This window comes from Pseudomonas sp. GLN_2 (assembly GCF_043106005.1).
GTDB lineage: Bacteria > Pseudomonadota > Gammaproteobacteria > Pseudomonadales > Pseudomonadaceae > Aquipseudomonas > Aquipseudomonas alloputida.
This window is the reverse complement of the sequence record NZ_JBICMC010000014.1, coordinates 1-56,909: the sequence shown is the minus strand read 5'-3', so window position 1 is coordinate 56,909 and position 56,909 is coordinate 1. Positions and strand designations below refer to the sequence as shown.

Below are 56,909 nucleotides of genomic sequence, written 5' to 3'. Positions count from 1 at the left end.
TCTCATTCACCGCGAACAGCTGACGCTGGTCGGCCGACAGCACCAGCCACGAAGGGCTGACGCTTTTCACCACCTGCAGGGGTGTGAGGCCGATTTGGCCGGCCTTGTCGTCGAAATGGTAGCGGTAGATACCCTGGCTGGCGCCATCGGTGTAGCTGCCCACCAGCAAGGTGGCAGCGTGGGCAGAGATTGTCAGGCTCATCAGGCTAGCGGTCAGCAGGCTCGTCCAGGTCCGGTTCATCTTGGTCATCATCCGGGGCACGAAAGGCACTCATACAGATTAGCCGATGCTCGCCGTTGGCATCGTTGAGTTGCCATTCATCGCCGGTGGCGATAGCGGCGGCGACTTGTTCGGGGGTGAAGGACCAGCGGCGAAGCTGGCGGCCGTCCATGCATTCGACGGTGAGACCGGATGCGTCGGCGGTGAAATCGAAGGCGTGCAGGCCGTCAATCAGGAGCATGTCGCAGGACTGCAGGGCGGTGGCGAGGGGGGACATGGGGGTACCTGTGGAAGATGTGGCGGCATTATAACCCTGGTGCTGCTTTGCAGCCCCATCGCGACACAAGGCTGCTTCTACAAGGGCACGCGAACCTAGTGGAGGAGCGGCCTTGTGTCGCGATTGGGCCGCAATGCGGCCCCCTTGCGATTCAATGGGCGAAAATCGAGCCCCCCTCCTTGCCCACCATCTTCTCCGGCTTGATCAGGAACCGTGCCAGCGCCGGCAGCAGCCACAGCGCGCCAAACATGTTCCACAGCAGCATGAAGGTCAGCATCAGCCCCATATCAGCCTGGAACTTGATTGCCGAGAAGATCCAGGTACACACGCCGATGGCCAGGCACAAGCCAGTGAACAACACGGCTTTACCCGTCGAGCGCAGGGTCTGGTAATAGGCCTCCTGCAACGGCAGCCCCGCACGCAGGAAGCTCTCCAGCCGGCTGTAGATGTAGATGCCGTAATCCACGCCAATCCCCACCCCCAGCGCCACCACCGGCAAGGTCGCCACCTTCACCCCGATGCCCATATAGGCCATCAGCGCGTTGCCCAGCACCGAGGTCAGCACCAGGGGCAGCACGATGCACAGCGTGGCGGCGAACGAGCGGAAGGTGATCAGGCACATCACTGCCACGCAGATGTACACCAGGATCAGGATAGTCAGCTCGGCCGACTTGATCACTTCGTTGGTTGCTGCCTCGATACCGGCGTTGCCCGCCGCCAGCAGAAACTGCAGGCCTTCCTTGTCATGGCTGTCGGCAAACGCCTTGGCCACGGCGGTGACGCGCTCCAGCGTTTCAGCCTTGTGGTCATTGAGGAACACCAGCACGGGTGCCAATGAGCAGTCGCCGTTGTAAAGGCCGTCAGCCCGGGCGATGGAGTTGTTGAGGATGTCCGGGTTACGCGACAGGGTTTCCCATTTCAGGCTGCCCTCGTTCATGCCCTTGATCACCTGTTTGGAAACGGTGACCAGGGAAATCGCCGACTGTACGCCAGGGGTGTTTTCCATGGTCCACATCAGCTCGTCGATCGGCGCCATGGTGGAGTGGACCGAGCACTTCTCCGACGGCGTCTTGACCATGATCACCAGCACATCGGAACTGGTCGAGTAGTTGCTGATGATGAAGTTGTTGTCCTGGTTGTACCGCGAGTCGGGGCGCAGCTCCGGTGCACCCTGGTCGAGGTCGCCGATCTTCAGGTTCTGGCTGTACCACAGGCCACCGGCGAAGGCGAGCAGCGCCAGCACCACCGACACCGGCGCCACCTTGGCACTGGCGAAGTTCGACAACAGGCGCCAGAACGGGTGCTCTCGGGTCGCGTCTTTCTTGCTGCGCTCGATGGCCTTCTTGCTGATGCCCACGTAGGAGATGGCCACCGGCAGCAGGATCAGGTTGGTGAACACGATCACCGCCACGCCGATGGAGGCGCCGATGGCCAGTTCGCGAATCACCCCGATGTCGATGATCAGCAGGGTAATGAAGCCCACCGCGTCGGCAAGGATGGCGATCATTCCCGGCAGGAACAACTGACGGAATGTGCGCCGGGCAGCGGTAAGGGCGTTGTCGGCGTCACTCGACTGCAGGGCGATGCCGTTGATCTTCTGCACCCCGTGGGAAATGCCGATGGCGAAGATCAGGAACGGCACCAGCATCGAGTACGGGTCCAGGCCAAAGCCCACCGCATGCATCAGCCCCAGCTGCCAGACCACCGCCACCAGCGTGGTGATGAGCACGGCGACAGTGCTGCGGATGCACCAGGTAAACCAGTACAACAGCACCCAGGTGATCACCAGGGCGACGCCGAAGAACATCGCCACCATCACCAGGCCATCGATCAGGTCACCGACCTTCTTGGCAAAGCCGACGATGTGGATTTTTACATTGGGGTTCTGCGCCTGGAACTTGTCACGGATCTTCTCTTCCAGCAGGTGAGAGAACTGCTGGTAGTCCAGCTTCACCTGTTTGCCCGGGTCCTGCGGGTCGGGGTAGCTCTCCAGCAGCGGCACGTCGACGATGCTGGACTTGAAGTTGTTGCCTACCAGGCGCCCCACCTGGCCTGATTTGAGCACGTTGTCGCGCAGGGTATCGAGGCTGTCCTGCGACCCGTTGTAGGTGTTAGGGATGACCTCGCCACCGGAAAACCCCTCTTCGGTGACCTCGCTCCAGCGCACGCTGGGGCTCCACAGTGACTTCAGCCCGGCCCGATCGACACCCGGGATGTAGAACACTTCGTCATGGATCTGACGCAGGGTCTCCATGTAGTCCTTGTCGAAGATGTCACCGTTCACCGCCTCCACCGAGATGCGCACGGTGTTGCCGAGGTTGGCCAGGTCGTTGCGGTGCTCCATCATCTGCTCGATGAACGGATGCTGCAGCGGGATCATCTTCTCGAAGCTGGTGGAGGGGCGAATCTGCGTGGCCTGCCAGAACAGGAAAATGCTGACCAGCACGCACAGGGCGATGACCACTGGGCGGTTGTTGAAGATCAGGCGTTCGAGCAGCGTGGCTTTATCCTGGTGATGCGGGTGCATGGCAATGCTCTCCCTGCTGGTCATGGACGCACCTCCCGGGCCGCCTGATCAGCCCCTTCGGCGCTGGCCAGGTGCACACCCCCCTGCCCCACCAGCAGCAGGCCGCCGTTGGCCAGGCCACTGACGCCGGCCAGGGCCAGGCGGTCGGCACGGTTGTAAACGCTGAAGGTCTGGCCGTTGTCCGTGCTGCGCAGCACGCTGCCACCATTGCCGACCAGCACCAGGCTGCCATCATCGACAAGCGTAGCGCCTGCCAGGCCGAACTCCAGGGTACCGCGCGCGGCCTTGAGTTCGATCGGCTGCCAGCTGTCACCGAAGTCGCTGGAGCGGAACAGGTTGCCGCGAAGGCCGTAGGCCAGCAGGGTCTGCGGCCTGGCGGTGCCGATCACGCCGAACAACGAGCCCTCGTAGGGGCCCTGGACCTTGGCCCAGGTCTGGCCGTTGTCGGTGGAGCGGAACATGCCGCCCTGCTCACCCACGATGAACAGGCCGGCATCGCGCACTTGGGCGATACCGTTCAGGTGCAGCTGGTCCGGGTTGTCCAGCCGCTCGGCCACATCCTGCCAGTGCTGCCCACCATCGGTGGTTTCCAGCAAGGCACCATAGGCCCCCACGGCAAAGCCGTGCTGGGCGTCAAGGAAGGTGACATCGAGCAAGGGCGCTTCACGGGCGAGGTCTTCGAACTGCTTGCTCCAGGTGGCGCCGCCGTCGCTGCTGGCGAGGATCTGCGCGTCGTGGCCGACGGCCCAGCCACGCTTGTCGTCGAGGAAAAACACGGCAGTGAGCAATTGCCGGGTGGGTACCCGGGCCTGGGTCCAGGTACTGCCTTGGTCGTCGGAGAACAGAATGTGGCCGCGATCACCCACCACCACCAGGCGCTTGCCGGCATGGGTGGCGTCGATCAACAGGCTTTGGCTGGCCTTGGCCGATTCGGTGGAGTATTCGTCGGCGGCCGCGGCCTGGGCGCTGTCGGCCCACACCCCCAATGCCAATGCCAGCATCGCGCTGGCTGCCCAAGGCCAGGCACCACGCCTGGCTGGCGTACGTAGCTGTTCCCTCATGACTGCCCCCTTGTTGTGTTCTTGTTGGTGGGTCAATGCATTGCAGGCTTTGCAAAAAGCCTGATCTAGAGGCCTGCAATCGCTTGAGGGGATCGTAGCGGGGATGTTTGCGGGAAGACAACGGGCGGGGTGTTATGTTTTGTTGTCGGCCGGGGGAAGCCGGGGCCGCTGGGCGGCCCTTCGCGGGTAAACCCGCTCCTACAAGGTTACGCCCCCTGTAGGAGCGGGTTCACCCGCGAAAGGCTGCAAAGCAGCCCCAATTCACCAGAATTACGCCAGACTCTTGCTCACAACTTCATACACATCACTGGACAGCTCCCCAGAAGCCAGAATCCGCTCCAGCTCACCCTTCATCAGCGCCTGACGCGCATCGTCATACTTGCGCCAGCGGGTCAGCGGCGCCAGTTGCCGCGAGGCAATCTGCGGATTCAGCGCATTCAGCTCGATCACCAGGTCCGCCAGGAAGCGATACCCGGAGCCATCGGCAGCATGGAAGTTGACCAGGTTCTGCCCGGCAAAGGCACCGATCAGCGCACGCACCTTGTTCGGGTTCTTCAGGGTGAAGGCCGGGTGCTGCATCAACGCCTTGACCCGCGCCAGCCCGCCCGGCAGCGTGCTGGCCGCCTGCACGCTGAACCATTGGTCCATGACCAGCGGGTTGTCCTTGAAGTGCTCGGCAAAGGCCTCCAGCGCTTTGGCGCGCTCGGCCTCGAACGGCGAGTTGACCAGTACCGCCAGCGCGGTAAGGCGCTCGGTCATGTTGTCGCAGTGCTCGAACTGCTCCAGGGTCGCGTCCAGCACCTGTTGCTTGCCACTCTGCATCAGGTACGACAGGGCGATGTTCTGCAGGCTGCGGCGGGCAAAGTGCTCGGCCGAGGCCACATAGGCAGTGCTGCGCGACACTGCACGGTGGGCCTGGTAACGCGCCCACAGGGCGTCGAACAGGTGTTCGGCGATCTGCTGGCGTGCGAACTCGCGGGCGGCGTGGATGGCGTCGACGTCGGCCACCTGGCTGATCTCGGTAAGGTACGCCTCACCTGGCAGCGAGAGCATTTCGGCCACCATGGCCGGGTCCAGCGATTCGTTGCCCAGCACAGTGCCCAGGGCGGTGATCAGGCGCTGGTCGAGCTTCAGGGCTTCACCGCGTTGATGCTGGCCGATCAGTTCCTGCAGTACCTGCACCGACAACTGCTGGCCCGCTTCCCAGCGGTTGAAGCCGTCGCTGTCGTGCTGCATCAGGAACATCAGCTGGTCGCGGTCATACGGGAAGCTCAGCTTCACCGGGGCGCTGAAGCCACGCAGCAGCGACGGCAGCGGCCTGGCCTGAATGCCGTGGAAGGTGAAGGTTTGCTCGGCCTCGGTCACCGACAGCACGCGGCTGGTCCCTTGAGCGGCCTCTTCGCCCGCCAACTGCAGCGGCAGATCGTTGCCGGCGGCATCCAGCAGGCCCAGCTCCACCGGGATCACGAACGGCAGTTTCTCGGCCTTGTCAGGGGTCTGCGGGCAGCTCTGGCGGAACGTCAGGCTGTAGGTCTGCGCGGCGGCGTCATACGCCTCGCTGACCTCCAGACGCGGAGTACCCGCCTGGCTGTACCAGCGCTTGAACTGGGTAAAGTCGACGCCATTGGCGTCTTCCATGGCCTTGATGAAGTCGTCGGTGGTGACCGCCTGACCATCGTGACGTTCAAAGTACAGGTCGCTGCCTTTACGGAAGCCTTCGGTACCCAACAGGGTGCGGACCATGCGCACCACTTCGGCGCCCTTCTCGTAGACGGTCAGGGTGTAGAAGTTGGAGATTTCGATGAAGCTGTCCGGGCGCACCGGGTGGGCCATGGGGCCCGCGTCTTCGGCGAACTGGTGGGTGCGCAGGTAGGCGACGTCTTCGATGCGCTTGACCGTGCGCGAGTTCATGTCGGCACTGAACTCGGCATCGCGGAACACCGTGAAGCCTTCCTTCAGCGACAGCTGGAACCAGTCACGGCAGGTGACACGGTTGCCCGACCAGTTGTGGAAATACTCGTGAGCGACCACCCCTTCGACGCGCTGGTGCGCAGCATCGGTGGCGGTTTCGGCGCGGGCCAGCACACAGCTGGAGTTGAAGATGTTCAGGCCCTTGTTTTCCATGGCGCCCATGTTGAAGTCATTGACCGCAACAATCATGAAGATGTCCAGGTCGTACTCGCGGCCATAGACTTCTTCGTCCCAGCGCATGGACTTTTTCAGGCTGACCATGGCGTGGTCACACTTGTCGATATTCTCGGGCTCGACGTAGATGCGCAGGGTCACCTCACGGCCGGACTGGCGGGTGAAGCTGTCTTCAACGCACCACAGGTCACCGGCCACCAGGGCGAACAGGTAGGCCGGCTTCATGAACGGGTCTTCCCAGGTCGCCCAGTGACGGCCGTCTTCGGCCGGGCCGCTGCCGATCGGGTTGCCGTTCGACAGCAAGACCGGGTAGCGATGCTGCTCGGCGATGACCGTGGTGGTGAAGGTGCTCATCACGTCCGGGCGGTCGAGGTAGTAGGTGATCTTGCGGAAGCCCTCGGCCTCGCACTGGGTGCAGAACATCTTGCCCGACTTGTACAGGCCTTCCAGGGCGGTGTTGCTTTCCGGGTGGATCTTCACGCTGGTGTCGAGGGTGAAACGCTCGGCCTTGGGCTGTACGGTCAGGCTGTCGGCGTCGAGCCGGTAGTCGCCTGGCTGCAATTCCTGGTCATCCAGGGAGGCGCGCAGCAGTTCCAGCTGCTGGCCATCGAGTTCCAGTGGCGGCAGGCCGGCACCGCGTGCCGGGTTGCGGCGCATGACCAGTTGCGCGTGAACCAGCGTGTGGTCCTCGAACAGCTCGAAGGTCAGGTGCGTCTCGTCGATCAGGTACTCCGGCGCCTGGTAATCCTTGAGGTAGATCACTTGCGGTTGTTCGGTACGCATGTGCAGGTCCTTTTTACTGGAGCACGGCCAACTGGTAGGCCGTGTACTTGCGAATATTGATCACACCGGTGTCGAAGATCAGGTACTGGCCCTTGATGCCCAGCAGCGTGCCCTCGGCCACCGGGTCCTTGTCGAGGTTGAAGCTGACAATCTTCTTCGGGTACGCCTCGACCGGGTAGTTCATCTGCACCACTTCGGCGTCCGGCAGCGGCTGGATCGCCTGCAGGCCAAAGCGCCCCTGCAGTTCGCGCAGGCCGTCGGCGCAGGCTTCGAAGATCTGCTCCCGGATGGCCGGCAGGTCGAGCACCTCGGCATCGCCCTTGAGCAGCGCGCGCCAGTTGGTACGGTCCGGCACCTGGCTGCGCAGCACGTCTTCGACCAGGCCCGATTGCTGCCGGGTGGCCACGCGCATGATCGGCAACGCCTGGCTGGCGCCCTGGTCGAGCCAGCGGGTGGGCAGCTGGGTGGCACGGGTGATGCCGACCTTGATCCCCGACGAATTGGCCAGGTAGACGACGTGGTCGGTCATGCAGAACTGTTCGCCCCACGACGGCTCCCGGCAGGTGCCGGCGTCGTAGTGGCATTTTTCCGGGGCCATGATGCACACATCGCACTGGGCCAGCTTGGTCATGCACGGGTAGCAGTAACCCTGGCTGAAGCTGGTCTTGGTGCGCTTGCCGCAATGGCTGCAATGAATGGCGCCGAGGTATTCCAGGCGCAGGCGCTGACCGATCATGGGGTTGACCGGCACCTGCGTGTCATCCAGGCGGAAGCTGTACTGCACCACCGGTGCCTGCAGGCTTACGGCCATCTTGCTCAACGAGCCACGTGCTAGTTCGATCAATGTACCGAGTCCGACTTGAACAGAATGTTGGCGATGGGCGCGGACTTCGACGCGCACTCCTGCGGGCCCATGTAGCCGGTGCGCTGGTCTTCAGGCAGGTTCTTCATCTCCCAGGCGATGACCGCCTGCAGCGACAGCTCTTTCTGCTCGGCGGTGAGCTTGCGGCCATCGGACCATTTGCCGATTTCCACGGCCAGTTTCAGGCTCTGGTAGATTTCCGGGGTAATGTTTTCAATCATTTGCGCGAAAGTGGACATAGTGTCTCCTGATTCAAGCCGACAGTTTACGCCGGGCCAGCGCCCCACCCAAGAGCCCGGTCAGGCATCCGATGAGCAGCCCGCCGACGTGGGCGGCATTGGCGATCTGGCCAAGGCCGAGCGTGCCGACCACGCCGGTCAGGCATACCACCAGCCAGATCAGCATCATCACCAGCACGCCCTTGGGCAGGTTGAAGTAACGGTCAGGCGCCAGCCACTGGTACAGCCAGATATGCCCGAGCAGGCCGTACAGCACGCCGGACAGACCACCAAACAGGCTCGGCCCACTGGTGTAGTGCTGGGCCAGGTTGGACACCAGGCTGAACAGCAGGGTCAGGCCCAGCAACGCCCACGGGCCCTGGCGCAGTTCGATGCGTTTGCCCAGCTCCCAGTACCACAGGCTGTTCATGGCCAGGTGCAGCACGCCGAAATGCAGCAGCATGGGTGATACCAGGCGCCACCACTGGCCTTCATCCAGGGTTTGCGCCAGCGAGGTGAAGTACAGGTAGTCGCCCTGGACACGGAAGTCGAGGAAGGTGAACCAGCTGATGGTGGTGAAGTTGTCACCAAGCCCCGTAAGGCCGGCGACGATGAAGCACAGCAGCAGGGTCAGGGTGGTGATTTTGCAGGCCTTGGCCTGGGCTGCCAGAGAAGGCTGTGTGGGGGCATTCGCGGGTGACCCCGCCCCTACAGGGTCGGCAGTGGCCGGCAGGTCGGCGTTGCCGTCGGGGTAGCGCTGGTAAAGCTGCAGCACATCTTCGGCCAGGGTGTCGGGGGCCCAGAGGACCTGGGCATCGCCCTCCTCGCTGACCCGGTGCGGCACCTGCAGGCGTTGCAACAGGTGGACGAAGCCGCTGAGGTCGACCGACAGCGGCAGGCGCATCACTTCGATAATGTTCATTGGTTGGCCTGTGGGCGGTCGACGTCGACCCAGACGAACTTGTGTGGGTCGATACGGGTTTCATCATCCAGCCGGTAGGCGACCAGCTTGCCGTAGAGCACGGCGCTGTAGTCCAGGCAGGCCAGGTTGGCGCGGATCGGTGCCGGTCGGCCGCTGCGCCAGTAATGCCCGACGAACAGCATCGGCTGGTCTTCGTCATAACGCAGCAAGGCGTTCTTCTGGCTGTGGCTGAGCGGGGTGCTGGCCACTTCCTCGGGGAGCGCATCGGGCTGGAACACGATGTCACCGTAGGTTTTCGGGTCTTCTTCCCAGAACTTGGTGCGGAAGAACGCACGGGTCAGGCCGTCGCCGCCGGTCAGCGTCAGCCCGTCCGGCAGGCGCATGTCGGTACCGCGCAACAGGCGGTTGCACACCGTGTCGGCAAAACTGCCACTGACCGCCGAGGCCTGGATGAAGTGCTCATCGATGCGTCCGTCGGGGTATTGCCGGCGCAGCGGTTCGATCAGCCGCGGGTCCCAGCAGGCGTGCACCAGACGGAAGCGCCCTGCGTCGATGAACAGCGGCAGCTGGTAGAACCAGTTGACGAAATCGTGCCAATCGCCGGGGTGCTGGGCAAACTGGGTCAGGGTTTCGTCGATCAGCCGGGCATGCCGCGGCGTGTGTTCGCGGACATAGGCCTTGCCGCTGCCAGGCAGCGCCGGGGTGACCCAGCCCAGGGCATTGTATTCGTGGTTGCCCATGATGCAGAACGCCTGGCCGGCTTCGACCATGTCGTGGACGATGTGCAGCGCCTCACGAATGCGTGGCCCGCGGTCGACGATGTCGCCAAGGAACAGCGCCTGACGTCGCGGGTGGCGCCACACGCCAGCCACGCGCTTGTATCCGAGGGCGTCGAGCAGGCGTTCAAGGGTCAGTGCACAGCCGTGCACGTCGCCGATGATGTCAAAACTTCGCGCCGGATCGAGCATCAGTCGTCACTGCTCCCCAGGCGGCTGCCCCAACCCAGTTTGGTGCGGCAGACCTCGTAGTAATTGTGGTCCAGCGGGTGGATCAGGCGCAGCTTTTGCGGCTTTTTGCTGACCGTGATGGTGTCGCCGGGGGCGCACGTGAAGTGGTTCTGGCCGTCACAGGACACCTGCGGGTAGATCTGCAGGTCCTTGGACACCACGATCTTCAGCTCGCTGTTGCCGTCAACCACGATTGGCCGGCCCGACAAGGTGTGTGGGTACATCGGCACGATGACGATGGCATCGAGCTTGGGGTGCATGATCGGGCCACCGGCCGACAGCGCATAGGCGGTGGAGCCGGTGGGGGTGGCGACGATCAGGCCGTCGGCCTTCTGGCTGCAGACGAACTGGCCGTCGATGTAGATCTCGAACTCGATCATGCGCGTGGACTTGCCCGGGTGCAGCACCACGTCGTTCAGCGCATCGCCCTGGCCGATGGCCTCGTGGTGGCGACGCACCTCGGCCTGCAGCAGGAAACGGTTTTCTACCAGGTAGTGGCCGTCGAGCACTTCGGCGACCTTCTGTTCCAGCTCGTCGGGGCGGATGTCGGTGAGAAAACCCAGGTTGCCACGGTTGATACCCAGCACCGGAATGTTGTGCCGGGCCAGCGCGCGGGCAGCGCCCAGCAGGCTGCCGTCGCCGCCGACCACGATGACCAGGTCGCAGACCTCGCCCAGCAGCTTGCGGGTGGACGTCTGCAAGCCATGGCCGGGCAGCACTTCGGCAATGGTGTCCTCGAGGATCACGTGCAGGTGGCGATCGAGGAGGAATTTTTTCAGTCGGCGAATGGTGTCGAGCACCTGCGAGCTGCCAAGGCGACCGATGATACCGATATTGCGAAATTGCTCCATGGGGCTCCTGCGAGGCTCTGCGGCGGGTGACGATGCGCCGATTATGGGCGAAACCACCGGGCAGCGGCAAACCGGCTATGCTCGCAGGATGACGCCATTCGCCCAGCTTCACGACCTGCCCCGACAACTGCAGCACTCTACCGTGCGTGACCTGGCATGGGCCCTGTTGTCGCCGCCCCTGCTCAGCGCCCCGCCCTGCCCCCAGCGACACCCGCTGGCGGGCAGCCTGTGGGCGCAGCAGCCACAACGCCTTGAACAATGGTTGCGGGCCCTGGATGCCGATGACCGACCGTTGCGCGAGTGGCTGGCGCAATTGGGCAGCCGGCGCCTGGGGCATTACTACGAACGCCTGTGGCAATTTGCCCTGGGCCAGGCGCCAGGCATCGAGCTGCTGGCCGCCAACCTGGCGATTCGCGACGGCGGGCGCACCTTGGGCGAGCTCGACGTGGTGTTGCGCGACTGCGACGGCGTGCACCACCTGGAACTGGCGATCAAGCTGTACCTGGGCCCGGAAGGCGCCGGGCACGATCCCCATGCCTGGCTGGGGCCAGGTTGCCATGACCGGCTGGGGACCAAGCTTGCGCACCTGGCGGGGCACCAGTTGCCCATGTCCAAGGGGGCGCACAGCCGTCAGGCGCTGGCCCAGCTAGGGGTGGAGCAGGTGCAGGCGCAAATGTGGCTGGGTGGTTACCTGTTCTATCCACGGCCTGGGCATGCCGAGGCGCCGGAGGGCGCCAACCCGCAACATTTGCGCGGGCGCTGGCTTCGTCGGCGGGACTGGGTGATGGCCGAGGGCGAGCGCTGGCAGCCGCTGCAGCGGCATGCCTGGCTGGCGCCGGCGAGGGTGGAGTCAGGTGAGTGCTGGCAGGCGGAGCAGTTTGCAGCCTGGCTGCATGTGCTGGAACAGCAGGCACCGGCGCACTTGCTGGTACGACTGGTGCCTGATGCCGAGGGTGCCTGGCAGGAGGCAGAGCGGGTGTTTCTGGTGGGTGATGACTGGCCGTATCTGCCCGGTAACTGATGTCGCCTGTTCCGGCCCCTTCGCGGGCACGCCCGCTCCCACAGTCCAACTGCACAGGCTTCCAAGACTGTGCAGTACCTGTGGGAGCGGGCGTGCCCGCGAAGGGGCCGGTGGCTGGCAACACATTTTTCACAGACCTGGCGCAAAGATCTGTTTCCGGTAGCCATTAAAATGACTCCTGAGCGCCAGCAAGAGCGCCATTCAGACCTGATGACGAGGACCAATCATGGTTTCATCCCCCACCACCACCCATTACGCGCGCCTGTCCATCGCCCTGCATTGGCTGATGCTGGTGCTGCTGGCCGCTGTCTATGCCCTCATCGAATTGCGTGGCCTGTTCCCCAAGGACAGCGTCGAACGCAACCTGATGAAGGACCTGCACTTCATGCTCGGGCTCAGCGTGTTCGTGCTGGTCTGGCTGCGCCTGGCCATGCGCCTGAGCCGCCCGACTCCGCCCATCGTGCCCAAACCACCGGCCTGGCAGACCGGCCTGGCGCACCTGATGCACCTGGCACTGTACCTGATGATGATCGGCCTGCCGCTGGCCGGCTGGCTGATCCTCAGTGCCGCCGACAAACCGGTGCCGTTCTTTGGCCTGGAGCTGCCACACCTGATCGGCCCGAACCCGGACCAGGCCAAGTTCATCAAAGGTTGGCATGAGCGTATTGGCAGCTGGGGCTACTGGCTGATCGGCCTGCATGCACTGGCCGGGCTTTACCACCACTATGTGCAGCGCGACAACACGCTGTTGCGCATGCTGCCCTACAAGTAACCGCGTCGCCCCTGCAGGCCACCCGTGTGTACGAAGATCAGGCGGCTGCCGGGCTTGAACAGCCCGGCAGCGACCTGATCACGCAAGGCCAGCAGAGCCTTGCCGGTATAGAGGGCTTCGAGCGGCACGTCAGTGTGCTGCTCGCAGTCGGCGATGAACGTCAGTAGCGCATCGTCGAATTTTCCGAAACCGCCACGGCAGGCGTCGTGTAGCTGGTAGCCGTGCGTGCCGGCCAATGCTGCCACCGTCTCCGGCACCCCATGATCCCTGGGTACGGCCAAGGCGCCGTGCACGGCATGCGCCCCTGCCTCAGCCATTACCAGGCCGGCCAAGGTAGTCCCCGTTCCGGCAGCCAACCACCAGGCGTCGTAGTCTGACCACCCCAAGGCCGAGATTTGCGCGCGCGCCTGCTGCATGATCAGCGCGCAGCCCTGCGCACCGGCCAGCCCGCCGCCCCCTTCGGGGATGCAGTGCCAGCCTGGATAGCGCGCCTGCCAGGAAGCCCAAAAGCCTGGCTCGTTGCGCGCACGGTAGCCGCCGTAGCCTAGCCAATGCAGTTTCATCCCCAGCGCCTGCAGGTCACGCACGGTTGGCGTGTCCTGGGCATGGCCGCGTAACAGGCCGGCGGTGGCGAAGCCGAAACGCTTGCCGGCAGCGGCCAAGGCGTGCAGATGGTTGGAATGGTTGCCGCCAAGGCTGATCAGGCCTGGAGCATGGCTGGCGCCGGCCTGTTGCAGGTGGTGGCGTAGCTTGAACCACTTGTTGCCGCTGATCAGCGGGTCAATCAGGTCCAGGCGCAGAGTGGCGGCCTGGACCTGGGCTTGCCGCAGCCAGGGCAAGTCCAGAAACTGCAGGGGGGCTGGGGGGAGGTCGAATACATGCATGGATCGCAGTGTACAGGGTAATCCCGCAAGCGCTTGTAATCGATGAGTCGCCCCCGCCGAGGTATCACAGTGCCAGGGTGGCTCGACACAGGCATCGATGCCCCGGCACAGGCCGTCGTAGGAGCGGGTTCACCCGCGAACACCGGCAAGGCCGGTGCCATCCACCGCGTCACCTGTTTCGCGGGCATGCCCGCTCCCACACGTGCAGGTGTCGGGTTCACGCAGCCCCAACGGCCTCAGAGCTCAGCCGCCAACCGCGAGCCTTGGTTGATCGCCCGCTTGGCATCCAGCTCGGCCGCCACATCCGCGCCACCAATCAGGTGCACCGACTGCCCCGCCGCCACCAGCCCTTCCTGCAGCTCGCGCAGCGGCTCTTGCCCGGCACAGATCACCACGTTATCCACCGCCAGCACCTGCGGCTCGCCGCCGTCCACACGAATGTGCAGGCCGGCATCGTCGATAGCCAGATACTCGACGCTGTTGAGCATCTGCACCCCCTTGTTCTTCAACCCGGTGCGGTGAATCCAGCCGGTCGTCTTGCCGAGCCCGTCACCCACCTTGGATTTCTTGCGCTGCAACAGGTACACCTGCCGCGCCGGAGCATGCGGCTCGGCCTTGATCCCGGCCACACCACCTCGCGCCTGAAGGTGGGTATCGATGCCCCACTCTTTCCAGAATGCCGCTCGGTCCTGGCTGGTGGCCACCCCTTGATGCACCAGGTACTCGGACACATCGAAGCCGATACCTCCCGCGCCAACCACGGCCACCGACTTGCCCACAGGCTTGCGCTCGAGCAGCACGTCCAGGTAGCTGAGCACCTTGGCATGCTCCACGCCCGCAATGGCCGGTGTACGCGGGGCGATGCCGGTAGCCAGGATGATTTCATCAAAGCCGCCGCCCACCAGTGCCTGCACATCCACGCGGGTATTCAGGCGCAGGTCGACGCCCGTGCTTTTGACCTTGTTGCGGAAGTAACGCAGCGTTTCGAAGAATTCTTCCTTGCCCGGCACCCGCTTGGCCACGTTGAACTGGCCACCGATCTCGCTGGCGGCGTCAAACAGGGTCACCGCGTGGCCCCGCTCGGCCGCCACGGTGGCCGCTGCCAGGCCAGCCGGGCCGGCGCCGACCACGGCAATGCGCTTCACCGTACGTACAGGCAAGTAGTTGAGTTCGGTCTCGTGGCAGGCACGCGGGTTGACCAGGCAGCTGGTCAGTTTGCCGCCGAAGGTGTGGTCCAGGCAGGCCTGGTTGCAGCCGATGCAGGTGTTGATTTCATCCGCGCGACCGGCAGCGGCCTTGTTGACGAAGTCCGGGTCGGCGAGAAACGGTCGGGCCATCGAGACCATGTCCGCATCGCCCTCGGCCAGCACCGCCTCGGCCACCTCCGGGGTGTTGATGCGGTTGGTGGTGATCAGCGGAATGCTCACCACGCCCCGCAACTTGGCGGTGACTTTGCTGAAGGCCGCACGCGGCACTTTGGTGGCGATGGTCGGAATACGCGCCTCGTGCCAGCCGATTCCGGTGTTGATCAAGGTAGCGCCGGCCTGCTCGATGGCCTTGGCCAGCAGCTCGATCTCGTCCCAGGTGCTGCCACCCTCGACCAGGTCGAGCATCGACAGGCGGAAGATGATGATGAAGTTCGGCCCTACCGCGCCACGCACCCGGCTGACGATTTCCACTGCCAGGCGCATGCGGTTTTCATAACTGCCGCCCCAGCGGTCGGTGCGGTGGTTGGTGTGGGCGGCCAGGAACTGGTTGATGAAGTAACCTTCCGAACCCATGATTTCGACACCGTCGTAACCGGCACGCTGGGCCAGCACGGCACAATTGACGAAGTCGGCAATCTGCTTCTCGATACCCTCCTCGTCCAGCGCCTTGGGCTTGAACGGGTTGATCGGCGCCTGGATCGCGCTAGGTGCCACCTGGCGTGGGCTGTAGGCGTAGCGCCCGGCATGCAGGATCTGCAGGCAGATCTTGCCACCGGCAGCGTGCACCGCCTCGGTGACGATGCGGTGCTTGTCGGCCTCTTCCTCGGTGCTGAGCTTTGCCGCACCGGAATACACCCCGCCTTCATCATTGGGCGCAATGCCGCCAGTGACCATCAGGCCAACGCCACCGCGGGCGCGCTCGGCAAAGTATGCAGCCATGCGCTCGAAGCCGCCGGGGCGCTCTTCGAGGCCGGTGTGCATCGAGCCCATCAGAGTGCGATTGCGCAAGGTGGTAAAGCCCAGGTCCAGCGGGGCAAGCAGGTGCGGGTAGCGGTCGGCGGCCATGGAAAGGTCCCCTGATGGCGTGATCACGGATTGCGGGCACCTCACTGGGTGGCGGGCCCCGTCGTTTGTCTGTCAGCGACATTAAACAGCCGTTTGAAAGGGCTCAATGATCGAAACTGACAAGTTATTGATCCTGGCGCACAGCGAGACTGCTGAGGGCTGACGCATAGGCCCGACCGGTATCAATCCCCCTACGCTGCCCCCCTTTACTTGCTTGCGGGGGCCCGTTCCACCTTGCAACTCATCCCATCGATCGAATCTTTGCGATGTCCTTGCTTGGAGGGGCTCCGAACATCCGGCTGTATTCTCTGCTGAACTGTGACGGGCTCTCATAGCCCACCGTGAACCCGGCCGTGGAAACATCCAGCCCTTCTGAAATCATCAACCTTCGTGCGTGCTGCAGGCGCAGTTGTTTCTGGTACTGCAACGGGCTCATCGCGGTGATTGCCTTGAATCGGTGGTGAAGCGTGGAATTACTCAAATTGACATAGCTCGCCAACTCATCGATGTGCAGCGGCTGCGCATAGTTGTTGTTCAACCATTCGATAGCTCTTGTCACCCGGTGGGTCTGGCTGTCGTTGATGGCTATCTCATGTAATCGCTGGCCCTGCTGGCCTTTGAGCAACCGGTAAAATATTTCCCTGAGGGCCAGCGGAGCCAATGCCGGGATATCGGAGGGCACATCCAACAGACGTACCAGTCGCAACATGGCATCAAGCAATGGGGTATCAATCCTGTCCAGATAGAGGCCGCGACGAGATGGCTGGCTGGGTACGCCGATCGGGCTGACGTCGGCAATCAGCTGAGCGATTTCTGCCGGGTCGATATCCAGGCGAATGCAGAAGTAGGGCCTCTCTGGAGAGGCCTCGGTCACTTGCCCAGCCAGAGGCAGTGTCACAGAGACAACCAGATAGTTCAGTTGATCGTAGGTATAGCTTTCATCCCACAACTGGATCTGTTTCCGGCCCTGTACAATTATGCACAATCCCGGTTTATGAACCGTATGGATGACATCTGTTGGCGTGTCGCTGCGTATGAAATGCAACGGATCGATCGCCGTTTGATAGACGCCGTATGTCGGAGCAAAACGTTGCATCGCTGATGCCAGTTCGGCCCTCAGGCGTGTCAGCTCATCGTCCAGATCACTCACTACCGTTACCTCCCCGTTCGGCTGTCCCGATTGCAGAGGATAGGTGGGTTCGCATCCATTTGGGTAGATGCCGAATGGATCATTTGATCTGCCAAAAGCCCGGTTTTTCCGGGCCTTTGGCGCAGCCCAGGCACATCAGGCATTGATGACTCGGTCCGAACCGTCCTCGGCTACACGCCGGCCATTGAGTCGGTCTGCACCGTCCTCGGCGACCCGACGGCCATTGAGTCGGTCTGCACCGTCCTCGGCAACCCGACGGCCATTGAGTCGGTCTGCACCGTCCTCGGCAACCCGACGGCCATTGAGTCGGTCTGCACCGTCCTCGGCAACCCGACGGCCATTGAGTCGGTCTGCACCGTCCTCGACCAGGATTGGTGCACACAGGTATTTGCAAGGCTTATGGGTCCAGTTGCCTTGCTCTTTGACTGGAAGCGCCATCGAACTTGCGCTCAGAACAGCTAAGGCGACTCCAATCATCATTTTGTTAACATTTTTCATGACAGCGACTCCGAAATTAGCGATGGATTCGTTGCCGGTTGTCAGTGCAAAGCGTGACGTTGATGCCTGTATGCTTCCAGGCTTGGTCGCTCTGATGGCCGGCAGCAGCAGTGGTTCGCTTGCTGCTTGGGCTCAGATTAAGGCGGCGGTAATGAACCCGTTATGGGTTTCCTGCGATGATTTTGCACATTCCTGCGGCGAGGCATCTCGGGGGCTCAGGCTTCAGCAAGGAGCAGGCATCCCTTTCCCAAGCTTTGCATAAAAGCCTAATACAGTTAACCGCTGTTCAACGATTGACATCCAGGACACGTTTGCCGCGGGTATGCCCCCCTGAGCTCAGCGTTATAGCATCGGTCACCTTGGAAAGTGGCATCACCTCAACCTCGACGCGCAACTTCTCCTCAGCAATCAATTGCGCGATCTGTGCTAACTGGCGCCCATCCGAACGGGTAGCGAAATGTTTGCCGACAGCGTCGTGTTCACGCGCCTTCTGCGGGTCGGGTGGGCTGACGGTAGACACAAGTACACCTCCTCGTTTGACAATCGTCCATGAACGGTCTTGCGTTTCTCCTCCTACCAGGTCGAGAACAACATCGATCTCTTCAGCCACGTCTTCGAACCGTTGCGCGGTATAGTCAATGACCTGCTGCGCCCCGAGTGAATACAGGTAGTCTCGGTTGCCGGCCGAGGCCGTTGTCACTACATAAGCACCGGCCAGGCGAGCCAACTGTACGGCGAAACTTCCTACACCTCCCGCAGCCCCGTGAATCAACACTGTTTGACCCGGCTGTAGGTTGGCGTGTTCATGCAGTGCTTGCCAGGCGGTAAGCGCTGCAGCAGGAATGCCACTGGCGTGGAGGAGCGGCACGCCGGCGGGCTTATGCGCAAGCCTGTCGGCGGCTGCCACGGCCTGAGTCGCGTAGCCACCGACTATGCCTATGAAACCGAATACCTCATCCCCCACAACAAACCCTTGGACATTTTTGCCAACCGCTGCAACGGTACCGGCAACCTCGACCCCCGGCGTATAGGGCAAAGACAATGGGATGAATTGCTTCATTGCCCCTGAGAGGATCTTCCAGTCAATCGGGTTGACTCCACTCCCCGCGACATTGATTAAAACCTGGTCGTCATTGGGCACCAAATCTGGGACATCTTTGAGTTCCAACCCCTGAACCTGACCGTACTGTGCCACTTGGATAGCTTTCATAGTTTTTCCCATTGGTAAGGTGATGATGCCCCAGATGCTCTGTGGCGCTGCACTTCGACTACTGACGACGGGCGTCCAAGCTGAAGCGGCCTGCACCAAAAAAGCCACGGTCTGCAGCAAGCCACCGGCCATCGCGATGTTCTTGAAGAAATGGATGAACTGGGCCTGGTCGGCCAGCGCGCTGTGGAAAATCGCTGCGGTGAGAACACTGAACAACGCCAGTACGACTGCAGCAGTTCGGGTGAGAGTGTGGCTCCATACGCCTTTGCTTAATAGCCGGTTAGTTTCGGCATTTATGTTCGAATAAATAGAAAAGTTTTATCCGGTTCGTGCAGCCCTCAGACAGTCCAGGATCGGGCAAAGGGCTGACAGGAGTCGCAGATCAATCATGCAGGATCGTGCATGACCGTCGCAGGAATCACATAACGCTGTTCCCCCCAGGATTTTTACTCTTGCCTTAACACCTGCCGTTCAGCAGGTGCCTCTGAAACCAGGAACAGGAGTGAGAAAAATGCACGGCATCGAACACAAAGTCATCGTGATTACAGGCGCCAGCAGTGGTATCGGCGAAGCCACAGCCCGCCTGCTCGCCAGCAAAGGCGCTCGCGTCGTTCTGGGGGCCCGCCGTACCGATCGCCTTGAAGCCCTGGCCGATGACATTCGTTCAGCAGGCGGTACCGCTGATGTGCTGGCGCTGGACGTCACCAGCCTGGACGACATGCAGTCCTTCATCGATTTCGCTGTCGAATTGCATGGTCGCGTCGACGTACTCATCAACAATGCCGGCGTAATGCCACTCTCGAAACTGGAAGCGTTGAAGGTCAATGAGTGGAACCGGATGATCGACGTGAACATTCGCGGCGTACTACACGGTATTGCTGCAACGCTGCCGCTCATGCAACAGCAGCGTGCTGGCCAGATCATCAATATCGCCTCAATTGGTGCCTACGCCGTGAGCCCTACCGCTGCGGTGTACTGCGCCACCAAATATGCCGTCCGGGCAATTTCCGAAGGTCTGCGTCAAGAGGTCGGGGGTGATATTCGAGTCACGGTGATTGCACCAGGCGTTACCGAATCGGAGCTGGCCGACAGCATTTCGGATGAAGGCGGACGCGCGGAGATGAGGGAGTTTCGCAAGATCGCGATTCCCGCTGCGGCCATTGCCCGTGCGATTGCCTACGCGGTCGAGCAGCCAGCGGATGTCGACGTCAGCGAGCTGATCGTGCGTCCAACCGCGAGTCCATTCTGATGCTTTATTGACGATAGCGAGGAACAGAGATGGGCAAGCCATATGGAAACCAGAACACATACGTTGGCATGTGGGTGACGGCTGACGGTCGGATTCGCCATGAACTCTTGCCCGGGGGCCGCTACGACGAAGCACGCGGTCGGCAAGCAAGTGCTTACCAGGGCCGCTATTGGTTGGAGGGTGATCACATCGAGTATGTCGATGACACTGGATTTACCGCTGATGGTGAGTTTCGCAACAATGTGTTGTACCACGCCGGGATGGTTTTATACCCCGAACGTTGAAGCGCAAGCCGGAATGGAGACATTCCGGCTTTGTCGTGACTCTGAACCCTGAAAGCCCTGCCGTTGCGTCCAGAGTGTGTTCTCACTGCCGTGACCAGATCAGGTGAAATACACCGCGCGCTGTCCGCCTTGAACCTGTACCTGACCATACGGCACCCAGGAAGCGAGGCAGCTTTTATCCTGCGTACTCGCCAAGAAAGAGGGAGGACACTATGACCCTGGATGTGACAGAGCGGACTTCTGCCCATGGTTTGGAGGCACACATCCGGGGCAAGCGAATTGCCGCTTCGGACGTGCTGGCCGACCGGGACATCCTGGTGCAGATTTTCAACCGGGAACGTGAGGAAGGTAACTTCATCGTCCCAGCGGTGGCCGAACCCTTGCTGGTCTGGATCATTTCGGGAAACGCTGCCGTACAGGAACGTGAGCTTGGGGGCCAATGGGAAACCAGCGAAGTTGCTAAAGGCGATTTCTTTTTGACCACTTCGGCGCAACCGTATGAGATGCGTTGGAACGTCTCCAGCGCAGACGCCTTTGAAGTCATGCACATCTATCTCGGTGTCCCGCTCCTGGAAAAAGCCATCCATGAAGTACTGGGCGGGCCTGTCGAGGCCGTTCGCCTGCGGGAAGTGTCAGGCGGGCGTGACGAAGGACTGTCGGTACTGCTGGAGCATGTTCGGCTGGAACTCATGGGACGTGGCGCAAGCCCGCTCTATTTGCAGGGTCTGGCCCAATGCATCGCCGTCTACCTTGCCCGCAATTATCTGGATAGCTCAGCGGACGATCGCCCACGCCGCAACGCTCTCCCTGCGTACAAGTTTCGGCGCGTGCTGGCGGCCATGGAAGCCGATCTGGCAAGGGACTTCAATTTAAGGCAGTTGGCCGAGGTTGCCGGGATGAGTGAATGCCACTTCAGCCGAATGTTCAAAAAAGCCGCCGGATATTCACCCTTGCAGTTCTTCATCAGGTTGAGGATGGCTCGGGCCCGGCAGCTGCTCCTCGAGACCGATCAGAGCATCATCGATATAGGCCTGGAGGTTGGGTATAGCAGTCACAGCCATTTCTCACAGGTGTTCAAACGCGAGGTGGGCGTAACGCCCACGCAATACCGCCAATAGGGGAACATGATGCCGTATAGAAGCTCGGCGAACGCATCGGTTTTTGTTACCGACCGCCCAGTGTGCCTTCAAGATCCCTCCAGCCGAACAGCCAGGGGCTCAGCGAAGCGGCAACCGTGCAGCGGCGTTGCGTAAGCGCGAGCGACACCTTAACTGGCCAACGCAGGAATCGGCGCATTCAGGGCAACGGCAGCCCGGACCGGGTCGAAGTACTCACGGATAAAGGCAAGCTTGCCGTCCTTGACACGCACGAAGAGCACATACTCCTGTTCATAGATGCGCCGGGCGTCAGGTTCGACTTTTTCGAATGGTCAGGAGGATCGGGCCTGAGCCTTAAACCGTTCGATCAGCCATTTCGAGGCCGGGCCGGGAGGCGTGTCGGTGCGGTAAATAACATCGAACGCATAATCGCCGCCAAAACAGTCGGGCAGTTCGACTTGCACGAGGCGTCCGGTGGCCAGGTCATCGCGAACCATGTCTATCGGCATGTTGCCCCAGCCGATGCCTTCGCGAAGCAGCATGTGCTTGGCGCCCAAATCCGCCAGGCGCCACGTGCGTGTGCCGATCACCGCGAATTCCTGATCTGCAGTGAGCCGTGAACGATCTGTCAGAACCAGTTGAACATGTGCGCGACCTGAACCCGGCGGGTGTGGACCCGGTTGCGCCAACGGGTGGTCAGGCGCGGCCACCGGAACCAGCGCCACCTTACCTACGCCGATACGTTCAATGCCATCAATGCTTGTGGTCAGAGGGCCACTCACACCCAACGTGGCGCCACGGTCGAGCACCCGTTGGGTCACTGCGCCAAGCGCCTCTATATGCAGGTGTAGGGATACGGTTGGAAACGTTTCTCGGAAGGCTTTCAGCGCATCGACCATACGCTCGCGAGGCAACATTACGTCAAGCACGAGATGCACTTCGGCTTCCAGGCCATGCAGCAAACCGCGAACCTTGGCGCGCAGCCCGTCAATGCTGCTGTAGATGGTGCGCGCCTCGGCCAGCACTGTCCGGCCGGCGTCGGTCAATTGTGGCTTACGGGTGGTTTTGCGATCAAAAAGGCTGACGCCCAGCTGCAGTTCCAGGTTGGCAATGGAGTAGCTCACCACTGAAGTGGCGCGATGCAACTTGCGCGCTGCTCCAGCAAAACTGCCGACATCGACTACTGCAAGAAATACCCGCAGTTGATCGAGCGTTGGGGTACCCGGGTCTGAAATCATTGCTCTTCTCTCGAACGTTCCGGCTCATATTATCTGAGGTTTGCAGGTAAGCCAGCGGGTCAAAGCCCCGGTGAGCCAGGTGCCCCTGTGTTTACTCCGCTCCTGGATGGCGGGGTTGGCTGGCGATTCAAAGCATGATTTGCGCTTACGGACCGAGAGACTGCATATCGGCGCAAAATCCCGACAGCCTCGGCAAGCTTACGAAAGCCTCTCTCTGCGCGTTGCGCGACAGTAAAGCCGTCCCTTACGGGCTAGAGCCGGCGAATGTCTCCTCGGCTCACAACGCAGGAGAGCATCATGACTACTATCACGCCCAACATTCCCCATGAAGTCGAAGGCAAAGTCGCGCTGGTCACCGGCGCCGCCAGTGGCATCGGCAAGGCAATTGCGCTTTTGCTGCATGCACGTGGCGCCAAGGTCGTTGCCGAAGATATCGACCCTGCCGTAGAAGACCTCGCACGCCCAGGGCTGGTCCCACTGGTGGCGGACATCAGCGAAGATGGCGCTGCAGAACGTGCCGTCGGCCTTGCCGTCGAGCGGTTCGGCCGGCTGGATATCCTGGTGAATAACGCCGGGATCATCATCAACAAACTGGTCATCGACATGACCCGCGAAGACTGGGAGCGCATCCAGGCGGTTAATACCACCGCGGCCTTTCTGCATTGCCGCGAGGCAGTCAAGGCAATGATGCCTAACAAGTCCGGCGCAATCGTCAATATCGCCTCCTATGCCGCCTACTTCGCCTTTCCAACCATCGCGGCCTACACCGCCTCCAAGGGTGCGCTGGCACAGCTGACCCGTACGCTGGCACTCGAAGCCATCGAGTACGGTATCCGCGTCAATGCCATCGGCGTCGGCGACGTGGTCACCAACATCCTCAATGACGTGGTCGAAGACGGTCCTGGCTTTCTTGCCAAGCACGGCGAAGCGGCCCCCATCGGCCGTGCCGCACAGCCGGAAGAAATTGCCGAGCTCGTCGCGTTTCTCGCGTCCGAACGGGCCAGCTTCATGGTCGGTTCGGTTGTCATGGCCGACGGCGGCATGACCGTGACCGCCGGTTGATCGGTCTATCACCCATAAAGGAGCCCATAGCATGCTCACAAAGCTCGCGTTCTTCACCGCACGCCCCGGGCAAAGCGGTGCCCTCGGCCAGCGCCTGTTGGCGCTGGTCGGCCCCACACGGCAGGAGCCTGGCTGCGTCCGTTACGACATCTACCAATCGGGCGACTCGGTCGAGGGGTGGCTCGTTTACGAGGACTGGCACTCGTCCGAGGCCTTTGACGGACATCTGCAGACACCTTATGTGCAGGCCTTCATGACCGAACTCGACACGTTCTGCAGCGAGGTCCCCAAGGTCCATACGTTCGAGCGGCGCGCCTAGACGATCAAGCACTGAACCCGACCACTTGCAGGAGGACCCTCCCATGAGTACACAGAACACCTGGCTGGTAACCGGCTGTTCCACCGGTTTTGGCCGCCACATTGCAGCCCATTTGCTCAAGCAAGGCGAGCGCGTGGTTGTCACCGCACGCAAGACCGAACAGGTGCAGGATCTCGCCAGCCTCGGCCAATCGCTGATACTGCCACTGGATGTAACCGATGCCGAACAGGCCAAGGCCGTGGTGGCTGAAGCTGAACGCGTATTCGGCAGGGTGGATGTACTGGTCAACAACGCCGGTATCGGTTACTTCGCCGCTGTCGAGGAAACAGACCCGCAGGCGGCGCGCCGCCTGTTCGACGTTAACTTCTTCGGCACCTCCCATATGATCCAGGCAGTGCTGCCCGGCATGCGCCAGCGGCGTCAGGGCATGATCGTGAACCTGACCTCCATAGGTGGGCTCGCGGGCTTCCCCGCAGTAGGCTACTACTGCGCGAGCAAGTTCGCTGTCGAGGGGTTATCGGAAACCTTGCGTGCTGAGCTTGAGCCCCTGGGGATCGGTGTCATGACGGTCGAGCCCAGCGCATTTCGCACCGAATGGGCAGGCTCATCGGGTGAAGTGCCGGAACCGATAGCGGATTACGAGGTTACCGCAGGTAAGGCGCGCCGTGCCTACCACGCTTCGGTCGGCAAGCAGGAGGGGGACCCGGCCCGTGCAGCTGCGGCGATTCATACTGCGGTTACTTCGCCTCAGCCACCACACCGCCTGCTGCTGGGCAACAGAGCATTCGATGTGGCGATGGCCAAGCTGTCCGCCATGCGTACGGAGTTCAGCGTCTGGGAAGCCACCGCTCGCGGCGTCGATTTTCCAGCGTCCCAGGTTTGAGAACCAGCGGCTCGCTTCCCGAGCCGCCATCCAAACGAACTGGCGGATTGCCTGTACGGCAATTCATGTTGTGTTGAGAGCTGAAGCTGAAGATGTTCTCCAAGGCGCGAGCGAGCGGCTGCCCGCCCTCAAGGTGAGGTCAGGATCACCACGTAATGGCCTTGGGTCAGCGGCTCGCCGCGCCCGTCGACCAGCCTGTAGGCCTGGTCGACCGTGGCCCCCTGATCGACGCGTACCGCCTGCACCGGCAGTGCCTGGCCGTCCACGCCCTCAATGCCGATGACGCTGTCACGCGCCAGCGCCGGACAGTCATCCATGCGCCAACCGGCACTGCCCACGGTAGTCGTGCAGGACGGCTCGACGATGCTGCCAGTGAACTGCAGCATGCCCGAGGCGACGACGGCGCCTGCCTGGGCCTGACCGACCAGGGCCAGACTCATTGCAACACTCAATGCGAATCGCTTGCCGCTCATGGTTTCCACTCCCCGATACCCACGTTTGAGCCTATCGGATGAGCAGGGACCGGGCCGTCTGCGCGCGTGAGGCAGTTCACAAAGCAGGCATTTAAACCACGCGGCAATTTAAGAAACGTCTCAAAGCCGGGGGCGGCCCAGCTGTCTAGGATGCCCAGGCCCTTCCCAGTCACCCTCACCGGAGCCCTGCCCTGACCATGTCGCGCTTGCTTCATACCCTCTCGCGCCCAGCCATGGCGGCGCTGGTCCTGATGGGCCTGGCGTCCGGTGCCTGGGGCCAGCTCAAAGTCGAGGGCACACGCCTCATTTACCCAGGCTCGAACAAGGAAGCAAGCATCAGCGTGGTCAATCGCAGCGACCTCGACACCGTCATGCAAAGCTGGGTCAGCAGTACCGACGAAAGCGCCGATGCGCCCTTCGCCATCGTCCAACCGTTGGCATTGATACCGCCCAACGGCCGGCACATGCTGCGGGTGCTGTACGCCGGCAAGGGCCTGCCCGAGGACAGGGAGTCACTGTTCTGGCTGAACATCCTCGAGATCCCGCGCAAACCCGAACAGGCCAATACCCTGCAATTCGCCGTTCGCCAGCGCCTGAAGCTGTTCTACCGCCCTGCCGGCCTGCCAGGCTCGGCCAGCGAGGCGGTCGAGGGCCTGGCATGGCGCGCACGTCAGCCTGGCCTGATCGAAGTCAGCAACCCGAGTGCCTTTCACGTTTCGCTGGTCAACCTCCAGCTCGACAGCCCCGGGCAGTCGCGCCAGCTTGCGGACTACGTTCTGCTGCGCCCGGGGGCATCGCTCACCCTCGAGGCGCCCTCGCCCCTGCCCGCGCAAAGTCGCGTGGCGTTCAGCGAACTCACCGATATCGGCCTGCAGAAGCGCCACCACATCGCGCTGCCGTGAACACACCGCCACAGGATACCCACTCATGAACCTGATCCGGAAACACTTGCTTGGCCTGCTTTTCGTCGCCGCCAGTTGCCCCGCCACCAGCTACGCACTGTCCTGCAAGCTGGACCCGTCCATGGCGGCGGTATTCAAGGAGGCACTGGGCACCGCACTGGCGGTACCGGCCGACGCGCCCGACGGCACGATCATCTGGGAATCGGCACCACACTCGGTTCCGGTCATCTGCGCCGACGACTATGAAACCGGCATCAAGGAAGATGTCTATTTCTATGTCAACCCGGCCAAAGCCAGTATAGGCAAGGGCATACGGGTCGGGATTCGCTACGGCTCGCAGAACATCACCCAGACGTCGGGCGCCGTCACCACTGGCTACAACTCGCTTTATGGTTGCAACTGGGCGAACTGTGCGGGCTGGGACAAGGCCCGCTTCACCCTGAACTTCACGGTGTTCATCGAAAAGAACGGCGCAACGCCAACCGACGGACAAGCCAGCACGCTCAGCGAGTACCGGGTATTCCAGTTGGACGGCAAGGGCGGCCTTAACCCAAAACCCGACAGCAACCTCAACTATGTCGTCACCGGCATGAACAACATCCGCTTCGTGCCTTGCTCTCCCGAGTTGACCATCTTGCCTTCGGTGGTCAATTTCCGCCGTGCCCTGGCCAGCTCGGCACAGGTCGGCCAGGTCGCCAGCTCGGCCAGCTTCAGCCTCGACCTGACCAGATCCTGCGACACGCCCTACACCGTCAGCGCCCGCTTCACCCCGGTCGCTGGCAGCGCCAGCATCATCGACAAGCTGCTGGTGCCCGCCAACAACACCTCCGTCGGCATCGCCCTGACCCAGCAGGACAGCAACCAGCCGGTGCCTTTCGCCACCTGGTTCAAGCTGGCCGACCTGGCTGCGCCGGGCGTGATCCACAACCCGTTCCGCGCCGACCTGATCTGGCGCTCGGCGCCCATTTCCGGTCCGTTCGAAGCCACGGCGCTGGTCGACCTGTACTACCAGTAAAACCTTCGGCCAGGCGGCCTTTAAGGATCGTCTGATGTCCAGTTGCCAGCGGCCTGCCTACATTTGCGGGATGCGACTCAAAGCCTACCTGCAACAGATCAACCCCCTTCTCTCCAACCCCGAGGCAGCACGCCGCCTGCTTCGGCTGCTGGCAATCGTGCTATCGGCCGGCATTCTCGGCGCGGCCTACAATTTCCTGTCCTTTACCTTCAACACCGATATCGCTCGGCGCCATGGTGCCATGAGCAGCGCGATCGCCGAGGCCCATACCTTCTTCACCAACCGCGAGGCGCTGCTGGAGAGCCTGAGCCTGGCAGCCGTGCGTCAAACGGCGCCGGGTGTCGACTGGCTGCCCCTGGCACCGGGCGAGGAAGTGCACCTGCAACTGGGCAGCCAGCCAGGCAAGCGCTGGAGCCTGTGGCTGACCCAGCGTATGTGTGCCTACCTCAAGGCCCGACAGGTCAACCTGCTGTATGTCGACACAGCGGCGCAGGCCCCCATGCGCTGGCTGTACAACGCTGACGCCCAGGCCTCGCTGCCTTCATCTGCCCTGCTGGAGCAGCTGCTGGCTGCTGGGCAGCGGGGCACGGCCCCTCGGGAACTGTGGCTGGCCGACCAGGGTGCCCAAGGTTCGCGCCTGTTCATCTTCCTGCGCCTGGACGTACGCGACCCGGGCTCTGGCTGGCTGGGCCTGGAGATCGACAGCCATGCAGTGTCGCCGTCGCTCGAGGATGCCAGCGCGGGTAAGTTCATGATGTTCAATGCCGACGGCATGCTGGTGTTCACCAACACCCCAGGCCCGGCGCTGGACCGTTCGCTGCACCATCCCGTGGGTAACAACTTCTTCGGCTTCGCCGGCCAGGGGCTCCTGCCAGAGTACCTGGTCATCAGCAAGCCGTTGATGTCCTCGGACTGGCAACTGGTTTACGCGATCGACCTGTCCGCGATCCTCGCCGGTCTGTGGCAGCAGCTGCTGGGTGCCTTGCTGTTCTGCGTGCTCAGCATCACCTTGATTCGGGTGTTGATCCAGCGGTTCGACCAGCGCTTGTTCACCCCCACGGTTGAACGCATCCGCGCGCTGGTGGAAAGCGAGATGTTCAGCCGCGACGTCATCGAAACCGCACCTGTCGCCCTGTGCGTGTTGCGCCGCAGCGATGGCCAGGTGGTGCTGGAGAACCACCTGGCCCAGCAGTGGCTGGGCCAGGACCCGGCACGCGGTGCGCGTAGCGCGCAATGGATCGAGCAGGCTTTCGAGCGACACGAAGGCCAGTGCAGCGACTATTTCGAGAGCGCCGAAGGGCGCCACCTGTACCTGAGCTGCTCGCCAACCCGCTACAAGGGCGAGCCGGTGCTGCTTTGCGCGTTCAGCGACATCAGCGCACGCAAGCAGATCGAGGCCGCGCTGGACGACGCCCGGCGCGCGGCCGACACCGCCAACGAAGCAAAGACCCAGTTCCTGGCGACCATGAGCCACGAAATCCGCACACCGTTGTACGGCGTGTTGGGGACCCTGGAGCTGCTGTCGCGCACCGTGCTCGACGCCCAGCAACGCGATTACCTGCGGGCAATCGAAGGCTCCTCGTCAACCTTGCTGCAGTTGATCTGCGACGTGCTGGACGTGTCCAAGATCGAGGCCGGTCAGCTGGCCCTCGAACTCAGCGAGTTCAGTGCCCCAGACCTGGTCCGCGAGGTGGTCCAGGGCTACAGCGCGGCAGCCAGGAGCAAGGGGCTGCAGCTCTACAGCTGCCTGGACCCACGCCTGCCGGAACACCTGATCGGCGACGTCAACCGGATCCGCCAGATCCTTAACAACCTGCTGAGCAATGCGGTCAAGTTCACCGATTGCGGCCGCGTGGTGCTGCGGGCCAGGCTGCTCAACCGCGACGGCGAACGCTCCTGCCTGTTGTGGCAGGTCTCGGACACGGGCAAGGGCATCGCCGAACAGGACCAGCCGTTCATCTTCGAGCCTTTCTACCAGACCGAAGGCCATAGCCAGGTCATCCCCGGCACCGGGCTCGGCCTGCCGATCTGCCAGCGCCTGACGCAATTGATGAACGGCCAGCTGCGCCTGGTCAGCGAGCTGGGCCTGGGCAGCAGCTTCAGCCTGACCCTACCCCTGGAAGTGGCGTCAGGCCGCACCAGCGCCCCGTTCAACCTGCTGGGCGAACGCATTCACGTGGTATCGCCCGTACACGAACTGGCTGAAGCCTTCAGTGGTTGGCTCTGCCGCTGGGGGGCGCGTGCGCAGGTCGGCGCGCCGGCGCCAGGCAGCGCCCTGCCCGGCGAACTGCTGGTCGAGCTGCATCCCGGCACTGTCGAACGCTGGCTGGTCGCCGAATGGCCCGGCCCGCGAATCCTGGCCAGCGCCCAGGACTGCTGGGAGGCGCGGCACGAGGCCGGTCACTGGCAGGTCAACCTCAACGACCTGGGCGCCCTGCACCATGCTGTCGGCCAGGCCCAGGGCCTGCGCCGTCCCAGGGACCCCGCCGCGCCGGCCCCCTTGACCGAGCCGCTCGGGCTGCACGTGCTGGTTGCCGAGGACAATGTCATCAACCAGTTGATCCTGCGCGACCAGCTCGAGGAGCTCGGCTGCAGCGTGACCTTGGTCAACGATGGCGAGCAGGCCTTGCAAACCTGGCAGCGCGAGCATTTCGACCTGCTGCTGACCGACGTCAACATGCCCGGCACGAACGGCTACGAACTGACCCGGGCCCTGCGCCAGTTGGGCTGCACCCGCCCCATCGTCGGCGCCACTGCCAATGCCCTGCGCGGCGAGGAAGAACTGTGCCTGGCCGCCGGCATGGATCGCTGCCTGATCAAGCCCTTCAACCTGCAAATCCTGTTCAACTGCCTGGCCCCGTATCGAGGTAGCCCTTGAAGACCTTTAACATCCTGATCGTCGAAGACCACCCCTTCCAGCATATGTACCTGCAACACTTGTTCAGCGAGCTTGGCAGCTTCAACCTGGAAGCAGCCCGGGATGGCCAGGAAGCGCTGGAGCGCCTGCGCCAGCGTGACTTCGACCTGGTGCTGACCGACCTGCTGATGCCCGGCATGGACGGTGTGCAATTCATCCAGCACCTTGCCGGCCTGCGCCACAAGCCAGGCCTGGCGATCATGAGCGTGGCCTCGCGGCGCATGCTCATGGCGGCGAGCCTGGTGGCCAAGAACCTCGGCGTGGACGTGCTCGGGCTGATCTCCAAGCCGGTCGAACCCGCCGCGCTGCGCAGCCTGATCGACCAATTGCAGTTGCACCATCAGGCACCGGTCCAGGCGGCACCGGCCACGCCCGAGTTCGATCGCCAGACCTTGGTCGATGCCTTGAACAACCGAGCTTTTCAGGCCTGGTTCCAACCCAAGAAGTCCTTGCACAATGGTCGCATCGTCGCGGCAGAGGCCTTGGTGCGCTGGATGCACCCGGAGCAAGGGGTGTTGCTGCCAGGCACCTTCCTGCCAACGATCAATGCCTTTGGCCTGGAGGAAAGGCTGCTGTGGGTGATGCTCAAGCAAGCCATGGATGCCCAGGCGCGCTGGCGCGAACGGGGCTATGACATCCCGGTTTCGATCAACCTGCCGACTCACCTGCTGAATAGCCATGACCTGGCCGACCGGCTGCTGGAATTCGTCCTGCACCACCAAGGCGTGCCCGGCAAGCTGTGCTTCGAGCTGATGGAATGCTCCATTCCCGAAGAGCTGAGCAACTTCTATGCAGGCGCCTGCCGCTTGCGCATGAAAGGTTTCGGCCTGTCCCAGGACGACTTCGGCAAAGGCTACAGCTCGTACATGAGCCTGGTCTCGACGCCCTTCACCGAACTGAAGATAGACCGGGCGCTGGTGCAGCGTTGCGATGAAAGCGAGAGCCTGGCCTCGGCCTTGGCCAGCATCGTTGCCCTGGGTCGCAAGCTCGGGCTCACCGTGGTCGCCGAAGGGGTCGAGACGCCTCAGGAGCTCGAAATGCTGCGCAAGGTCGACTGCAATCAGGTGCAGGGCTTTTTGATCTCCCATGCCGTGTCGGCGGAACAGTTCCAGCGCCTGCTGCACAACGACGGTCCCCCGTCAGCCTACTGACCGGCTGTAACTCTCAGCGCCGGCCGGGCATCAAAGGTAATATTCGTTGGGTATCGATGCCCCCACGCCCTTGCGGACCCTTGCATGAAACAGTACAACGCCCTGCTGGAAAACCTGGCCCGCAGCTCTCTGCGCCTGAACAAAGGCATGACCGTCCTGCTGGGCCTGGCGCTGCTGCTGGCCGGCTTCAGTCTCTGGTCGCTCGAGCGCCTGATCGACGAACACAGCGACACGGTCAGCATCCACTTCGCCCGGCTGATGGAGAATGTACAGGAGCAGGAAACCTTCCTTGAGGCCCTCGTGCAACGCAGCGCCAAGGGGGAGTTGCTCGACTACCCACGTGCGCTCGAGCCGGCGCTGGCACCCATGCCCGAGGAAGGGCCGGACATCTACAAGGGCCAGATCTTTCCATTTTCCATGCCGTTCAGCCTCAAATTCGACCCACGCAACCTGGCTGACCGCGAAGTATCGGACATCTTCACCCTGGGGGCGAACCTGGCCAGCTTCTACAGCATGTTCTGGTCGGCCTCTCCGTACCGTTCGCCACAGGTGTTCCTGTTCTCGCCGGATGCCCGTTACGACATCACGGTTCCCGCCGCAGGACGCGGGCGGGGCAAGCTGGAGAATGAACCGTTCATCGATGTGATCAGGCAGGTCATTGTGCGCCAGCCTCAGGACAAGGACTGGGGCCCAGGCAGCAGGATCGTCTGGCGCAGCTATGTCGAGCAGCCGGACCAGGCCTCCCCGCCACGCGTGCTGGCCTACGCCAACGTCCCCCTGCGCTCGGGCAAGGCAGAGGGCCAAGCCACGCAAGTGGCGTCGCTGGTGGACCTGGCCCAGATCGATGATTTCGAACGCATCATGGACTGGACCGTGTATGACCACTTTAACCTCATCACCCCATCCGGCGAGGTGCTGATCGGCGCGCCCGCGCCCCTGAAGGGGGTGCATGAAGGCCTCAACATCAAGCCCGAAGGCCTGGTATTCCGTCTCCACGAACAGGCCAACGGTGGCTGGAGTGCGATCTACACCGTGACCTACCGGCACTTCTTCCGTTACGCGTTCTGGTCGCTGGCCGGCATCGCCGCCACGTTCCTGGTCCTCATCGGGCTGGGCCGGGTGGTCATCCGTTGGTATCAGCGCCAGGTAATCCTGCCTGCGCGCGCGGCCCACGAGATCATCACCGAGAGCGAGGCCTTCAGCCGGGTGGTCATCGACACCGCCCCGACCGGCCTGTGCGTGGTCCGCAGCGCCGACAACGAGGTGCTGCTGGAGAACCAGCGGGCGCAGCAATGGCAGGGCACCCGCGAGCTGGTCAGCACCCTCGCCTCGGCAGTGGGCCACACCCGCAGTGGCGAGCACTACCTGCAGGTCGAAGGCCGCCACCTGCAGGTCGGTTTCGTGTCGACCCGCTACCACGGCGAAGACGTGCGCCTTTACGCATTCAACGACGTCACCCGCCATGTCGAGGACGCCCAGGCGCTCGACGAAGCCCGGCGCGCCGCCGACGCCGCCAACACCGCCAAGACCCTGTTCCTGGCCACCATGAGCCACGAGATCCGTACCCCGTTGTACGGCGTGCTGGGCACCCTCGAGCTGCTTGGCCTGACGCACCTGGATGCACGCCAGCAAGGCTACCTGCACACTATCCAGCGCTCCTCGGCAACCCTGTTCCAGCTGATCAGTGACGTGCTCGACGTGACCAAGATCGAATCCGGGCAGATGGCGCTCGAACCCGTGCCGTTCTGCCCGCTGGACATGCTTGAGGACACCGTGCGCACCTATCGCGCCTTCGCCGAGCGCAAGGGCCTGTTGCTCTATGCCTGCCATGACGCCCGCCTGCCGGCGCAGGTGGTGGGCGATCCGATACGCATCCGCCAGATCCTCAACAACCTGCTGAGCAACGCCATCAAGTTCACCGACACCGGCCGGGTGGTGCTGCGCACCCGCGTGCTGGCGCTCGACGACACCCACGTGCGCCTGCAATGGCAGGTTGCCGATAGCGGCATTGGCATTTCCCAGGCGCAGCAGGCCAGGCTCTTCGAGCTGTTCTACCAGGTCGCCGACGCCTCCAGCGAGGGCGGCGCGGGCCTCGGCCTGCCGATCTGCAGCTGGCTGGCCGACATGATGGGTGGCCAGATCAAGGTGGTCAGTGAGCCGGGCCTGGGCAGCAGCTTTTCCCTCAACATCAGCCTGCCACTGGCGCAGGGGGCGCTGAGCGACTGCCCAAGCGTAGGGCCCGACCCGACCCCGGTGTATGTGCGTGCGCCGATACCGGAGCTTGCCCAGCATGGCGTCGACTGGCTGCAGCGTCTGGGTATCGCCGCGACCCTGACGATTCCACCCCTGGAGAAGGACAACCACCAGGCCCTGCTGGTAGACCTGCTCGACTGCCCGGACGCCGCCAACTGGCATGGCCAACGGATCTGCGCCAGCAGCGACGGCCCTACCCCCGGCGCGTTCGTCGACGGCTGCTGGCGGGTAGACCTGCATGACGTGCGGGCCATCGCCCAGCTCATCGCGGTCGTGCGCCAGGGCGGGTCGCCCGATGACCAGAACACCGCGCAACAGCAACGCGCCGCTCTGCGCCTGCATATCCTGGTGGCCGAGGACAATCCGATCAACCAGGCGATCCTGCAGGAGCAACTCGAGGCGCTGGGCTGCACCACGGTGGTCGCGGCCAACGGCGAACAGGCCATGCAACGCTGGCAGCCAGGCCAGTTCGACCTGGTCCTGACCGACGTAAACATGCCGTTGATGAATGGCTACGAACTGGCCAGGACCCTGCGCCAGCACGACGCCCGGTTGCCGATCATCGGCGTCACCGCCAATGCACTGCGAGAAGAAGGCCAGCGCTGCCTCGAGGTGGGCATGAATGCCTGGATGGTCAAACCGTTGAGCCTGCAGGCGTTGCGCAGCCATCTGGTCCGTCTGTGTCGGCCAGCACTGGCCGAAGCGCCCAGCCGTCCGCAAGCGGACAGCCTCAGCGCCTCCCCCTCCCGCTCCCCTGCAGCCACCGATACCGTGCAAGTGTCCGACGCCATGCGCGCGCTGTTCATCACCACCCTGCGCGAGGATATGCAGCAGTTGCGCCTGGCCCTTGAGCAAGGCGACCAGCGGCGTCTTGGCGAGCGCCTGCACAGCATCGCCGGCGCCCTGGGCGCGGTACAGTCCCGGCCACTGGCCGAGCAGTGCTGTGCGCTGGAAACCGCGCTGGCCGAGTCGCCGCTCGACGCAGCCCTGGCCGATAAGCTGGGGGGGGTGCTGGACAGGCTGTCAGCAATACTCGATGCCCTCGCATAGAATCAACTTCAGCGCTGATAGCGCATGGAAACAACCCTCCCATCCGCACCGGCTAACGGGTCGTCTTTTATGGAAAAACTCAAGGTCATCATCGCCGACGATCACCCCATCGTGCTGCTCGGCGTCCGGGAACTGGTCGAACGCGACCCACGCTTTAGCGTGGTCGGCGAAGCCGTCTGTTCGCAAGGGCTGATCGAACTGCTCGAACGCCAACCCGTGGACATGGTCATCTCCGACTACAACATGCCGGCAGACTCACCCTACGGTGACGGCCTGAAACTGATCGACTACCTCAAACGTCACTATCCCGCTGTCCGCATCCTCGTGCTGACGATGATTTCCAACCCGCTGATCCTGACACGGCTGCAGGAACTGGGCGTGGACGGCGTGATCCAGAAGAGCCAGTTGCATGGCGAAATCGAAAAGGCCCTCAATGCCGTCGCCCGCAACAGCACCTACCGGGCGCCGGCACCGGCAAGGCAGTCGGTGGTCGCCTGTAACACCGCCATCGATCAACGGGTGGAAAACCTGTCACCCAAGGAATTCGAAATACTGCGCCTGTTTGTTGCCGGACAAAGTGTCAGTGAGATCGCCCGCAGCCAACATCGAAGTACCAAGACCATTAGTGCGCAGAAAGTTTCCGCGATGCGCAAACTTGAAGTGAACAGCGATCAGGAATTGTTGGCCTATTGCCTGGCGAGTCATATCTTTAATTAACTAGCGCGCGTCATTGCCCCACCATTAAGATTCGTCTGATGGGCCAGAGAAACCACCTGACTTATTGTGAGCGTGCATTAAGTTGCAGCACTTACTCACTCTCATGTGGACATCAATATGAATAAATTTTCCCTGGCCGCCCTGACCCTCTCGCTCCTGACCGCTTCGGCCGGTGCACTGGCCGTCGAGGCCACCGGGCCAGTCACCGGTGGCAGCGGCAAGATTTCCTTCACCGGCGTGATCAACAATGACGCCTGCTCGGTCGATGGCGCCAACGCCGACCGCGTGATCGCCGTGGACATGGGCAGCGTCTCGATCAAGGACATGGGCACCGCCGAAAACCCGACAGCTGGCCGCGTGACCGGCAAGGACTTCAACCTCAACGTCAACTGCAACCTCGGCACCAAGGTGGCGATGATCTTCGATGCCAACAGCGGCGGCTCGGGCCTGGTGACCGGCAAGAAAGTCCTGGCGCTGACCAAAGGCACCGGCACTGCCGCCAACGTTGGCATTGCCCTGCTCGACCCTAATGGCAACCTGATCGACCTGAGCTCGGCTGCCACTGCCAAGATCCAGAGCGACGTACACGGCACTGGCGCCGAGGGCGGCGACGCCACCCTGAGCTTCTCTGCGGCGTACGTCACCACGGGCGCCGCCGGCACTGCCACCGCCGGTCGCGGTGACGCCACCCTGCCGTTCATCCTGCAGTACGAGTAATCACTTCGCCGCTGCTCCCTGCGCGAGGCTGACCAGCCTCGCCACTTCTTCGCCCCGCAAGGTACCCAACCATGTTGCGTCGTTCTCTGTACCCCGTTCTCGGGTTGCTGGGCATGCTCGTCGCCGCCCAGGCAACTGCCAGCATCTCCCTGAGCGCTACGCGCGTCGTGTTCGACGGTGCGCACAAAGAAGCCAATGTCATCGTGCGCAATGGCAACCAGGAAGTCCTGGTGCAATCCTGGGTCGATGCCGGCGACCGCGCACAGGCACCGTTCGCCATTACTCCACCGCTGGCCAGAGTATTGCCCAAGCAGGAACAACTGCTACGCATTCTCTATGAAGGCCAGGGCCTGCCGACCGATCGCGAGTCGGTGGTCTGGCTCAATGTCCAGGAAATTCCGCAAGCCAGTACCCAGGCCAATACCTTGCAGTTGGCGGTGCGCCAACGTATCAAGATTTTCTTCCGCCCGGCCAACTTGCCCGGCAATGCGCTGCTGGCCCCCGAACAACTGGTCTGGCAATTGACCCAGCGCGCCGGGAAGCCACAACTGACCGTGAACAACCCCAGCCTGTATCACGTGTCGATGGCCGATATCGAACTTAAACGCGGAAAACAGACGGTGCTCAGCGCCGATTCAGCCATGATCGCCCCGGGCGAACAAAAGACATTCACCTCGGTATTTTCCCAGATGGACGGCCCGTTGACGCTGACGTTCAAGAGCATCAACGACTATGGCGCCCAACATGGATATTCCTTGCGTTTGAACACTGCCCAGCCGGGTAGCGCCAAGCCTGCCGAACCCGCCATCACCTTGTGAAATCGTAGCCCCCACCTCGTGCCCTGGTCGCGCGCGGCCTCCCCGTGCCCAGCCCGTGCCGGGATATGAAATAGGTTTCTGGTATGTCTCTGTCCATCGCCCCCCACCCTGTCGAGGGAGCCGATGCAGGCGCGCACGCGTTCAGTGGCGGCACGCTTCGTCCGGCCTGGAAGCTCAACGCCCTGTCATTGGTCATCTGCACCGCGCTGCCCAGCCTTGCATCGGCGCAGGACGCCGCCCACCTGCAGGGCTTCAACACCACCTTTCTGCAGGGCGCGCAATCGGCGGTCGACCTGCAAATGCTGCTGTCGGCCAACAGCGTGCTGCCGGGCAACTACCGGGTAGACCTGTACAGCAACGAAGTGCTGGTAGGCCGGCGTGACATCGAATTCAACCGCCACCCACAGACTGGTCGGGTGGAACCCTGCCTGACCCTGGAACTGCTCGAGCAGCTGGGCATCGACATGGACAAGCTCAAGGCACTGGGGCGCCTGGATACCGCCCTGGCCTGCCACGACCTGGCCGCACTGATCGACCAGGCCAGCCTGAGCTACGACTCGGGTCACCTGCGCCTGTCCGCCAGCATCCCGCAGGTCGCCATGAAACGCGGCCTGCGCGGCTACGTCGACCCGCAACTGTGGGACGCAGGGGTGTCTGCTGCGTTCGTGAACTATCAGTTCAACACAAGCCGCAGCGCCGGCGATGCCGAGACCCGCATCGCCAACAACCTGAGCCTGCGCAACGGCATCAACCTCGGCAGCTGGCGCTTGCGCAACGAGTCGAACTTCAGCAGCGGCACCGGGCAGCCGGACACCTTCAAGAGCAACCGCAGCTATGTGCAGCACGACGTGACCGCGCTCAAAGGCCAGTTCAGCGCCGGTGACATTTTCAGCGACACCGACCTGTTCGACAGCGTGCGCTACCGCGGCCTGAAGCTGGCTTCGGACGAAGGCATGCGCGCCGACAGCGAGCGCGGCTACGCACCTGTGGTGCGTGGCGTGGCGCAGACCAGCGCCAGGGTCGAGATTCGCCAGAACAACTACGTGCTCTACACCGCCAACGTACCGCCCGGCCCGTTCGAGATCAGCGACATCTACCCCAGCGGCTCCAATGGCGACCTGGAAGTCACCATCATCGAGGCCGACGGCCGTCGGCGGGTCACCGTGCAGGCCTTCTCCAGCCTGCCGCTCATGGTCCGTGGCGGTCAGGTCAAGTACAGCCTGTCCGCTGGACGCTACAACAGCAACACGGAGGGCCTGGCCACGCCGCAGATGCTCAGTACGACGCTGGCTTACGGCCTGACCAACACCGTGACGGGCGTCTTTGGCCTGCAAGCCACCCAAGACTATAAGGCAATGGCCGTGGGCAGCGGCCTGAACACACTGCTGGGCGCCTTTTCGCTCGATGTCACCCACTCCTCGAGCAAGGCCCAGGGCCAGACCACCCAGGGCAACAGCTTGCGGGCGCTATACGCCAAGACATTCACCGGCACCGACACCAACTTTACCCTGGCCGCCTACCGCTATTCCACCGAGGGCTTCCGTACCCTCACCCAGCATGTCGAGGACCAAAGCGCCAGCGCGATCAAGCGCAGTGGCAACTCCAAGACCCGCACCGACCTGACCATCAACCAGAGCCTGGGCCGCAACCGCGCGTTCGGCAGCCTGTATCTGACCGCCACCGACCAGCGCTACTGGAACCGCGGCGGTTCGCAGAGCCTGACCGCCGGATACAGCAACAACTGGGGCGAGATCTCCTACAACCTGGACGTCAGCCGCACCAAGGAGCTGGGGAACTCAGGCCCATCGGGGCAAGATACCCAGCTCAACCTGTCGGTATCGTTCCCACTCGGCAGCCGCGCCCGCGCACCGCGGGCGTTCGTCACCACCAGCACACAGAAGGGCAACGACACCACCCAGGCCGGCATCAACGGCTACCTGTCGGAGACCAGCGACACCTTCTACTCGATCCAGGGCGGCCACAGCCGCACCAGCGGCAGCTCGGCATCGGCCAACCTGAACACCCGCACTTCGGTGGCCGACATCAGCCTGGGCTATAGCCAGGGGCGCGGCTACGACTCGCAGAACCTGAACATTGCCGGCGCCGTGGTTGCCCACCAGGGCGGCATCAACCTCGGCCAGTCGCTCAGTGAGACCTTCGCCCTGGCCGAAGTGCCGGGTGTGAAGGGCGCAAAGATCAGCAGCTATAGCGGTGTGGAGACCGGGCGCAATGGCTATGCGGTGATCCCCAGCGCCCAGCCCTATCGCGTCAACTGGATCAGCCTGGACACCAGTGACCTGGGGGGCGACATCGAAATCGACAACGCCACCCAGCAGTTGGTGCCTCGCCGCGGTGCCGTGGTGCTTGCCCGCTATACCGGCAAGAGCGGGCGTCGGGTGCAGTTCGAGCTGTTCGACGAGCGCGGTCAACTGATACCGTTCGGGGCCTCGGTCGAGGACGCTGCGGGCCAGCAACTGGCAATTTCCGACCCGAGCGGCAAGGCATTGTTACTCCTGGAACAGGACCAGGGCAGCCTGACCATCAAGTGGGGTGAGCGCCAGTGTTCGGCACCTTACACCCTTCCGGAACGGGACAAGGCAGTTAACTATGAACGTCAGCGCCTGGCTTGCCGGCCGTGACACCCGCTCTTGTCTGCAGAGAATACTCATAAGCGCCCGGTAGCTTTGGTATGATCAAACGCGACTCTGCAAGAAGGCAGCGCAACAAGGATTCCGATGCTGATGAAAAAGGCCGCACCATGTCCTTGATTTCCCGCATGGCCACTCCATTTTTAGCGAATACCCACGCTTGATGCGAAAACTCCTGGCAAGCGCTCTGGCGCTGGTGATGATCGCCGCCCTCTGCGGCTATGGCTTCTGGACCCAACAGCGCCCGGAAGGCCACTACCTGTCCGACCTGCGCATCGAACTGGCGCTTAACCATGGCGTCCCGGGCGAGCACGGCAACCTGCTCGGTGTCGAACCACTGCTGTACCCGGGCGACTATCAGAACTTGCAACGCCTGCACCGCAAGCTCGCAGCCTATCTGGAGCAAGCCCGCGCCCAAGGCCTGGTTAACCCGCGCACGGTGGTGGTGCTGCCGGAACACATCGGTACCTGGCTGTGGGCGCGCGGAGAGAAGAACGAGCTGTATCAAGTCACCCAGAGCCACGAAGCCCAACAATGGCTGGAACTGAGCAACCCGCTGCGCTATGGCCTCGCGGTTCTTGGCGCTGACGGCGACGACTGGCGCGCCGATGCGCACTTGCGCATGAAGGCCGAGCAGATGGCCGCAGACTACCAGCAGCTGTTCGGCGGCCTGGCCAAGGAATTTGGCGTCACCTTGGTGGCCGGTTCGATCGTGCTGCCCGAACCTTATGTAAAACAAGGCGTACTGCATACCGGCCGTGGCCCGCTGTTCAACAGCAGTGTGGTGTTTGCCGGTGACGGCTCGCTACTGGGGCAGCCCCAGCGCCAGCAATATCCCGACAGTGAAATGCGCCGTTTCGTCCATCACGGCCGCCAGCACCCGCTGCAGGTCGTGCAGACCCCGGCCGGGCGCCTGGGGATACTGGTGGGCAGTGACAGCTGGTACCCGGAAAACCACCAGCAACTGACTGAACAAGCCGTACAACTGATCGCCAACCCAGCGTTTCTCAGTGGCAAGGGCAGCTGGCAAGCACCCTGGCGGGGAAATCGCCATCAGGATGCCAGCGCCGGGCTGGCCTTGCAGCGCGGCGAAGTCAGTGAACAGACGGCCTGGCAACGCCTGACCGAAGTGGCTGGAGCCGGCATCAGCAGCATGAGCGTGTTCATGCGCGGGCAGTTCTGGGAACAGGGCAGCGATGGCCAGGGCTTTGCTCACCAGTCGGGAGCGTTGCTCGCCGCCCCACCCAGCCCGGGTGCCCGCCTGCTGAATGTGTGGCTGTAAGCCCATGGCCCGCCCCCGCGTGCGCCTGGGCGAGCTGTCGGTGGGTTTTGTCCAGCCTTTGAGCGAAGCCCTGCGCGAACTGGGCCACGACCCTGAACCTTTGCTGCGCCGCTACGGCCTGGATGCGACACGCCTGAGCGAGGCCGGCGCACGCCTGTCCATCCCCCGCTACATGCACCTGGGCCACGCCGCTATCGAAATGAGCGGTGAGGCCGCTTTAGGTCTGCGCATAGGGCGCCTGAGCCGGTTGGCACATACAGGTCTGGCCGGGGTCACTGCGGCCCAGGCGCCCACTCTCGGCGAGGCCGCGCGCACCCTGCTGCGTTTCGAGCCGCTTTACGCGGCCAACTACCGTGGCCATTCCAGCTTTCAGGAAGATGACCAGGGCGCCTGGCTGCGTTTCTACTCCATCAGCCCATATAACGACTACAACCGCTTTGTGGTCGACTCACTGCTGGCCGGGTGGCTGGCCCAGTTGGCCGACCTTGCCGGCACCCCGGTGCAGGCCGAACGCCTGGAGATCGAGTTTGCCGCGCCCTCCTATGCCGCGCGCTATCAACCGCTTTGCAGCACGCCTGTGCAGTTCGCCGCCGACGGCAATCAGCTGCGTCTGAGCCGCGCCACCTTGCAACTGGCCAATCCAGGGCATTGCCCAAGTACCTGGCAGCACCTGCTGCAACTGTGCGAGGCAGAGCTGCTGCAGCGCACGCGGGTGCGCAGCCTGGGTGAGCGCATTACTCACCTGCTGGGCCCGCTGCTCAATGGCGGCCGTGAACCGGACCTGGAGGAAGTGGCGCTGCACTTGCAACTGCCAAGCTGGACCTTGCGCCGCAAGCTCGCCGAAGAAGGCACGCGTTTTCGCGACTTGCTCAACGAAACACGGCGCGACCTGGCCGAGACCTACATCCGTGATACGGAACTGGCCTTTGGCGAGATTGCCTATCTGTTGGGGTTTGCTTCAGCCGAGGCCTTCCAGCGCGCATTCAAGCGCTGGACGGGCCTCACGCCGGGGGCGTTCCGCCGCAGCCAGCGGCAGCCGGGCTAGAGCTCGGTGGCGTCGTCGGCCGGTTCCGGGGTGTCCAGTTCGTAAGCCTGGGTTTCGAGAAGTTCTTCCTGGTATTCATCCATTGCCCTGCGTCCTCTTTGCTCATTTTGCCTTTTTAGGTATCGCCTTCAGCCTAAGCAGGTGGGATGAAGGGATGATGACAAGCTTATGAGTGGTAAACGTAGCAGGTGTTCAGAAAGTTATCGCGGGGCGTCTGTAACAGGGGATGTTTACAGCCTGAACCGGCCCTTTCGCGAGCTTGCGCGCGAAAGGGCCGGTTCAGGCGACCCATCAAAGGGAGGGGGCGGCGGCCTCGGCCGGCTGGGCATCCTGCTGCACCTGTATGGGTGCAGCTTCGGCCGGCGGGGCCACAGGCTGCGAACCCTGGCTGTCATCCACCACCGGCGCCGCTGCCGCCTCGCTGGCCGGGACTACCCCCGCAGGCGCAGGCGTCGCCTCAACCAACGGTGCAGTTGCCGGGGCCGGCGCCACCGGGTTTGCCGCCGCTTGCTCCGGAAGCCCAAGGTCAGCCGCCGGTTTTTCAACCTTCGGCGCTGGCGCTTCGACCTTGGCCTTGCTCACTTTTTTCGGCTTGGGCAGGTAGCTTTCCACCAAGGCGAAATAACGGTCATAGAACTGCGCCGCAGTCACTGTCTCACTGGCTACCTTGACCATCGAGTCGTCACTGGAGCCGATCGGCATCGACACCGAACCCAGCACCCCTACGCCCAGGCTGGCGGAGGTGTTGGACTTTTTCAGCGCATAGCGGTCCTGCAGGGCATTGGCGAACATGGTCGAGCGCTGATCGTCGCTCACGTCCGGCGCACAGGTGACATTGAAGCTGATCTGCAGGTGGTTCTCGCTGTTTTGCTGAAAGCTCTTGTTACCCACTACCTGGTTGGCGCCGCTGCTGGTGATGATGTATCCCTGACTAAGCAAAGCACGCCGGGCGGCCTCGCAAGAGCCGGCATCGCTCACCGGAAAGCTGCGCGAGAAGGTACCCGAGTCATCGAAGTTCTCGTGCTCGTAGACGGCCGCTTTTTTCGAGGAACAACCGGTCACGCCCGCCAGCACCAGGGCCAGCCCGAGCGCACCAAAGACGGAAGATCTGGTCATTGCGAATTCCGGGTATGTCGGGAAAGTGCCTATTGTGCAACACAGCAGGCAGGCACAGGAACCGCTGGTCGGTGAAGAATCTGTCAGGTTGGTGTAAATCTGGGTAAAGGCAGGCACTTGCCAGGCGCACCAACGAAAAAAGCGACCCGAAGGTCGCTTTAACGTTGCCTCAAGGCGTTCATGGGGCCTTGAAGCGAAGATGGCGCAGCGGACGGGACTCGAACCCGCGACCCCCGGCGTGACAGGCCGGTATTCTAACCGACTGAACTACCGCTGCGTATCATTCAGGCTTGCGCCCGATTGAAACCTGGGTCTACCCTTCCGGCGCGATGGCCTCAGGGCAGGCACAAAAAAAGCGATAACGCGATCGCTTCTCTTGTGTTTGCTTCAAGGTGTTCTAGGGACCTTGAAACGAAGATGGCGCAGCGGACGGGACTCGAACCCGCGACCCCCGGCGTGACAGGCCGGTATTCTAACCGACTGAACTACCGCTGCGTATCGTTCAGGCTTTCGCCCGATTGAAACTGGGATCAGCCCAAGGCATGTGCCTTGTGGCTTCAGACCGGTGCCAGGCACCCATCTGTTACTGAAAAATGGCGCAGCGGACGGGACTCGAACCCGCGACCCCCGGCGTGACAGGCCGGTATTCTAACCGACTGAACTACCGCTGCGCAGTGCGTTCCTCTCTGGCTACCGGCTTCTTGCGAACCCGATGCTCCAGGAACATCTCAGGAAGTGGTGGGTGATGACGGGATCGAACCGCCGACCCTCTGCTTGTAAGGCAGATGCTCTCCCGGCTGAGCTAATCACCCTCGCGATGTTGCTTGTTGCGTTTGCTTCGCTGAGGCCGCGAAATTTACGCAGGTGGCGAAGCTAAGTCAATAGCCCCATTGAATTTTTTTCAAAAAGGCAACGTGAGGTTATTGCCTGTGCCGGCCTCTTCGCAGGTAAACCCGCTCCTACAGTCGGACATTAACCGTTGTAGGAGCGGGTTTACCCGCGAAGAGGCCGGCGCAGTTTAAACAAGGTACTCAGCTATAGATCATCTTGCGGGTCATGCCGCCATCGACCACAAACTCCTGGCCGGTGACAAATGCCGCCTGGCGTGACAGCAACCAGGCAACCATGGCCGCGACATCTTCCACGGTCCCTACCCTGCCCGTTGGATGCTGGGCATGGTCAGCTTCGGTCAACGGCTCGGCACGGCGCTGCGACGGATCACGGGCATCGATCCAGCCCGGACTCACCGCATTGACGCGAATCTCCGGGCCCAGGCTCATGGCCAGGGCATGGGTCAAAGCCACTAGGCCGCCCTTGCTTGCCGCGTAAGCCTCGGTGTCGGGTTCGGACTGCCGAGCCCGGGTAGAGGTCAGGTTGACGATCGCCCCATTGTGCGCACGCAGGTACGGCGCACAATGCTTGGCCAGCAGCATGGGCCCGCTGAGGTTGACCGCCAGCACCCGATTCCATTGGGCCAGGCTCAGGCTTTCCAGCGTCTGGTTGTGCGGGTTGGCAATGGCCGCATTGCACACCAGCGCGTCCAGCCGGCCGAACTGCCCGAGCACTTCGGACACGCCGGCACTGACCTGGGCCTCGTCGGCAACGTCCATGGTGATGAACCAGGCGTTGTCGCCCAACGCCTTGGCCACTTTGGTACCACGCTGGCGGTCCAGATCACTCAGCACCACTTGCCAGCCTTCGCAGATCAGCCATGCGGCAATGCCAAGACCGATGCCGCGGGCGGCGCCCGTGACCAAGGCTACCCGGCCATTGTGGCCCGGGGTGCTGCCGCTGATTTCGATCACAATGCCGCCAGCCCGCGCGCCAGGTCAGCCTGCAGGTCGGCCACGTCTTCCAGGCCCACGGCAACGCGGATCAGGCTGTCGCGGATACCCGCCGCTTCACGCTCCTGCGGCGACAGGCGACCGTGTGAGGTGGTCGCCGGATGCGCGATGGTGGTTTTGCTGTCACCCAGGTTGGTCGTGATGGAAATCACACGGGTAGCGTCGATGAAGCGCCACGCGCCCTCTTTGCCACCCTTGACCTCGAAGCTGACCACTGCACCAAAACCGCTCATCTGGCGCTTGGCCAGTTCGTGCTGCGGGTGGCTGGGCAGGCCGGCGTAATGCACCTTTTCCACGCCGTCCTGCTGCTCCAGCCATTCGGCCAGGGCCTGAGCGCTCTCGCAGTGTGCACGCATACGCAGGCGCAGCGTTTCCAGGCCCTTGGTGAAGATCCAGGCGTTGAACGGGCTGAGGGTTGGACCTGCGGTTCGCAGGAAACCCACCACGTCTTTCATTTGCTCGGCACGGCCGGCAACCACACCGCCCATGCAGCGGCCCTGGCCGTCGATGAACTTGGTGGCCGAGTGGAACACAATGTCGGCACCCAGCTTCAGCGGCTGCTGCAACGCCGGGGTACTGAAACAGTTGTCCACCACCAGCATGGCACCCTGAGCATGGGCGATTTCGCTGAGCGCAGTGATATCGACCAACTCGGCCAGCGGGTTGGAGGGCGATTCGACGATCAGCAGCTTGGTGTTGGCCTTGATGGCCTTTTCCCAACCGGTGAGGTCGACCAGTGGCACGTAGTCCACCTGTAGGCCAAAGCGCTTGAAGTACTTCTCGAACAGGCTGATGGTGGAGCCGAATACGCTCTGCGACACCAGCACATGGTCACCGGCACTGCACAGCGACATGACCACGGCCAGGATCGCCGCCATGCCGGTGGACGTCCCCACGGCCTGTTCGGCACCTTCCATGGCCGCCAGGCGCTCCTCGAAGGCACGCACCGATGGGTTGGTGTAGCGCGAATAGACGTTGCCCGGCGTTTCGCCGGCAAAGCGCGCAGCAGCATCGGCTGCCGTGCGGAACACATAGCTGGAAGTCAGGAACAGCGCTTCGCTGTGCTCGCCTTCCGGGGTACGGTTTTGACCAGCGCGAACCGCCAGGGTGTCGAAACCGACACCCTCGAGGTCACTGTCCAGTCGCCCGGCATCCCATTGATCCGTCATGCCGTCGCTCCCAAAATCAGTTGTTGTAAAGGTCGATGATCGCGCTGACGGCCTGGTTCTTGACCTTGGCCAGGTCATTACGGGCCTGCTCGATGCGGTCGAGGTAGGCTTCGTCGATATCGCCAGTGACGTATTCACCGTTGAACACCGCGCAATCGAACTGCTCGATCTTGATCTTGCCGCCGCCGACCGAATCGATCAGGTCTGGCAGGTCCTGATAGACCAGCCAATCGGCGCCAATCAACTCACCCACCTGTTCGGTGGTGCGGTTGTGGGCGATCAGTTCGTGAACACTCGGCATGTCGATGCCGTAGACGTTGGGGTAGCGTACTGCAGGGGCCGCGGAGCAGAAGTAGACATTCTTGGCGCCGGCTTCGCGGGCCATCTGGATGATCTGCTTGCAGGTGGTGCCGCGCACGATCGAGTCGTCCACCAGCATCACATTTTTGCCGCGGAACTCCAGCTCGATGGCGTTGAGCTTCTGACGCACCGACTTCTTGCGCGCGGCCTGACCGGGCATGATGAAGGTACGGCCGATGTAACGGTTCTTGACAAAACCTTCGCGGAACTTGACGCCCAGCCGGTTGGCCAGTTCCAGCGCGGCAGTGCGACTGGTATCCGGGATCGGGATGACCACGTCGATATCATGATCGGGGCGCTCGCGCATGATCTTGTCGGCCAGCTTTTCACCCATGCGCAGACGCGCCTTGTACACCGAGACCCCATCGATGATCGAGTCCGGGCGCGCCAGGTAGACGTGCTCGAAGATGCACGGCTGCAACTTTGGCGATTCGGCGCACTGCTTGGTGAACAACTGGCCTTCTTCGGTGATGTACACCGCTTCGCCCGGTGCCAGGTCGCGGATCAGGGTGAAGCCGAGCACGTCCAGGGCGACGCTTTCCGACGCGATCATGTATTCCACACCTTCGTCGGTGTGACGCTGACCGAACACCACCGGGCGAATGCCATGGGGGTCGCGGAAGCCTACGATGCCGTAGCCGGTGATCATGGCCACGACGGCGTAACCGCCAACGCAGCGGCTGTGCACATGGGAGACCGCAGCGAACACGTCTTCTTCGGTCGGCTGCAACTTGCCGCGCACCGCCAGTTCATGGGCGAACACGTTCAGCAGCACTTCCGAGTCGGAGTTGGTGTTGACGTGGCGCAGATCGGACTCGTAGATCTCCTTGGCCAACTGCTCGACGTTGGTCAGGTTGCCGTTGTGAGCCAGGGTGATGCCGTAAGGCGAGTTGACGTAGAACGGCTGGGCCTCGGCCGAGGTCGAGCTGCCCGCAGTGGGGTAGCGCACGTGGCCGATGCCGATGTTGCCTACCAGGCGCTGCATGTGGCGCTGCTGGAACACGTCGCGCACCAGGCCATTATCCTTGCGCAGGAACAACCGGCCGTCATGGCTGGTCACGATACCGGCAGCGTCCTGGCCGCGGTGCTGGAGGACCGTAAGCGCGTCATACAGCGCCTGATTGACGTTCGACTTACCGACGATACCGACGATGCCACACATGCGACGCAACCCCTACTTTGATGAAACTTGAGTGAATAGCGCTCAGGGCTTGGACGGCCCGAGCAACTGTTCCTTGAACGGAAGATCAGCCGGAGTGCTGATCAGCCCACTGGGCGTCCATTGGCCGGTGAAACCCAGAATCAGGTTTTTCGACCAGTCGGCGACCAAGAGAAATTGTGGTATCAGGCGTGATTCCTGCCACCAGGTGTCTTGTTGAACCGGCCCCAGGCTGATCAGGCCTATGGCCACCACTACCAGCAAGGCCCCGCGCGCAGCACCGAAGGCCATGCCCAGGAAACGATCGGTGCCGGACAGCCCGGTCACGCGGATCAGCTCACCGACAAGGAAGTTGACCATGGCCCCCACCAGCAAGGTGGCGACGAAAAGAATGGCGCAGCCAGCGATGACGCGCATCGATGGCGTCTGGATATAGCTCTCAAGATACACCGAGAGCGAACCGCCGAACATCCAGGCAACCGCACCGGCAATGATCCAGATGAGCAAGGACAAGGCCTCCTTGACGAAGCCGCGCTTGAGACTGATCAGTGTGGAGACGGCGATGATCGCGATGATCGCCCAATCAACCAAGGTAAATGCCACGGTGCTGCCTGCAGACGTTTGAGGCGGCGCATTTTACCAGAGCGGCGGGCCGGGAGTAAGCGGAATGTCAGCTGGATTGGTGTTGGGCCATTGGCAGGCAAACCCGCCCCAACAGGTTCTGGCTGAGCCTGCAGCGGCGCAGTACCTGCAGGAACGGGCTCACCCGCGAATGGGCGGCATGGCCGCCCCGGGGAATCAGCTGCGCTCAGGCTGGAAGCGCACCACAAAGCCCTTGAGGCTGTTCTGACGGTTGATGGCGTCACGCACGCGCTCGGCCTCGGCGCGCTCGATCAACGGCCCCACGTACACGCGGTTCATGCCACCCGCCGTACGGATATAGGCGTTGTAACCCTGGCTACGCAGGGTTTGCTGCAGCTTTTCGGCTCCGGCGCGGTTGGACAGACTGGCCAGTTGGATCGACCAACTGACGGGCAGGCCATTGGCGTCGATCTTCGATGGCGCGGCGGGCGCGGGCGTTGCAGCGGCTTTGGCCTCCACCTTGGGCGCGGGCGCCTGCGGCTTGGGTGGCTGAACCTGCGCCTGGGTCTGTGGCGACGGGGTGATTGGCTGGCTGGGTGTACTCGCCGGCGCAGTGGCCTCGTCGATCACCAACGGCGCCGGCTGCGCCTCCTGCGCAGTAAACTGTGGCTCCGGCACGGCAACCGGCTCCACCTTCACTTCCGGCAGGCTGGGCATGGCCGGTGCCTGCGGGGCTTCGACGTGCACCTGGCGCATCTCGTCCTGGCGGGTAAACAGCATCGGCAGGAAGATAACCGCCAGCGCCACCAGCACCAGCGCACCCACCATGCGCTGTTTCATCCCTTTATCCAGCACAGCCATCTATTCCACCCTCCTGGGCATGCCGCTCCAGCCATTCCAGCGCCTGTGCGACACAGAAAAACGAACCGAACAGCAGGATCTGATCATCCGCCGTCGCCTGCGCACATTGCCCTTCAAGGGCGGCGTCGACGCTGGCATAAGACTTCACCGCGGCACCGAGGTTCGCCAAGGACGTGGCGAGTTCGGCAGCCGGGCGACTGCGCGGGGTATCCAGCGGCGCCACCGCCCAGTCGTCGATGAGGCCCTGCAGCGGCGCGATAACGCCCTCCAGATCCTTGTCGGCGAGCAGGCCAAACACCGCGAGGCGGCGCCCCTTCAGCGGCCGGGCCGCCAGGCGCCTGGCCAGGTACTGCGCCGCATGCGGGTTATGCCCGACATCCAGCAGCAACGCTACCGGCTTACCCTGCCAGTTCAACAGACGGAGGTCGAGACGCCCAGTGATACGGGTATCCAGCAACGCCTGGCGAACTTGCACCGCGTCCCACGGCAGCCCCATCAGCAGGTAAGCCTGCAAGGCCAGCGTGGCGTTTTCCATGGGCAGGTCCAGCAAAGGCAGGTCACGCAGCTCGACCTGCGCACCATCGGCGGCAGTACCACGCCAGCTCCAGCAGCCTTCGGCGCTGGTCAGGTCGAATTCCCGACCACGCAGGAACAGTGGCGCGGCCAGTTCGGCGGCCTTGTCCAACAACGGCCCGGGCGGATCCAGATCACCGCACAGGGCCGGCTTGCCCGGGCGGAAGATGCCAGCCTTCTCGAAGGCCACCAGCTCGCGGGTATCACCCAGGTAATCAACATGGTCGACACCGATGCTGGTCACCAGGGCGAAGTCGGCATCCACTACGTTGACGGTATCCAGGCGGCCACCCAGGCCCACCTCCAGCACCACCGCATCCAGCTGCGACTGGTAGAACAACCAGAACGCGGCCAACGTCCCCATCTCGAAGTAGGTCAGGGAAGTATCGCCCCGCGCCGCCTCGACGGCGGCGAAGGCTTCGCACAGGCGCTCATCGCTGGCCTCTTGGCCATCGATCACCACCCGCTCGTTGTAACGTAGCAGGTGCGGCGAACTGTACACTCCGACCTTGAGCCCCTGGGCACGCAGCAACGACGCCACGAAGGCGCAGGTCGAACCCTTGCCGTTGGTGCCGGTTACTGTCACCACGCGCGGCGCCAGCTTGCCCAGCGCCAAGCGGGCAAGCACCTTCTGCGACCGCTCCAGGCCCATGTCGATGGCCGAGGGGTGCAACTGCTCGAGGTAGGCGAGCCATTCGCCCAGGGATCGTTGTTTCATCACGCGACGGCAGCCGCCTCACGCGCTTCTTCCGGCGTTTGCTGACCGGTCATCTGCGCCAGCAGGCGGGCCAGACGCGGACGCAATTCGCCACGGGAGATGATCAGGTCGATGGCACCGTGCTCCAGCAGGAACTCACTGCGCTGGAAGCCTTCGGGCAGCTTCTCGCGTACGGTCTGCTCGATCACGCGTGGGCCGGCGAAACCGATCAGGGCCTTCGGCTCACCGACGATGACGTCGCCGAGCATGGCCAGGCTGGCGGAAACACCGCCATACACCGGGTCGGTCAGGACCGAGATGAACGGGATGCCTTCTTCGCGCAGGCGCGCCAGCACGGCAGAGGTCTTGGCCATCTGCATCAGCGAGATCAGCGCTTCCTGCATGCGCGCCCCCCCCGAAGCGGAGAAGCAAACCATTGGGCAGCGGTTTTCCAGGGCATAGTTGGCCGCGCGGACGAAGCGCTCGCCGACGATGGCACCCATGGAGCCGCCCATGAACGAGAACTCGAAGGCGCTAACCACGATCGGCATGCCCATCAGGGTGCCGCTCATGGAGATCAGCGCGTCTTTTTCGCCAGTCTGCTTCTGCGCAGCGGTCAGGCGGTCCTTGTACTTCTTGCCATCACGGAACTTCAGGCGGTCGACCGGTTCCAGGTCAGCGCCCAGTTCGGCCCGGCCTTCGGCGTCAAGGAAGATGTCGATGCGCGCACGTGCGCCGATGCGCATGTGGTGATTGCACTTGGGGCAGACATCCAGGGTCTTTTCCAGCTCCGGACGATACAGCACGGCCTCGCAGGACGGGCACTTGTGCCACAGGCCCTCAGGCACCGAGCTCTTTTTCACCTCGGAACGCATGATCGAAGGGATCAGTTTGTCGACTAACCAGTTGCTCATGCTTTCTTTCTCCAGTATTGGCAGGCGGGGGACGGCGTCACCGGCCCTACCCTGCCCTTGAGCTCAAAATCTTTTATGAAACGATGGTGGACCGGCCGCCGGGGCTTCCAGCGCGCCACTCCACCGCTAATGTGTTGTTTGCCACCACAGGTGCTGGCAGCGGCCCGCAGGGCTGCGAAAGCTATGGACGATGGCGCGCAGCCAGCCGTCACATCTGCCATCAAGCCTGTTTCACCGCACGCATGAAGGCCTCGATCTTCGCCGCGTCCTTGATGCCCTTGGCCTGTTCGACGCCACCACTGACATCCACCGCATAAGGCTTTACCCGGGCAATGGCCTGGCCAACGTTATCGGCCGACAGCCCACCCGCGAGGATGATCGGCTTGCCAAGACGCGCCGGTACCAATGACCAGTCGAACGCCTCGCCGGTTCCACCTGGCACGCCTGGCACATAGGTGTCCAGCAAAATGCCGCGGGCACCCGCGTAAAGCTGACAGGCCGCCTCCAGGTCATCGCCAGGGCGCACACGCAGGGCCTTGATCCAAGGGCGGTGGTAGCCTTCACAGTCCTGCGGGGTTTCATCGCCGTGAAACTGTAGCAGGTCCAGCGGAACCACTTCGAGGATCTCGTTCAGCTCACAGCGCGAGGCATTGACGAACAGCCCGACCGTGGTCACGAACGGCGGCAGCTCGGCAATGATCGCCCGCGCCTGGCGCACGTCCACCGCCCGCGGGCTCTTGGCATAGAAGACGAAGCCGATGGCATCGGCCCCCGCTTCGGCAGCGGCCAGTGCGTCTTCGATGCGGGTAATCCCGCAGATCTTGCTGCGAACATTGCTCATGGAACAAGAACCCTGATTGTTGCGGCGAAAGGGCGGATGTTAGCAAATGGCTTTTCGCTCGTCAGTCTGCCAACGCCTCGTAACCACTCAAAAAGTGTGGGCCGATGTAACGCTTGGGCAACGCAAACGCTTCGGGATACTCCACCTGCACCAGGTAAAGCCCGTATGGATGGGCCGTTACCCCACCTTCACGGCGGTTGCGCCCTTCCAGCACCTCGCGTGCCCAGGCAACCGGACGCTCGCCGGCGCCGATGGCCATCAGCACACCGGCAATGTTACGCACCATGTGGTGCAGGAAGGCGGTGGCACGCACGTCCAGCACGATCATCTGACCATGGCGGGTAACACGCAGGTGGTAGATGTGCTTGATCGGTGACTTGGCCTGACACTGGCTGGCACGGAAGGCGCTGAAGTCGTGGGTACCCAGCAGGAACTGCGCCGCCTCGGCCATGCGATCGACGTCCAGCGGACGGTGGTTCCAGGTCACTTCTTCGGCCAGGTGCGCCGGGCGAATCGGGTCGTTGTAGATGACGTAGCGGTAGCGCCGGGCGCAGGCCTTGAAGCGGGCATGAAAGTCGGCCGGCATTGGCCGCGACCAGACCACACTGATGTCGTGCGGCAGGTTGAAGTTGGTGCCCATGGTCCAGGCGCGCTCGTCACGCACGGCACGGGTATCGAAGTGCACGACCTGCCCGCAGCCGTGAACGCCGGCGTCGGTACGCCCGGCGCAGACCACCGAAATCGGCTCGTTGGCGACCTTGGACAGCGCTTGCTCCAGGGCTTGCTGGACACTCGGCACGCCGCTGGCCTGACGTTGCCAGCCGCGGTAGCGCGCGCCTTTGTATTCCACGCCCAGGGCGATGCGGGAGTAGCCTTCGGCCGCGGATTCGGCGGTAGCGGTGTCGATGATGTCCAAGAGCATGAAACCTGTGGGGTGTACGGAATGGCGGGGATTATAACGACAACGGCAGCCTTGTAGGGCTGCCGGTGGTTGCGCACTGCATGTGCGGGCCTCTTCGCGGGCGCGGTCAGCCCGCCAAGAGGCCTGACCTGCTTGCATCAGACCAGCCGGGAGAGCATGTCCTCGGCTTCCTGACGCTGGCTGTCGTCGCCATCCTTGACCACTTCATCGAGGATGTCGCGCGCGCCCTGGCTGTCACCCATGTCGATATAGGCACGGGCCAGGTCGAGCTTGGTGGCGACTTCGTCACTGCCGGAGAAGAAGTCGAAGTCCAGGTCGTCCAAAGGCTCGGGCTCGGGCTGCGCCACCGCGTCTTCGCTGGTGAAGTGCGGCTCCAGCGATGGCGTTTCGAGGCTCTGCGACAGCTTGTCCAGCTCGGCGTTGACGTCATTGAGCTCCGAGGCAAAGCTCTTGGCGGCCGGCGAATCGTCTTCCAGCGACAGGGACAAGTCGAAGTCCGATGGCAGGTCGAACTCGGAGACCGGGTCAAACTCCGGCTCGCTGTCGAAGGCAGCCAGTTCGGACGCCACATCCAGTGGATCTTGCTCCAGCACCTCCGGGGCAGCCGGGGCAACCGGCTCGCTGACGTCGAGGTCGAAATCAGACAGGTCCACGGCAGGCTGAGGCTCGGCCTGAGCCAGCATGGCCTCGAAATCAGCGTCGGCGTCGGCTTGCAGCTCGGCATCCACGGCAAAGGGCTGTTCCTCTGGCTGAGCTTCTTCCTGTACGGGCTCATCCAGCACAGGCTCAGCGATTACCAGCTCGTCGGGTACGCCCCCCTGTGCCATCGGCTCTTCCAGCACGGACGCGGCCAGCGGGTCTTGATCGGCCAGGTCTTCACCCAGGCTCAGGTCGAAGGCGCTGTCCAGATCCTGCGCGGCCAGGTCCGTTGCATCGAGCGTTGGCACTTCACCGAAGGCGTCCAGCTCAGCGTCAGGCTCTGCTTGCGCGACAGCCTCTGGCTCAGCCTGCTCCTGCGCCTCGAACCCGGACAACTCGTCAGGCACCACGTCGGCAACCACCGGCGCTTCGGGCTCATCGTGCAGCAGCTCTTGCACGTACTGCTCATCCATTTCAGCAGCCAGCGCCGCCGCACCCAGGCCGGCAGCAGCCAGGCCGAGCATGGCGGGGTAACGCTCTTTCAGGCCGGCGACTTGGGCAACGTTCTGCTCGCTGGCCGGCAACTGACGCTCCTGTTCAGCGAACGCGCTCTGGTCACCCTGACGGGCGTACACGTCCATCAGCTTCAGGCGCAGGTCGTCACGCTCCGGCGCGGCGGCCACGGCGGGCTCCAGCAGCTCGGTAGCACGATTGAGGCGGCCTTCGGCCAGGCATTGGTCAACTTGCGCCAGCAGCGCGGCGTGCGGGTCTGCTTGCGGTTCAGGCTCGGGGTCTGCCTCAGCGACCGGTTCTGCCACTTTTTCCGCAGCGACGGCAGCTGCAGCCGAAGCGGCAACCACCGCCGGCGACAGGGTTACGCCAGGCTCCCGGGCTTCGACGCCGTCGAAGCTCTCGGTATCGCTGTCGAAACCTGCGCCCTGCTCTTCTTCCAGCGCCCGCGCCATGCGCAGGTGCTTCTCGGCTTCTTGCTGGGCTTTGCGCTTGCGCGCCAGCAGCCACAGCAGCAGTGCCAGCACCAGAATGCTGGAACCGGCAATCACCCCCAAAAGCCACGGGTTGCCCAGGACCGAATCGAGCGCACCCTTCGGCTGGCTGGCGGATGCTGGCTGGGCGTCCGGCACAGGCTTGGGTGCGGTATCGGCAGCAGCAGGCGCCGGATTGACCACGGGCTGCTCCGGAGTAGCGGCAGCCGCTGCCGATGCGTCTGCGCCCTGGCCTTCCAGGCGTGCCAACTGGTTGTTCTTCAGCTCGATCAGGCGCTGCAGCTTGTCCAGCTGACTCTGCAGGTCGGCCATGCGGCTTTTCAGTTCTTCGTTGTCGCGACGGCTGGTGTCCAAGCTTTCCTGGGCCATGGCCAGCTCGTCATTCAACGCCTTGGCCTGGCCTGCACCTGCCTGCTTGCCCGGGCTGACCAGGCGCAGGTTGTCGCCTTGGGCGATACGCGACGGTGCAGCTTCGGCGGCGCCACGGCGGGTGGCATCCAGCTGGCGGGCACGTGGCCCCAGGCGACGGCCTTCACGCCAGGCCGCATACTGCTCGGCCACCTCGCGGTTCGCTTCGCCCTGGGCGATGCTCTGGATCTGCTGCTGGTCGGGCAGGCGCAGTACCTGGCCAACCTTCAGCTGGTTGATGTTGTTGCCGATGAAGGCGTCCGGGTTCAATGCCTGGATCGCGATCATGGTCTGCTGGATCGACCCACCCTGGGTGTTACGCGCAGCAATCTGCCACAAGGTGTCGCGACGCTGGGTGGTGTAGTTGCTGGCACCGGTCATGGCCGGTGTGACATTGCCTGCCGCCGGCTTGTCGCCCTGCGCCTTGGCCTGGTCGAGCAGCACACTATAGTCACGCAGCAGACGGCCCTGCGGCCACATCACCTGCACCAGGAACTTGACCACCGGACCTGGCAGCGGCTGACTGGACGTCACGCGCAGCACACTTTTGCCGTTGGGGTTGATCACCGGTGTGAAGGTCAGGTCTTCGAGGTAGGTCGGAAACGCCACCCCGGCCTTGCTGAACTCTTCCGGTGGCGCCAGGCTCGGCGCCACTTCGGTGGCTTTGAGGTCGCGCACGTCGAGCAATTCGATCTCGGCGTCCAACGGCTGATTCTGTGCCGACTTCAGGGTCAGCTCCCCCAGGCCCAGCGCATTCGCCATGCCAGACGACAGCGCGGATGCTGCAGCCATGGCCAGAACCAGTTTGCGAATTCGAAGCATGACCTCTTCCCTTGTATGAATCGTCCCGAAACCTGCATGCAGAGCAGGACAAAAGTGCTCGCCAGTATCTTTTACGGCATGTGTTTAATCAACAATTGCGCCACTTGCACGGCATTGAGCGCGGCGCCTTTGCGCACGTTGTCAGTGGTTAGCCAGAGGTTGAGTTGCTGGTCTTCATCAACACCGTGACGTACACGTCCAACATAGACCACGTCTTGGCCCACTGCGTCACCTACCGGGGTCGGATAATCATCGTTTTCCACCCGTTCGATGCTGTCGGCTGCCTCCAGGGCCTGGTTGACCGCTGCCAGGTCTACCGGGCGACGGCTTTGCACGGCCACACTGAAGCTATCGCCGAAAAACACCGGGACTTGAACACAGCTCACGGAAATCTTCAGGTCAGGCAGGCCCAGCAGCACGCGCAGTTCGCTGACCAGGCGGCGCTCCAGCGCGGTATGGCCCTGCTCGTCGGCAGCACCGACCTGGGCCAGCAGGTTGAATGCCACCTGGCGGTCGAAGAAGCGCGGCTCCAGCGGGCGGGCATTGAGCAGTTCGGCGGTTTGCCGGGCGAGCTCGCTGACCGCTTCACGGCCTTGCGCAGACACCGCCAATGCGGCCATCACTTGCACCCGCTCGATGTCCAGCAGGCCTTTGAGCGGCGCCAGCGCGACGGCCAGGGCTACTGCGGCCGAGCATGGGCTGACAATGCGCGCTGGCAACGACAGGCTGGCCAGGCGTTCGGCGTTGGCTTCCGGCACCAGGGCCAGGGCGTCGTCCAGGCCGCCGGACAGGTCGATGACCGTGCAGCCCGCCTGCAGCGCCTTGCCGGCAAAGCTGCGGCTGACGGCGGCGCCGGTGGCGAAGAAGGCCAGTTTGACCTGGGCGAAGTCGAAGCTGTCGACTTCGCGCACCTTCAGTTTCTTGCCAGCGAACATCACGCTGCTGCCCGCCGATTCCATGCTGGCCAGCAGGTGCAGGGTGGCAACCGGGAATGCCAGTTCCTCGAGGATCTGCACCAAGGCTTCACCGACGCTGCCGGTGGCGCCGACGACGGCGATATCCAAAGGGTGTGTCATGGAAGGGATCCTTTTGCTGTAAACGGCGGGGGCGGCACTTTACTCGGATTGTAGGGTTTTGTCTGTGCCTCCCCCAGCGTTGCCTATTGCTGTTGCTGTTGCTGTTGCTGTTGCTGTTGCT

Annotated in this window: 49 protein-coding genes and 4 tRNA genes (1 of these 53 running past the window's edge); 20 read left to right on the top strand and 33 right to left on the bottom strand. The window is 63.0% G+C overall.

The window, feature by feature from the left end; genetic code table 11:
• From ACF8Q6_RS03795 to ACF8Q6_RS03750, 10 genes are all read right to left on the bottom strand, one after another.
• Positions 1–241 carry the 5' end (the start) of a lactonase family protein gene (locus ACF8Q6_RS03795; protein WP_392498322.1) on the bottom strand. Its footprint begins 890 nt before the window's first position, so 241 of the gene's 1,131 nt are visible here — the first part of the coding sequence; it begins with the start codon at positions 239–241; its stop codon lies beyond the left edge, outside the window.
• Entirely contained in the window at positions 207–497 is a 291-nt protein-coding gene (locus tag ACF8Q6_RS03790; protein WP_121783838.1) for a DUF5629 family protein, read from the bottom strand. Before ACF8Q6_RS03790 ends, ACF8Q6_RS03795 begins: the two co-directional genes overlap by 35 nt.
• A gap of 151 nt (positions 498–648) precedes the next feature.
• Positions 649–3,048, bottom strand: a complete 2,400-nt coding sequence (locus ACF8Q6_RS03785) for an RND family transporter (protein ID WP_003247228.1) — start codon at positions 3,046–3,048, stop codon at positions 649–651.
• Positions 3,045–4,085, bottom strand: coding sequence for a WD40/YVTN/BNR-like repeat-containing protein (locus tag ACF8Q6_RS03780; protein ID WP_392489664.1), 1,041 nt, complete (start codon positions 4,083–4,085; stop codon positions 3,045–3,047). Before ACF8Q6_RS03780 ends, ACF8Q6_RS03785 begins: the two co-directional genes overlap by 4 nt.
• Before the next feature lie 270 nt (positions 4,086–4,355).
• A complete protein-coding gene (gene pepN / locus ACF8Q6_RS03775; RefSeq protein WP_392489663.1) occupies positions 4,356–7,013 on the bottom strand; it encodes an aminopeptidase N in 2,658 nt (885 codons plus the stop codon).
• 13 nt (positions 7,014–7,026) lie between these two features.
• A complete protein-coding gene (locus tag ACF8Q6_RS03770; RefSeq protein WP_014754020.1) occupies positions 7,027–7,857 on the bottom strand; it encodes a DUF2797 domain-containing protein in 831 nt (276 codons plus the stop codon).
• Positions 7,854–8,114 (bottom strand): YeaC family protein, encoded by a 261-nt coding sequence (locus tag ACF8Q6_RS03765; RefSeq protein WP_003247224.1) that lies wholly within the window; start codon positions 8,112–8,114, stop codon positions 7,854–7,856. Before ACF8Q6_RS03765 ends, ACF8Q6_RS03770 begins: the two co-directional genes overlap by 4 nt.
• A gap of 13 nt (positions 8,115–8,127) precedes the next feature.
• Positions 8,128–9,015 (bottom strand): rhomboid family intramembrane serine protease, encoded by an 888-nt coding sequence (locus ACF8Q6_RS03760; RefSeq protein ID WP_392489662.1) that lies wholly within the window; start codon positions 9,013–9,015, stop codon positions 8,128–8,130.
• Positions 9,012–9,983, bottom strand: a complete 972-nt coding sequence (locus tag ACF8Q6_RS03755; RefSeq protein ID WP_003247221.1) for a metallophosphoesterase — start codon at positions 9,981–9,983, stop codon at positions 9,012–9,014. The genes ACF8Q6_RS03760 and ACF8Q6_RS03755 overlap by 4 nt, the downstream gene beginning before the upstream one ends.
• A complete protein-coding gene (locus tag ACF8Q6_RS03750) occupies positions 9,983–10,873 on the bottom strand; it encodes an NAD(+) kinase (RefSeq protein WP_003247220.1) in 891 nt (296 codons plus the stop codon). Before ACF8Q6_RS03750 ends, ACF8Q6_RS03755 begins: the two co-directional genes overlap by 1 nt.
• Between ACF8Q6_RS03750 and ACF8Q6_RS03745 the strand changes: the two genes are divergently transcribed.
• A complete protein-coding gene (locus ACF8Q6_RS03745; RefSeq protein ID WP_392489661.1) occupies positions 10,872–11,894 on the top strand; it encodes a DUF1853 family protein in 1,023 nt (340 codons plus the stop codon). The genes ACF8Q6_RS03750 and ACF8Q6_RS03745 overlap by 2 nt on opposite strands.
• A gap of 226 nt (positions 11,895–12,120) precedes the next feature.
• Positions 12,121–12,666 carry a cytochrome b gene (locus tag ACF8Q6_RS03740; RefSeq protein ID WP_392491288.1) on the top strand — a complete coding sequence of 182 codons (546 nt, stop codon included), beginning with the start codon at positions 12,121–12,123 and terminating at the stop codon, positions 12,664–12,666.
• Here ACF8Q6_RS03740 and ACF8Q6_RS03735 read toward each other — a convergent pair.
• From ACF8Q6_RS03735 to ACF8Q6_RS03715, 5 genes are all read right to left on the bottom strand, one after another.
• A complete protein-coding gene (locus ACF8Q6_RS03735; protein ID WP_392498317.1) occupies positions 12,657–13,550 on the bottom strand; it encodes a 1-aminocyclopropane-1-carboxylate deaminase/D-cysteine desulfhydrase in 894 nt (297 codons plus the stop codon). The genes ACF8Q6_RS03740 and ACF8Q6_RS03735 overlap by 10 nt on opposite strands.
• Positions 13,551–13,786: 236 nt before the next feature.
• Positions 13,787–15,823 carry an FAD-dependent oxidoreductase gene (locus ACF8Q6_RS03730; protein WP_392492350.1) on the bottom strand — a complete coding sequence of 679 codons (2,037 nt, stop codon included), beginning with the start codon at positions 15,821–15,823 and terminating at the stop codon, positions 13,787–13,789.
• 241 nt (positions 15,824–16,064) lie between these two features.
• Positions 16,065–16,973: an AraC family transcriptional regulator gene (locus ACF8Q6_RS03725; protein ID WP_014754024.1), complete on the bottom strand. Its 909-nt coding sequence runs from the start codon at positions 16,971–16,973 to the stop codon at positions 16,065–16,067.
• A 135-nt stretch (positions 16,974–17,108) separates the two neighbouring features.
• Positions 17,109–17,411: a hypothetical protein gene (locus tag ACF8Q6_RS03720; protein WP_392498315.1), complete on the bottom strand. Its 303-nt coding sequence runs from the start codon at positions 17,409–17,411 to the stop codon at positions 17,109–17,111.
• Positions 17,412–17,757: 346 nt separating this feature from the next.
• A complete protein-coding gene (locus tag ACF8Q6_RS03715; protein ID WP_392490586.1) occupies positions 17,758–18,681 on the bottom strand; it encodes an NADP-dependent oxidoreductase in 924 nt (307 codons plus the stop codon).
• A 511-nt stretch (positions 18,682–19,192) separates the two neighbouring features.
• On the opposite strand from ACF8Q6_RS03715, the gene ACF8Q6_RS03710 reads away from it, so the two are divergent.
• From ACF8Q6_RS03710 to ACF8Q6_RS03700, 3 genes are all read left to right on the top strand, one after another.
• Positions 19,193–19,930 carry an SDR family oxidoreductase gene (locus ACF8Q6_RS03710; RefSeq protein ID WP_017147827.1) on the top strand — a complete coding sequence of 246 codons (738 nt, stop codon included), beginning with the start codon at positions 19,193–19,195 and terminating at the stop codon, positions 19,928–19,930.
• Between the two features lie 29 nt (positions 19,931–19,959).
• The gene (locus ACF8Q6_RS03705) at positions 19,960–20,214 is read left to right on the top strand and encodes an Atu4866 domain-containing protein (RefSeq protein WP_014754027.1); all 255 of its coding nucleotides are present in this window, start codon (positions 19,960–19,962) and stop codon (positions 20,212–20,214) included.
• Between the two features lie 212 nt (positions 20,215–20,426).
• Positions 20,427–21,332, top strand: a complete 906-nt coding sequence (locus ACF8Q6_RS03700; RefSeq protein WP_392490576.1) for a helix-turn-helix domain-containing protein — start codon at positions 20,427–20,429, stop codon at positions 21,330–21,332.
• Positions 21,333–21,643: 311 nt separating this feature from the next.
• On the opposite strand, the gene ACF8Q6_RS03695 is transcribed toward ACF8Q6_RS03700, so the two are convergent.
• Positions 21,644–22,549, bottom strand: a complete 906-nt coding sequence (locus ACF8Q6_RS03695) for a LysR family transcriptional regulator (RefSeq protein WP_012053252.1) — start codon at positions 22,547–22,549, stop codon at positions 21,644–21,646.
• 297 nt (positions 22,550–22,846) lie between these two features.
• On the opposite strand from ACF8Q6_RS03695, the gene ACF8Q6_RS03690 reads away from it, so the two are divergent.
• Genes ACF8Q6_RS03690 through ACF8Q6_RS03680 form a run of 3 tightly spaced genes read left to right on the top strand, consistent with a single transcriptional unit; the run spans position 22,847 to position 24,813 of the window.
• Entirely contained in the window at positions 22,847–23,611 is a 765-nt protein-coding gene (locus ACF8Q6_RS03690; protein WP_014859533.1) for an SDR family NAD(P)-dependent oxidoreductase, read from the top strand.
• A 31-nt stretch (positions 23,612–23,642) separates the two neighbouring features.
• Complete coding sequence (locus ACF8Q6_RS03685) at positions 23,643–23,930, top strand: putative quinol monooxygenase (protein WP_012053254.1); 288 nt, start codon at positions 23,643–23,645, stop codon at positions 23,928–23,930.
• A gap of 43 nt (positions 23,931–23,973) precedes the next feature.
• On the top strand, positions 23,974–24,813 hold the full coding sequence (locus ACF8Q6_RS03680; protein WP_392490577.1) for an oxidoreductase: 840 nt from the start codon (positions 23,974–23,976) through the stop codon (positions 24,811–24,813).
• Between the two features lie 128 nt (positions 24,814–24,941).
• On the opposite strand, the gene ACF8Q6_RS03675 is transcribed toward ACF8Q6_RS03680, so the two are convergent.
• Positions 24,942–25,286 (bottom strand): hypothetical protein, encoded by a 345-nt coding sequence (locus ACF8Q6_RS03675; RefSeq protein WP_047604536.1) that lies wholly within the window; start codon positions 25,284–25,286, stop codon positions 24,942–24,944.
• Between the two features lie 197 nt (positions 25,287–25,483).
• Between ACF8Q6_RS03675 and ACF8Q6_RS03670 the strand changes: the two genes are divergently transcribed.
• From ACF8Q6_RS03670 to ACF8Q6_RS03615, 12 genes are all read left to right on the top strand, one after another.
• Positions 25,484–26,188, top strand: a complete 705-nt coding sequence (locus tag ACF8Q6_RS03670; RefSeq protein ID WP_392490579.1) for a molecular chaperone — start codon at positions 25,484–25,486, stop codon at positions 26,186–26,188.
• Between the two features lie 25 nt (positions 26,189–26,213).
• Complete coding sequence (locus tag ACF8Q6_RS03665) at positions 26,214–27,203, top strand: fimbrial protein (RefSeq protein ID WP_047604534.1); 990 nt, start codon at positions 26,214–26,216, stop codon at positions 27,201–27,203.
• 70 nt (positions 27,204–27,273) lie between these two features.
• Positions 27,274–30,081: an ATP-binding protein gene (locus ACF8Q6_RS03660; protein WP_392490587.1), complete on the top strand. Its 2,808-nt coding sequence runs from the start codon at positions 27,274–27,276 to the stop codon at positions 30,079–30,081.
• On the top strand, positions 30,078–31,271 hold the full coding sequence (locus ACF8Q6_RS03655; RefSeq protein WP_392490580.1) for an EAL domain-containing protein: 1,194 nt from the start codon (positions 30,078–30,080) through the stop codon (positions 31,269–31,271). Before ACF8Q6_RS03660 ends, ACF8Q6_RS03655 begins: the two co-directional genes overlap by 4 nt.
• Positions 31,272–31,355: 84 nt before the next feature.
• Positions 31,356–34,574 carry a response regulator gene (locus ACF8Q6_RS03650; protein ID WP_392490581.1) on the top strand — a complete coding sequence of 1,073 codons (3,219 nt, stop codon included), beginning with the start codon at positions 31,356–31,358 and terminating at the stop codon, positions 34,572–34,574.
• 69 nt (positions 34,575–34,643) lie between these two features.
• Positions 34,644–35,291 (top strand): response regulator, encoded by a 648-nt coding sequence (locus tag ACF8Q6_RS03645; protein ID WP_014859525.1) that lies wholly within the window; start codon positions 34,644–34,646, stop codon positions 35,289–35,291.
• A gap of 117 nt (positions 35,292–35,408) precedes the next feature.
• Entirely contained in the window at positions 35,409–36,008 is a 600-nt protein-coding gene (locus ACF8Q6_RS03640) for a fimbrial protein (protein WP_392490582.1), read from the top strand.
• A gap of 71 nt (positions 36,009–36,079) precedes the next feature.
• Complete coding sequence (locus ACF8Q6_RS03635; protein ID WP_392490583.1) at positions 36,080–36,826, top strand: molecular chaperone; 747 nt, start codon at positions 36,080–36,082, stop codon at positions 36,824–36,826.
• Between the two features lie 83 nt (positions 36,827–36,909).
• The gene (locus ACF8Q6_RS03630; protein ID WP_392490584.1) at positions 36,910–39,465 is read left to right on the top strand and encodes a fimbria/pilus outer membrane usher protein; all 2,556 of its coding nucleotides are present in this window, start codon (positions 36,910–36,912) and stop codon (positions 39,463–39,465) included.
• A 50-nt stretch (positions 39,466–39,515) separates the two neighbouring features.
• Positions 39,516–39,638, top strand: a complete 123-nt coding sequence (locus ACF8Q6_RS03625) for a hypothetical protein (RefSeq protein WP_257645153.1) — start codon at positions 39,516–39,518, stop codon at positions 39,636–39,638.
• Entirely contained in the window at positions 39,638–40,756 is a 1,119-nt protein-coding gene (locus tag ACF8Q6_RS03620; RefSeq protein WP_392490588.1) for a nitrilase-related carbon-nitrogen hydrolase, read from the top strand. The genes ACF8Q6_RS03625 and ACF8Q6_RS03620 overlap by 1 nt, the downstream gene beginning before the upstream one ends.
• A gap of 4 nt (positions 40,757–40,760) precedes the next feature.
• The gene (locus ACF8Q6_RS03615) at positions 40,761–41,801 is read left to right on the top strand and encodes an AraC family transcriptional regulator (protein WP_392490585.1); all 1,041 of its coding nucleotides are present in this window, start codon (positions 40,761–40,763) and stop codon (positions 41,799–41,801) included.
• A 291-nt stretch (positions 41,802–42,092) separates the two neighbouring features.
• Here the strand turns inward: ACF8Q6_RS03615 and ACF8Q6_RS03610 are convergent, their stop codons facing one another.
• From ACF8Q6_RS03610 to ACF8Q6_RS03535, 16 genes are all read right to left on the bottom strand, one after another.
• Positions 42,093–42,917: a DUF2242 domain-containing protein gene (locus ACF8Q6_RS03610; RefSeq protein ID WP_392489597.1), complete on the bottom strand. Its 825-nt coding sequence runs from the start codon at positions 42,915–42,917 to the stop codon at positions 42,093–42,095.
• Positions 42,918–43,117: 200 nt separating this feature from the next.
• Positions 43,118–43,194 (bottom strand) — tRNA-Asp (locus ACF8Q6_RS03605).
• 141 nt (positions 43,195–43,335) lie between these two features.
• A tRNA-Asp gene (locus ACF8Q6_RS03600) sits at positions 43,336–43,412 on the bottom strand.
• 99 nt (positions 43,413–43,511) lie between these two features.
• Positions 43,512–43,588 (bottom strand) — tRNA-Asp (locus tag ACF8Q6_RS03595).
• Positions 43,589–43,653: 65 nt separating this feature from the next.
• A tRNA-Val gene (locus tag ACF8Q6_RS03590) sits at positions 43,654–43,729 on the bottom strand.
• 219 nt (positions 43,730–43,948) lie between these two features.
• On the bottom strand, positions 43,949–44,722 hold the full coding sequence (locus ACF8Q6_RS03585) for an SDR family oxidoreductase (RefSeq protein ID WP_392490518.1): 774 nt from the start codon (positions 44,720–44,722) through the stop codon (positions 43,949–43,951).
• Positions 44,719–45,930, bottom strand: a complete 1,212-nt coding sequence (locus ACF8Q6_RS03580; RefSeq protein WP_392490519.1) for an O-succinylhomoserine sulfhydrylase — start codon at positions 45,928–45,930, stop codon at positions 44,719–44,721. The genes ACF8Q6_RS03585 and ACF8Q6_RS03580 overlap by 4 nt, the downstream gene beginning before the upstream one ends.
• A gap of 16 nt (positions 45,931–45,946) precedes the next feature.
• Positions 45,947–47,452 (bottom strand): amidophosphoribosyltransferase, encoded by a 1,506-nt coding sequence (gene purF, locus ACF8Q6_RS03575; RefSeq protein ID WP_003247207.1) that lies wholly within the window; start codon positions 47,450–47,452, stop codon positions 45,947–45,949.
• Between the two features lie 42 nt (positions 47,453–47,494).
• On the bottom strand, positions 47,495–48,052 hold the full coding sequence (locus tag ACF8Q6_RS03570) for a CvpA family protein (RefSeq protein ID WP_003247206.1): 558 nt from the start codon (positions 48,050–48,052) through the stop codon (positions 47,495–47,497).
• A 195-nt stretch (positions 48,053–48,247) separates the two neighbouring features.
• The gene (locus ACF8Q6_RS03565) at positions 48,248–48,892 is read right to left on the bottom strand and encodes an SPOR domain-containing protein (protein WP_392490520.1); all 645 of its coding nucleotides are present in this window, start codon (positions 48,890–48,892) and stop codon (positions 48,248–48,250) included.
• Entirely contained in the window at positions 48,876–50,183 is a 1,308-nt protein-coding gene (gene folC / locus ACF8Q6_RS03560) for a bifunctional tetrahydrofolate synthase/dihydrofolate synthase (RefSeq protein WP_392490521.1), read from the bottom strand. The genes ACF8Q6_RS03565 and folC overlap by 17 nt, the downstream gene beginning before the upstream one ends.
• Positions 50,183–51,076 (bottom strand): acetyl-CoA carboxylase, carboxyltransferase subunit beta, encoded by an 894-nt coding sequence (gene accD, locus ACF8Q6_RS03555; protein ID WP_004574892.1) that lies wholly within the window; start codon positions 51,074–51,076, stop codon positions 50,183–50,185. The genes folC and accD overlap by 1 nt, the downstream gene beginning before the upstream one ends.
• Before the next feature lie 220 nt (positions 51,077–51,296).
• Entirely contained in the window at positions 51,297–51,917 is a 621-nt protein-coding gene (locus ACF8Q6_RS03550) for a phosphoribosylanthranilate isomerase (protein ID WP_014859296.1), read from the bottom strand.
• 61 nt (positions 51,918–51,978) lie between these two features.
• A complete protein-coding gene (gene truA / locus ACF8Q6_RS03545) occupies positions 51,979–52,839 on the bottom strand; it encodes a tRNA pseudouridine(38-40) synthase TruA (protein ID WP_033726402.1) in 861 nt (286 codons plus the stop codon).
• Between the two features lie 137 nt (positions 52,840–52,976).
• The gene (locus tag ACF8Q6_RS03540; protein ID WP_392490522.1) at positions 52,977–55,712 is read right to left on the bottom strand and encodes a FimV/HubP family polar landmark protein; all 2,736 of its coding nucleotides are present in this window, start codon (positions 55,710–55,712) and stop codon (positions 52,977–52,979) included.
• A gap of 71 nt (positions 55,713–55,783) precedes the next feature.
• The gene (locus ACF8Q6_RS03535) at positions 55,784–56,788 is read right to left on the bottom strand and encodes an aspartate-semialdehyde dehydrogenase (protein ID WP_014754044.1); all 1,005 of its coding nucleotides are present in this window, start codon (positions 56,786–56,788) and stop codon (positions 55,784–55,786) included.
• Positions 56,789–56,909 lie beyond the last annotated feature (121 nt).

What these genes read in the sequence shown, in the direction of transcription:
- ACF8Q6_RS03750 (WP_003247220.1), bottom strand. Translation starts at nt 10,873, where the DNA reads ATGGAGCAATTTCGCAATATCGGTATCATCGGTCGCCTTGGCAGCTCG.
- ACF8Q6_RS03535 (WP_014754044.1), bottom strand. Translation starts at nt 56,788, where the DNA reads ATGACACACCCTTTGGATATCGCCGTCGTCGGCGCCACCGGCAGCGTC.
- truA (WP_033726402.1), bottom strand. Translation starts at nt 52,839, where the DNA reads ATGCTCTTGGACATCATCGACACCGCTACCGCCGAATCCGCGGCCGAA.
- ACF8Q6_RS03760 (WP_392489662.1), bottom strand. Translation starts at nt 9,015, where the DNA reads ATGAACATTATCGAAGTGATGCGCCTGCCGCTGTCGGTCGACCTCAGC.
- ACF8Q6_RS03630 (WP_392490584.1), top strand. Translation starts at nt 36,910, where the DNA reads ATGTCTCTGTCCATCGCCCCCCACCCTGTCGAGGGAGCCGATGCAGGC.
- ACF8Q6_RS03670 (WP_392490579.1), top strand. Translation starts at nt 25,484, where the DNA reads ATGTCGCGCTTGCTTCATACCCTCTCGCGCCCAGCCATGGCGGCGCTG.
- ACF8Q6_RS03580 (WP_392490519.1), bottom strand. Translation starts at nt 45,930, where the DNA reads ATGACGGATCAATGGGATGCCGGGCGACTGGACAGTGACCTCGAGGGT.
- ACF8Q6_RS03705 (WP_014754027.1), top strand. Translation starts at nt 19,960, where the DNA reads ATGGGCAAGCCATATGGAAACCAGAACACATACGTTGGCATGTGGGTG.
- ACF8Q6_RS03550 (WP_014859296.1), bottom strand. Translation starts at nt 51,917, where the DNA reads ATGAGCAATGTTCGCAGCAAGATCTGCGGGATTACCCGCATCGAAGAC.
- ACF8Q6_RS03735 (WP_392498317.1), bottom strand. Translation starts at nt 13,550, where the DNA reads ATGCATGTATTCGACCTCCCCCCAGCCCCCCTGCAGTTTCTGGACTTG.
- ACF8Q6_RS03635 (WP_392490583.1), top strand. Translation starts at nt 36,080, where the DNA reads ATGTTGCGTCGTTCTCTGTACCCCGTTCTCGGGTTGCTGGGCATGCTC.
- ACF8Q6_RS03620 (WP_392490588.1), top strand. Translation starts at nt 39,638, where the DNA reads ATGCGAAAACTCCTGGCAAGCGCTCTGGCGCTGGTGATGATCGCCGCC.
- ACF8Q6_RS03755 (WP_003247221.1), bottom strand. Translation starts at nt 9,983, where the DNA reads ATGCTCGATCCGGCGCGAAGTTTTGACATCATCGGCGACGTGCACGGC.
- ACF8Q6_RS03780 (WP_392489664.1), bottom strand. Translation starts at nt 4,085, where the DNA reads ATGAGGGAACAGCTACGTACGCCAGCCAGGCGTGGTGCCTGGCCTTGG.
- ACF8Q6_RS03720 (WP_392498315.1), bottom strand. Translation starts at nt 17,411, where the DNA reads ATGGCGCTTCCAGTCAAAGAGCAAGGCAACTGGACCCATAAGCCTTGC.
- ACF8Q6_RS03785 (WP_003247228.1), bottom strand. Translation starts at nt 3,048, where the DNA reads ATGACCAGCAGGGAGAGCATTGCCATGCACCCGCATCACCAGGATAAA.
- accD (WP_004574892.1), bottom strand. Translation starts at nt 51,076, where the DNA reads ATGAGCAACTGGTTAGTCGACAAACTGATCCCTTCGATCATGCGTTCC.
- ACF8Q6_RS03765 (WP_003247224.1), bottom strand. Translation starts at nt 8,114, where the DNA reads ATGTCCACTTTCGCGCAAATGATTGAAAACATTACCCCGGAAATCTAC.
- ACF8Q6_RS03540 (WP_392490522.1), bottom strand. Translation starts at nt 55,712, where the DNA reads ATGCTTCGAATTCGCAAACTGGTTCTGGCCATGGCTGCAGCATCCGCG.
- ACF8Q6_RS03640 (WP_392490582.1), top strand. Translation starts at nt 35,409, where the DNA reads ATGAATAAATTTTCCCTGGCCGCCCTGACCCTCTCGCTCCTGACCGCT.
- ACF8Q6_RS03565 (WP_392490520.1), bottom strand. Translation starts at nt 48,892, where the DNA reads ATGGCTGTGCTGGATAAAGGGATGAAACAGCGCATGGTGGGTGCGCTG.
- ACF8Q6_RS03645 (WP_014859525.1), top strand. Translation starts at nt 34,644, where the DNA reads ATGGAAAAACTCAAGGTCATCATCGCCGACGATCACCCCATCGTGCTG.
- ACF8Q6_RS03790 (WP_121783838.1), bottom strand. Translation starts at nt 497, where the DNA reads ATGTCCCCCCTCGCCACCGCCCTGCAGTCCTGCGACATGCTCCTGATT.
- ACF8Q6_RS03660 (WP_392490587.1), top strand. Translation starts at nt 27,274, where the DNA reads ATGCGACTCAAAGCCTACCTGCAACAGATCAACCCCCTTCTCTCCAAC.
- ACF8Q6_RS03665 (WP_047604534.1), top strand. Translation starts at nt 26,214, where the DNA reads ATGAACCTGATCCGGAAACACTTGCTTGGCCTGCTTTTCGTCGCCGCC.
- ACF8Q6_RS03650 (WP_392490581.1), top strand. Translation starts at nt 31,356, where the DNA reads ATGAAACAGTACAACGCCCTGCTGGAAAACCTGGCCCGCAGCTCTCTG.
- ACF8Q6_RS03680 (WP_392490577.1), top strand. Translation starts at nt 23,974, where the DNA reads ATGAGTACACAGAACACCTGGCTGGTAACCGGCTGTTCCACCGGTTTT.
- ACF8Q6_RS03700 (WP_392490576.1), top strand. Translation starts at nt 20,427, where the DNA reads ATGACCCTGGATGTGACAGAGCGGACTTCTGCCCATGGTTTGGAGGCA.
- ACF8Q6_RS03685 (WP_012053254.1), top strand. Translation starts at nt 23,643, where the DNA reads ATGCTCACAAAGCTCGCGTTCTTCACCGCACGCCCCGGGCAAAGCGGT.
- ACF8Q6_RS03740 (WP_392491288.1), top strand. Translation starts at nt 12,121, where the DNA reads ATGGTTTCATCCCCCACCACCACCCATTACGCGCGCCTGTCCATCGCC.
- ACF8Q6_RS03610 (WP_392489597.1), bottom strand. Translation starts at nt 42,917, where the DNA reads ATGACCAGATCTTCCGTCTTTGGTGCGCTCGGGCTGGCCCTGGTGCTG.
- ACF8Q6_RS03675 (WP_047604536.1), bottom strand. Translation starts at nt 25,286, where the DNA reads ATGAGCGGCAAGCGATTCGCATTGAGTGTTGCAATGAGTCTGGCCCTG.
- folC (WP_392490521.1), bottom strand. Translation starts at nt 50,183, where the DNA reads ATGAAACAACGATCCCTGGGCGAATGGCTCGCCTACCTCGAGCAGTTG.
- ACF8Q6_RS03715 (WP_392490586.1), bottom strand. Translation starts at nt 18,681, where the DNA reads ATGAAAGCTATCCAAGTGGCACAGTACGGTCAGGTTCAGGGGTTGGAA.
- ACF8Q6_RS03695 (WP_012053252.1), bottom strand. Translation starts at nt 22,549, where the DNA reads ATGATTTCAGACCCGGGTACCCCAACGCTCGATCAACTGCGGGTATTT.
- ACF8Q6_RS03690 (WP_014859533.1), top strand. Translation starts at nt 22,847, where the DNA reads ATGACTACTATCACGCCCAACATTCCCCATGAAGTCGAAGGCAAAGTC.
- purF (WP_003247207.1), bottom strand. Translation starts at nt 47,452, where the DNA reads ATGTGTGGCATCGTCGGTATCGTCGGTAAGTCGAACGTCAATCAGGCG.
- ACF8Q6_RS03625 (WP_257645153.1), top strand. Translation starts at nt 39,516, where the DNA reads ATGATCAAACGCGACTCTGCAAGAAGGCAGCGCAACAAGGATTCCGAT.
- pepN (WP_392489663.1), bottom strand. Translation starts at nt 7,013, where the DNA reads ATGCGTACCGAACAACCGCAAGTGATCTACCTCAAGGATTACCAGGCG.
- ACF8Q6_RS03710 (WP_017147827.1), top strand. Translation starts at nt 19,193, where the DNA reads ATGCACGGCATCGAACACAAAGTCATCGTGATTACAGGCGCCAGCAGT.
- ACF8Q6_RS03745 (WP_392489661.1), top strand. Translation starts at nt 10,872, where the DNA reads ATGGGGCTCCTGCGAGGCTCTGCGGCGGGTGACGATGCGCCGATTATG.
- ACF8Q6_RS03730 (WP_392492350.1), bottom strand. Translation starts at nt 15,823, where the DNA reads ATGGCCGCCGACCGCTACCCGCACCTGCTTGCCCCGCTGGACCTGGGC.
- ACF8Q6_RS03615 (WP_392490585.1), top strand. Translation starts at nt 40,761, where the DNA reads ATGGCCCGCCCCCGCGTGCGCCTGGGCGAGCTGTCGGTGGGTTTTGTC.